The sequence below is a fragment of the Roseburia inulinivorans DSM 16841 genome (genome assembly GCF_000174195.1).
Taxonomy (GTDB): domain Bacteria; phylum Bacillota; class Clostridia; order Lachnospirales; family Lachnospiraceae; genus Roseburia; species Roseburia inulinivorans.
Genome location: NZ_ACFY01000062.1, coordinates 1 through 57,671, shown reverse-complemented (window position 1 = coordinate 57,671; position 57,671 = coordinate 1). Strand labels below are relative to the sequence as shown.

56 protein-coding genes and 5 pseudogenes (1 of these 61 running past the window's edge) are annotated in these 57,671 nt (G+C 39.5%); 7 read left to right on the top strand and 54 right to left on the bottom strand.

Annotated elements, in window-relative coordinates:
• On the bottom strand, positions 1-960 hold the 5' portion of the coding sequence (locus ROSEINA2194_RS07570) for an MFS transporter (protein WP_007885193.1). 255 nt of this gene lie to the left of the window's left edge; the window shows 960 of its 1,215 coding nt (coding positions 1-960); its start codon is at positions 958-960; its stop codon lies beyond the left edge, outside the window.
• Between the two features lie 51 nt (positions 961-1,011).
• Positions 1,012-1,890: a shikimate dehydrogenase gene (locus ROSEINA2194_RS07565; protein ID WP_007885191.1), complete on the bottom strand. Its 879-nt coding sequence runs from the start codon at positions 1,888-1,890 to the stop codon at positions 1,012-1,014.
• Between the two features lie 267 nt (positions 1,891-2,157).
• Here ROSEINA2194_RS07565 and ROSEINA2194_RS07560 point away from each other — a divergent pair, with 267 nt between their 5' ends.
• Entirely contained in the window at positions 2,158-3,039 is an 882-nt protein-coding gene (locus ROSEINA2194_RS07560) for a LysR family transcriptional regulator (protein WP_007885189.1), read from the top strand.
• 573 nt (positions 3,040-3,612) lie between these two features.
• On the opposite strand, the pseudogene ROSEINA2194_RS07555 reads toward ROSEINA2194_RS07560, so the two are convergent.
• Positions 3,613-4,499, bottom strand: a pseudogene (locus ROSEINA2194_RS07555) (LysR family transcriptional regulator).
• Positions 4,500-4,530: 31 nt separating this feature from the next.
• A complete protein-coding gene (locus tag ROSEINA2194_RS07545; protein WP_007885183.1) occupies positions 4,531-6,018 on the bottom strand; it encodes a hypothetical protein in 1,488 nt (495 codons plus the stop codon).
• Positions 6,019-6,259: 241 nt separating this feature from the next.
• Here ROSEINA2194_RS07545 and ROSEINA2194_RS07540 point away from each other — a divergent pair, with 241 nt between their 5' ends.
• Positions 6,260-8,260 (top strand): oxidoreductase, encoded by a 2,001-nt coding sequence (locus ROSEINA2194_RS07540; protein ID WP_007885180.1) that lies wholly within the window; start codon positions 6,260-6,262, stop codon positions 8,258-8,260.
• A gap of 34 nt (positions 8,261-8,294) precedes the next feature.
• Here the strand turns inward: ROSEINA2194_RS07540 and ROSEINA2194_RS07535 are convergent, their stop codons facing one another.
• On the bottom strand, positions 8,295-8,474 hold the full coding sequence (locus ROSEINA2194_RS07535; RefSeq protein WP_007885179.1) for a hypothetical protein: 180 nt from the start codon (positions 8,472-8,474) through the stop codon (positions 8,295-8,297).
• A gap of 78 nt (positions 8,475-8,552) precedes the next feature.
• Here ROSEINA2194_RS07535 and ROSEINA2194_RS07530 point away from each other — a divergent pair, with 78 nt between their 5' ends.
• Positions 8,553-9,029: a hypothetical protein gene (locus ROSEINA2194_RS07530; RefSeq protein ID WP_007885177.1), complete on the top strand. Its 477-nt coding sequence runs from the start codon at positions 8,553-8,555 to the stop codon at positions 9,027-9,029.
• 69 nt (positions 9,030-9,098) lie between these two features.
• On the opposite strand, the gene aroE is transcribed toward ROSEINA2194_RS07530, so the two are convergent.
• The 19 genes and pseudogenes from aroE to ROSEINA2194_RS07435 form a co-directional block, all read right to left on the bottom strand.
• Positions 9,099-9,968 carry a shikimate dehydrogenase gene (gene aroE / locus ROSEINA2194_RS07525; RefSeq protein ID WP_021923896.1) on the bottom strand — a complete coding sequence of 290 codons (870 nt, stop codon included), beginning with the start codon at positions 9,966-9,968 and terminating at the stop codon, positions 9,099-9,101.
• Between the two features lie 138 nt (positions 9,969-10,106).
• Positions 10,107-10,946, bottom strand: a complete 840-nt coding sequence (locus ROSEINA2194_RS07520) for a DUF4300 family protein (RefSeq protein WP_044927458.1) — start codon at positions 10,944-10,946, stop codon at positions 10,107-10,109.
• Positions 10,947-11,214: 268 nt separating this feature from the next.
• On the bottom strand, positions 11,215-12,009 hold the full coding sequence (locus tag ROSEINA2194_RS07515) for a glycyl-radical enzyme activating protein (protein WP_044927456.1): 795 nt from the start codon (positions 12,007-12,009) through the stop codon (positions 11,215-11,217).
• A gap of 16 nt (positions 12,010-12,025) precedes the next feature.
• Positions 12,026-14,557, bottom strand: coding sequence for a glycyl radical protein (locus tag ROSEINA2194_RS07510; protein ID WP_007885173.1), 2,532 nt, complete (start codon positions 14,555-14,557; stop codon positions 12,026-12,028).
• A gap of 66 nt (positions 14,558-14,623) precedes the next feature.
• The gene (locus tag ROSEINA2194_RS07505) at positions 14,624-15,406 is read right to left on the bottom strand and encodes a DeoR/GlpR family DNA-binding transcription regulator (RefSeq protein ID WP_007885170.1); all 783 of its coding nucleotides are present in this window, start codon (positions 15,404-15,406) and stop codon (positions 14,624-14,626) included.
• A gap of 22 nt (positions 15,407-15,428) precedes the next feature.
• Complete coding sequence (locus ROSEINA2194_RS07500) at positions 15,429-15,977, bottom strand: BMC domain-containing protein (protein WP_007885169.1); 549 nt, start codon at positions 15,975-15,977, stop codon at positions 15,429-15,431.
• A gap of 27 nt (positions 15,978-16,004) precedes the next feature.
• Positions 16,005-17,330, bottom strand: coding sequence for a 4Fe-4S dicluster domain-containing protein (locus ROSEINA2194_RS07495; RefSeq protein ID WP_007885168.1), 1,326 nt, complete (start codon positions 17,328-17,330; stop codon positions 16,005-16,007).
• A gap of 2 nt (positions 17,331-17,332) precedes the next feature.
• Positions 17,333-17,602, bottom strand: coding sequence for a EutN/CcmL family microcompartment protein (locus tag ROSEINA2194_RS07490; protein WP_007885163.1), 270 nt, complete (start codon positions 17,600-17,602; stop codon positions 17,333-17,335).
• 68 nt (positions 17,603-17,670) lie between these two features.
• A complete protein-coding gene (locus tag ROSEINA2194_RS07485) occupies positions 17,671-18,282 on the bottom strand; it encodes a phosphate propanoyltransferase (protein WP_007885161.1) in 612 nt (203 codons plus the stop codon).
• 108 nt (positions 18,283-18,390) lie between these two features.
• Complete coding sequence (locus ROSEINA2194_RS07480; RefSeq protein ID WP_007885160.1) at positions 18,391-18,669, bottom strand: BMC domain-containing protein; 279 nt, start codon at positions 18,667-18,669, stop codon at positions 18,391-18,393.
• A gap of 25 nt (positions 18,670-18,694) precedes the next feature.
• Positions 18,695-19,051 carry a BMC domain-containing protein gene (locus ROSEINA2194_RS07475; RefSeq protein WP_007885158.1) on the bottom strand — a complete coding sequence of 119 codons (357 nt, stop codon included), beginning with the start codon at positions 19,049-19,051 and terminating at the stop codon, positions 18,695-18,697.
• A gap of 60 nt (positions 19,052-19,111) precedes the next feature.
• Complete coding sequence (locus ROSEINA2194_RS07470; protein WP_007885156.1) at positions 19,112-19,393, bottom strand: BMC domain-containing protein; 282 nt, start codon at positions 19,391-19,393, stop codon at positions 19,112-19,114.
• 51 nt (positions 19,394-19,444) lie between these two features.
• Complete coding sequence (locus ROSEINA2194_RS07465; protein WP_007885154.1) at positions 19,445-19,783, bottom strand: BMC domain-containing protein; 339 nt, start codon at positions 19,781-19,783, stop codon at positions 19,445-19,447.
• Between the two features lie 21 nt (positions 19,784-19,804).
• Positions 19,805-21,016, bottom strand: a complete 1,212-nt coding sequence (locus tag ROSEINA2194_RS07460) for a zinc-binding dehydrogenase (protein ID WP_007885153.1) — start codon at positions 21,014-21,016, stop codon at positions 19,805-19,807.
• Between the two features lie 18 nt (positions 21,017-21,034).
• Positions 21,035-22,425, bottom strand: a pseudogene (locus ROSEINA2194_RS07455) (aldehyde dehydrogenase EutE).
• Positions 22,416-22,895, bottom strand: coding sequence for a GlcG/HbpS family heme-binding protein (locus ROSEINA2194_RS07450; protein WP_007885150.1), 480 nt, complete (start codon positions 22,893-22,895; stop codon positions 22,416-22,418). Before ROSEINA2194_RS07450 ends, ROSEINA2194_RS07455 begins: the two are co-directional and overlap by 10 nt.
• Before the next feature lie 15 nt (positions 22,896-22,910).
• Positions 22,911-23,693 (bottom strand): class II aldolase/adducin family protein, encoded by a 783-nt coding sequence (locus tag ROSEINA2194_RS07445; protein ID WP_007885148.1) that lies wholly within the window; start codon positions 23,691-23,693, stop codon positions 22,911-22,913.
• A gap of 70 nt (positions 23,694-23,763) precedes the next feature.
• Positions 23,764-24,225, bottom strand: coding sequence for a EutP/PduV family microcompartment system protein (locus ROSEINA2194_RS07440; RefSeq protein WP_007885147.1), 462 nt, complete (start codon positions 24,223-24,225; stop codon positions 23,764-23,766).
• 9 nt (positions 24,226-24,234) lie between these two features.
• Positions 24,235-24,588: a BMC domain-containing protein gene (locus tag ROSEINA2194_RS07435; protein ID WP_007885146.1), complete on the bottom strand. Its 354-nt coding sequence runs from the start codon at positions 24,586-24,588 to the stop codon at positions 24,235-24,237.
• Positions 24,589-24,954: 366 nt separating this feature from the next.
• On the opposite strand from ROSEINA2194_RS07435, the gene ROSEINA2194_RS07430 reads away from it, so the two are divergent.
• On the top strand, positions 24,955-25,704 hold the full coding sequence (locus tag ROSEINA2194_RS07430; RefSeq protein WP_044927468.1) for a PHP domain-containing protein: 750 nt from the start codon (positions 24,955-24,957) through the stop codon (positions 25,702-25,704).
• A 127-nt stretch (positions 25,705-25,831) separates the two neighbouring features.
• Here the strand turns inward: ROSEINA2194_RS07430 and ROSEINA2194_RS07425 are convergent, their stop codons facing one another.
• From ROSEINA2194_RS07425 to ROSEINA2194_RS07385, 9 genes and pseudogenes are all read right to left on the bottom strand, one after another.
• Complete coding sequence (locus tag ROSEINA2194_RS07425) at positions 25,832-26,089, bottom strand: hypothetical protein (protein ID WP_007885140.1); 258 nt, start codon at positions 26,087-26,089, stop codon at positions 25,832-25,834.
• Positions 26,076-26,870, bottom strand: coding sequence for a ParA family protein (locus ROSEINA2194_RS07420; RefSeq protein WP_007885138.1), 795 nt, complete (start codon positions 26,868-26,870; stop codon positions 26,076-26,078). The genes ROSEINA2194_RS07425 and ROSEINA2194_RS07420 overlap by 14 nt, the downstream gene beginning before the upstream one ends.
• Positions 26,871-26,913: 43 nt before the next feature.
• Positions 26,914-28,307: pseudogene (locus ROSEINA2194_RS07415) on the bottom strand (rhamnulokinase).
• Complete coding sequence (locus tag ROSEINA2194_RS07410; RefSeq protein WP_007885133.1) at positions 28,282-28,755, bottom strand: hypothetical protein; 474 nt, start codon at positions 28,753-28,755, stop codon at positions 28,282-28,284. Before ROSEINA2194_RS07410 ends, ROSEINA2194_RS07415 begins: the two are co-directional and overlap by 26 nt.
• 88 nt (positions 28,756-28,843) lie before the next feature.
• On the bottom strand, positions 28,844-29,284 hold the full coding sequence (locus ROSEINA2194_RS07405) for an RbsD/FucU family protein (protein WP_044927451.1): 441 nt from the start codon (positions 29,282-29,284) through the stop codon (positions 28,844-28,846).
• 223 nt (positions 29,285-29,507) lie between these two features.
• Entirely contained in the window at positions 29,508-30,665 is a 1,158-nt protein-coding gene (locus ROSEINA2194_RS07400) for a substrate-binding domain-containing protein (protein ID WP_007885128.1), read from the bottom strand.
• Between the two features lie 51 nt (positions 30,666-30,716).
• Positions 30,717-31,700, bottom strand: a complete 984-nt coding sequence (locus tag ROSEINA2194_RS07395) for an ABC transporter permease (RefSeq protein WP_007885126.1) — start codon at positions 31,698-31,700, stop codon at positions 30,717-30,719.
• Positions 31,701-31,713: 13 nt separating this feature from the next.
• Positions 31,714-33,208 (bottom strand): annotated as a pseudogene (locus tag ROSEINA2194_RS07390) (sugar ABC transporter ATP-binding protein).
• Positions 33,209-33,239: 31 nt separating this feature from the next.
• Positions 33,240-34,214 (bottom strand): ABC transporter permease, encoded by a 975-nt coding sequence (locus tag ROSEINA2194_RS07385; protein ID WP_007885123.1) that lies wholly within the window; start codon positions 34,212-34,214, stop codon positions 33,240-33,242.
• A 265-nt stretch (positions 34,215-34,479) separates the two neighbouring features.
• Here ROSEINA2194_RS07385 and ROSEINA2194_RS07380 point away from each other — a divergent pair, with 265 nt between their 5' ends.
• A complete protein-coding gene (locus ROSEINA2194_RS07380; protein WP_007885120.1) occupies positions 34,480-34,992 on the top strand; it encodes a hypothetical protein in 513 nt (170 codons plus the stop codon).
• A gap of 118 nt (positions 34,993-35,110) precedes the next feature.
• Here the strand turns inward: ROSEINA2194_RS07380 and ROSEINA2194_RS07375 are convergent, their stop codons facing one another.
• Positions 35,111-36,910, bottom strand: coding sequence for an L-fucose isomerase (locus tag ROSEINA2194_RS07375; RefSeq protein ID WP_007885118.1), 1,800 nt, complete (start codon positions 36,908-36,910; stop codon positions 35,111-35,113).
• A 139-nt stretch (positions 36,911-37,049) separates the two neighbouring features.
• Here ROSEINA2194_RS07375 and ROSEINA2194_RS07370 point away from each other — a divergent pair, with 139 nt between their 5' ends.
• On the top strand, positions 37,050-37,901 hold the full coding sequence (locus ROSEINA2194_RS07370) for an AraC family transcriptional regulator (RefSeq protein ID WP_044927450.1): 852 nt from the start codon (positions 37,050-37,052) through the stop codon (positions 37,899-37,901).
• Here ROSEINA2194_RS07370 and ROSEINA2194_RS07365 read toward each other — a convergent pair.
• Positions 37,898-39,094, bottom strand: coding sequence for an MDR/zinc-dependent alcohol dehydrogenase-like family protein (locus tag ROSEINA2194_RS07365; RefSeq protein WP_007885115.1), 1,197 nt, complete (start codon positions 39,092-39,094; stop codon positions 37,898-37,900). The genes ROSEINA2194_RS07370 and ROSEINA2194_RS07365 overlap by 4 nt on opposite strands.
• Before the next feature lie 15 nt (positions 39,095-39,109).
• Positions 39,110-39,988 carry an amidohydrolase family protein gene (locus tag ROSEINA2194_RS07360; RefSeq protein WP_044927449.1) on the bottom strand — a complete coding sequence of 293 codons (879 nt, stop codon included), beginning with the start codon at positions 39,986-39,988 and terminating at the stop codon, positions 39,110-39,112.
• 219 nt (positions 39,989-40,207) lie between these two features.
• Here ROSEINA2194_RS07360 and ROSEINA2194_RS07355 point away from each other — a divergent pair, with 219 nt between their 5' ends.
• On the top strand, positions 40,208-41,068 hold the full coding sequence (locus tag ROSEINA2194_RS07355) for a helix-turn-helix domain-containing protein (protein ID WP_007885110.1): 861 nt from the start codon (positions 40,208-40,210) through the stop codon (positions 41,066-41,068).
• A 67-nt stretch (positions 41,069-41,135) separates the two neighbouring features.
• Here ROSEINA2194_RS07355 and ROSEINA2194_RS07350 read toward each other — a convergent pair whose 3' ends face one another.
• From ROSEINA2194_RS07350 to ROSEINA2194_RS07275, 18 genes and pseudogenes are all read right to left on the bottom strand, one after another.
• Complete coding sequence (locus ROSEINA2194_RS07350; protein WP_044927467.1) at positions 41,136-41,489, bottom strand: arsenate reductase family protein; 354 nt, start codon at positions 41,487-41,489, stop codon at positions 41,136-41,138.
• A gap of 34 nt (positions 41,490-41,523) precedes the next feature.
• Positions 41,524-41,934, bottom strand: a complete 411-nt coding sequence (locus tag ROSEINA2194_RS07345) for a peptide deformylase (protein WP_007885107.1) — start codon at positions 41,932-41,934, stop codon at positions 41,524-41,526.
• A gap of 22 nt (positions 41,935-41,956) precedes the next feature.
• A complete protein-coding gene (locus ROSEINA2194_RS07340) occupies positions 41,957-42,703 on the bottom strand; it encodes a nucleoside phosphorylase (RefSeq protein WP_044927448.1) in 747 nt (248 codons plus the stop codon).
• Positions 42,704-43,070: 367 nt separating this feature from the next.
• A complete protein-coding gene (locus ROSEINA2194_RS07335) occupies positions 43,071-44,093 on the bottom strand; it encodes a virulence RhuM family protein (protein WP_044927445.1) in 1,023 nt (340 codons plus the stop codon).
• 77 nt (positions 44,094-44,170) lie between these two features.
• Positions 44,171-45,145 (bottom strand): helicase-related protein, encoded by a 975-nt coding sequence (locus ROSEINA2194_RS07330; protein ID WP_227970461.1) that lies wholly within the window; start codon positions 45,143-45,145, stop codon positions 44,171-44,173.
• Positions 45,142-45,411 (bottom strand): hypothetical protein, encoded by a 270-nt coding sequence (locus ROSEINA2194_RS20995; RefSeq protein WP_007885102.1) that lies wholly within the window; start codon positions 45,409-45,411, stop codon positions 45,142-45,144. The genes ROSEINA2194_RS07330 and ROSEINA2194_RS20995 overlap by 4 nt, the downstream gene beginning before the upstream one ends.
• 118 nt (positions 45,412-45,529) lie before the next feature.
• Positions 45,530-45,748, bottom strand: a complete 219-nt coding sequence (locus ROSEINA2194_RS07325) for a hypothetical protein (RefSeq protein ID WP_330370345.1) — start codon at positions 45,746-45,748, stop codon at positions 45,530-45,532.
• Positions 45,700-45,948: an HD domain-containing protein gene (locus tag ROSEINA2194_RS07320; protein WP_007885099.1), complete on the bottom strand. Its 249-nt coding sequence runs from the start codon at positions 45,946-45,948 to the stop codon at positions 45,700-45,702. Before ROSEINA2194_RS07320 ends, ROSEINA2194_RS07325 begins: the two co-directional genes overlap by 49 nt.
• A 19-nt stretch (positions 45,949-45,967) precedes the next feature.
• Complete coding sequence (locus ROSEINA2194_RS07315) at positions 45,968-46,627, bottom strand: hypothetical protein (protein WP_172727068.1); 660 nt, start codon at positions 46,625-46,627, stop codon at positions 45,968-45,970.
• A gap of 31 nt (positions 46,628-46,658) precedes the next feature.
• Positions 46,659-49,715, bottom strand: coding sequence for an nSTAND3 domain-containing NTPase (locus ROSEINA2194_RS07310; protein WP_007885097.1), 3,057 nt, complete (start codon positions 49,713-49,715; stop codon positions 46,659-46,661).
• A gap of 78 nt (positions 49,716-49,793) precedes the next feature.
• Positions 49,794-50,345: a hypothetical protein gene (locus tag ROSEINA2194_RS07305; RefSeq protein WP_172727067.1), complete on the bottom strand. Its 552-nt coding sequence runs from the start codon at positions 50,343-50,345 to the stop codon at positions 49,794-49,796.
• Between the two features lie 723 nt (positions 50,346-51,068).
• Positions 51,069-53,138, bottom strand: a complete 2,070-nt coding sequence (locus ROSEINA2194_RS07300) for an SIR2 family protein (protein WP_007885094.1) — start codon at positions 53,136-53,138, stop codon at positions 51,069-51,071.
• A 43-nt stretch (positions 53,139-53,181) separates the two neighbouring features.
• Positions 53,182-53,451, bottom strand: coding sequence for a hypothetical protein (locus tag ROSEINA2194_RS21915; RefSeq protein ID WP_007885087.1), 270 nt, complete (start codon positions 53,449-53,451; stop codon positions 53,182-53,184).
• 184 nt (positions 53,452-53,635) lie between these two features.
• Positions 53,636-53,905: a DUF6061 family protein gene (locus ROSEINA2194_RS07295; RefSeq protein ID WP_007885085.1), complete on the bottom strand. Its 270-nt coding sequence runs from the start codon at positions 53,903-53,905 to the stop codon at positions 53,636-53,638.
• A gap of 21 nt (positions 53,906-53,926) precedes the next feature.
• Positions 53,927-55,546 carry a plasmid recombination protein gene (locus tag ROSEINA2194_RS07290; RefSeq protein ID WP_007885081.1) on the bottom strand — a complete coding sequence of 540 codons (1,620 nt, stop codon included), beginning with the start codon at positions 55,544-55,546 and terminating at the stop codon, positions 53,927-53,929.
• Between the two features lie 268 nt (positions 55,547-55,814).
• Complete coding sequence (locus ROSEINA2194_RS07285; protein WP_007885079.1) at positions 55,815-56,123, bottom strand: hypothetical protein; 309 nt, start codon at positions 56,121-56,123, stop codon at positions 55,815-55,817.
• Positions 56,124-56,171: 48 nt separating this feature from the next.
• Positions 56,172-57,152: pseudogene (locus ROSEINA2194_RS07280) on the bottom strand (AAA family ATPase).
• 107 nt (positions 57,153-57,259) lie between these two features.
• On the bottom strand, positions 57,260-57,649 hold the full coding sequence (locus ROSEINA2194_RS07275; RefSeq protein WP_007885068.1) for a plasmid mobilization protein: 390 nt from the start codon (positions 57,647-57,649) through the stop codon (positions 57,260-57,262).
• Positions 57,650-57,671: the final 22 nt, after the last annotated feature.

The window sequence follows — 57,671 nt, the reverse complement described above, 5'->3', positions numbered from 1 at the left end:
TGCCCAGCCGATGATGAATGCTCCGGCGATCATAAGTGCTTCACTCTTGCCTGTTAATACAACGATCAGTGTTACAAGACAGATGACCGGATATACCACGATAAATCTGACATCTTTAATTTTTCTTGTCAAAAGTGCTGTTACAATAAGTGCAAGCATTGTTCCTGCAGAGTAGTATGTCTGCATGATAGATGGATTTGCCCAGCCGACATTCTCTTTTGCAAAGTTCTGTGCACAGTTTAACCATAACTGGAATGTACCTGTACATGTGAATCCAATCAGGATCATTGCCACGGACTCGATAGAGAAATGTGTATGTTTCAGGCTGTCGATCAGTCCCTCTTTCTTTCCGGCTGCCTTCTGGTCTGCATCTGGAAGTGGGAAGATCATTACTAATACTAAAAGTACAATATAAACAATTCCGCAAATATAGAACAACATATTATAAGAAGTAAATCCTGCTGCTGTTGTTGCTACTGTCGCGCCAAGTACAAATGGTAAGATCATCTGTGCGATTGCGATGAAGAATTTGATTCCCATAGTTGCAACGCCCGGTGCTTTGTAAATAATCTCGGAAACTGCCGGATAAATACCTGTGTCAAGGAAGGAGTTTGCAATACCACCAACGATTGCACATACATATGCGATCTGGTATCCACCGTTTGTTCCTGCGTTGAATGCAAGTGCAAGTCCAATCAGGTAGATCGCATAAGATCCACTACCGATTGCTGTGGAGATACGACGTCCAAGCTTATCGGAAAGAGGTCCTGCAAATGGAAGGGCGATTAGACGTCCAAGTCCAAGTGCTGCGGAAATTGCTGTAATTGCCATTGCTTCTACGCCCCAGGATGCTGCAAGAGCTTCCTTGATCACTGCCTGTCCTAAAATAGAACATCCGACACCGTGAATGAAATAGTTTAAATAAAGGATCAGAGCGCTAGGTAAATATTTTTTATTCATCTCTTTTCTCCTCGTGATTTTAAAATAAATAGTTTATTCGGTATCCTGTGATTAATCATCGTATCTGATGTTTAATACTTCTTTCATATGCTCGATTGGCATATCTTTTCCTGTCCAGAGTTTGAATGCAGCTGCTCCCTGGAATAACATCATTCCAAGTCCGTTCATTGTCTTACATCCAACTTCTTTTGCCATCTTACGCATTGTTGTCTCAAGTGGAGAGTAAGGTACATCTACAACGATAAGCTCCGGACGGAAGAAAGATTTGTCAGGTACAACGGACATTCCCTCTAATGGTTTCATACCAACACCGGTTCCGTTAACAAAAATATAAGAATCAGCCATCTCTTCTCTTAATTTCTCTTTGTCATCAAGATCATACAGAGTTGCTTTACAATTGGTTCTTTCGTTGATCTTCTTTACGGTCTCTTCTGCGTTTGCCCAGAATTTGTCATGAATATTGAAAATAGAAATTTCTTTTACACCGTCTAATGCAGCCTGGATCTCGATCGCTGTCGCAGCGCCGCCGGCTCCTGCGATCGTCATTTTCTTTCCGATCACATCGATGTCGTTGTCCTTTAATGCCTGCATGAATCCGATACCGTCCGTGATATGTCCTGTCAAAACACCGTTCTCATTTACGATCGTGTTAACTGCTCCGCAAAGTTCTGCTGCCGGAGATAATTTATCTAAGTACTGTCCTACAACTGTCTTATTTGGCATGGAAACGTTAGATCCAACCATCTTTAAAGCACGAATACCTTTTACTGCATCTTCGAGTGTGCTGTTGTCAACTTCGAATGCAAGGTATGCGTAGTCAAGTCCTAAGTAAGCGAATGCTTCATTGTGCATAGCCGGTGAACTGGAATGTCTGATCGGGTAAGCCATTAATCCGATAAGTTCTGTGTGTCCTGTAATTCTCTCTGCCATAATTTTTACTCCTTTTTCCCAAAAAAATGATGATGTACGTAGTTGATATTGTTGTTATTTTCTTGTTTCTAACTCGTCTGCCCACTTCGTTAAAAACTTAACAACCTCTGATAATGATATTATACAACGCTTTTTTTGATACATCCAATGCTTATTTTGTGCTTTATTAATAGCTTTAATCTATTAATTAAGGTATAATATACACAAATTCAGCACATCTTTTTTGTGACTCATAGATATTTTCTATTAATTTAAGGAGATTTATGCATGACGCTTAATCAATTAGGGTATTTTTACCAGGCAGCCGTGTTACAACACTTCAATCAGGCTGCAGAAAAAATGAATATTTCCGAGCCGAGTTTAAGCCGTTCCATCTCTTCACTGGAAGACGAACTCGGTGTGACTCTTTTTGAAAAAAGAGGCAGAAACGTGATTCTGACAAAAGCAGGTGAGATTTTTTTAGAACATGCCACGCAGATTTTAGATGATGTGAAACGTGCGGAGAACAAGATGCACCATCTCGCCACCGACGGTGGGCATATCGACATTGCCTATGTATCCCCTCTGGCAAGAGAGTATATTCCACGCACTGTCCGGAATTTTCTCTCACTTGAGCAGAATAAGAATATCACCTTCAATTTCAATCAGGATATCACATCCGCGAATATTGAAGGCTTAAAAAAAGGTGCCTATGATCTGATTTTTGGCTCCTACTCTGCCAACGAACCAAATATCGAGTTTGTTCCTATTATAAAGCAGGAAATCGTCGCCATCCTCCCGACCGGTCATCCGCTGAGCCGCAAAGAGGCTTTGCAGGCTGCTGATTTTGCCGACTATCAGGTGCTTGGATACAACCGTCATTCCGGTCTTGGCAAGTACACACGCAGTTTCTTCAAAGAACACGGGATTGCACCAAATTTCATCTGCGAATCCCCGGACGAAAATGGAATTGCCTCCCTTGTGGCACAGGGGTTTGGGATTGCACTTGTCGCTGATGTTGACACCATCTACCGCGACGAGATCTGTATCCGCCCCCTGATCTCCAGCGAATCCTTCTCCCACACCGTCTACATGGGCTATATGCGCGGCAAATACCAGCTGCCGGCTGTCCAGCGGTTCATCGCCTTCGTGAGAAATGTACAGGCGTAACCCGGATTAATGGCTATATCGGAAACCCGGTTATTTGCACGGAAAGATGTACGTGTTTCTACGCAATCCGGGGATTCGGCAGAGGGCATCTGGAATGAAACTTGCTCGAATTGCTAATTTATCTGCATTCCCACTTTGACTTTTCGATCACTTATGTTCATTCAAAAATGGACAGTTCACGCAAGTTGTTCGTCCGGGACACACTTCGACTTCTTAGCTGTGTCGTGCAGGAGTTAATACCCGATAAGCGGCAAAGAAGCAGGCCAAAAGTCAACCACCTTTTTGACTTTTGAGCCTGCAATAAACGATGCTGATTATCGGGTATTTACTCCTGCTAGAAACAGCTAAAGCGAATGTGTCCCGGACGGACAACTTGTGCGAACTGTCCATTGATGAATGTACATAACCTTACAGTCAAAGTGGGAACGCAGATAAATTTACGCAATCCTCACAAAAGTTTCATTCCAGATGCCCTCTGCCGCCCCCCGGCTTGCGCTCAACCTTCTTTTCTTTCCGTGCAAATAACCGGGTTTCCTTTTCTGCATAACGTCCCGGGTTACGCCTGTACATCTCTCACCTGCCCTCGGTCTGCTGACAGACGAATTGGATAAATGACTTTGCCACAGGGGAAAGGTAATGTTTTTTCAGGGTAGCGAGATACACCGACCGCTCGTACACCGGATGGCTGATCTCGAGTGTCTTTAGGTTCAGTGACTTTAATATTGGGATATCCGGCATGACCGCGATCCCGAATCCCTGTGCGACCAGACCTGCCATACTGGAGTCCTCCTCCATCTCAAAGGCAACCTTCGGGAACTGATTGATCTCCTCAAACATCTGGTCAATGACCGGACGCAACCCGCTTCCTTTTTCAAAATAAATCTGTGGGTACGCAATTGTGTCCCGGAGATCTACGCTGCCATGGATAGCAAGCGGATGGTCTTGCGGCACTGCCACAACAAGCTTCTGATTTCCAATTTTCCGAAATTCGATATCCGGTTCTCCCTCCTGATAGGAAGAAAACACGATGTCATATTTATCTTCTTTTAATCCCGCTAAAATATCTCCGGTCGTTCCCACCGTAAAATGAAAGTCGATATGGTAATCCGGGTAAGTATCCAGAAAGTTCCGCACCATTTTTGGTGTGAAATTGCTTCCCATTGTATAAATATAGGCAAGATGGATGATACCCTCTTTGCTTCCGTTCAGTTCCCTGGTTCTCTGTACCCCCTCCTCGAGCACTTTTAAAGATTCCTCCACATAAGGAAGAAACAACTTTCCATAACGTGTGAGCACAATATTTCTTCCCTTTTTTCAAAAAGCCTTGTGCCAAGTTCTTCTTCCAGCTGCGCGATCGCGTGGCTTAAAGACGGCTGCGTGATAGAGAGCATCTGTGCGGCTCTCGTGTAATGTTCTTCCTGTGCTAATATCTTAAAATACTGAAGCTGATTTAAATTCATTGTATGCCTCCATTATTACCACTTTTCTATTTTACCGGATCAAATGCATCTGCTCGATGACCCAGCTTTCCTCTTCCATATGATATTCACTGCCACAATAAGGACATTTTTTCTGCCGTACCGCGTCAAAGCTGCCGCCACAACCCGGACAGGAAACGGATGTAATGGAAAATCCAGGTGCTTCCTGTTTTTCCACATTTCTGCGAAATGTAACATCAATGCAATCACCGCTCTTTTTCACTTTTCCATGCTCCTCGTAATGGTTTACCCACCAGGTCCGCACCGACATGTGCATAATATTTCCCTCCATGCGGATTCCATTCAGACAGATCCCATTCGTATAAGTCATTTCCAGAATGTCAGAAAAAAGTGGCTCGCGCGCATCTGCACGGTAACAGGCAAGCTCCTCCGGTTTTTCGGCTAATACCGCCATACGCACAAGTGAAACAAGCTGTCCTTCAAATTTGTCAAAAGAAAAATTTTTGTCATAGCGCAGCATTGTGTTTTTGATTTTCCGTTTTGAACTGCCCCATTTTAATATAGGTAAATGCTTCATTCCGTCGTGATCAAAAAGTGTTGCCACCAGACGGATATCCGCAACGATAAATCCAAGAAAACCTCCAACCAGTACCGCAGCAAAATAGCTGGCAAGCAATATGAGGGGCAATGGTTGTCCTCCTCTGACAATATTTGCAATCAACATCACCAGAAATACACCGGACATGGAAAATGTCATCGACTGTCTGAAGATCTGTCCATTTTTTGCGCTGGAATTACTTCTTATAAAGAAAAGATTGATCACTCTTGGGAACAAATCTTTGATCTGAAACACAGTGCCACAGTATGGACACCCCTCCCCTAATTTTGAGACAGAATTCACTGCCCCACAGTTTGGACAGGTCACGCGGATGAACTGGGTCTGCGCCTCATTCGGTGAATGTGCCACGATCTCGTACATCGCCATCTCCGTATCCCGCTCATAAACCGGTCCATTCTCATTTTCAAAAGAAAGTTTTCTGGATACATTCTCATACATCATATCCGTTGTGTACCAGAGAGATTTTCTCGATACCTTGCCTGTTCCGTAGCTGGTTCCTTTGGACGGTACAACACTCTCATGCAGTTTCAGTCCCTTTTTGTCCAGACGTTCCTTCTGCAATTTGAGAAAATACGCCGTATCGCCGTCACAGTCCTGCGGTGTAATTCCTTTTTCATACCACAGATTCAGTTCCTTTGCAAAACGGTCATACATGCCGCGCCCCTTGTCCCACTCCGGAACAAACTCCTCAAACGCTTTATTGTCTTTCCAATACTTCACAATCCATTTCACACCGACCGCACAGAGCACCACCCCGACTGCCAAAAGTCCAAGTTTCAACACAGATGAAATCTCCATTGTCATAAAGGAAGCTGCCAGCACCCCCGCTGCAATAAACGCTGCTCCTTTGAAAAGTTCTCCTCCGTCTGCCTCGCTCGCAGAATCTCTTTTCTGTATACTGATTCCCGAAAAAAATGCCATAATGTTCCCCTCTTATTTTCACTTCTTATTTTTCCATAATAAATATACCTCTCAAATTATAAATCAATCTATAGATTTTTTCTATCATTTCCGGACAAAATAACAATTGGACATTTTTATCATTTCCATATAAGTTGAATGTAACGAGAAGGTCACTTTACCTCTCATTTGTTAAAAAATTAACGTCTGCCCACGTTATTGATTCCTCAGATAATATTTCAAATAAGGAGATTATTTTACGATGAAAACCAAATATCCACATATTTTTGAACCAATGACCATCCGCAGAATGACCGTAAAAAACAGAATCGTCATGACACCTATGGGAACCAACTACGGTGAGCAGAATGGTGAAATGAGTTTCCTTCACATTAATTACTATGAGCAGAGAGCCAAGGGTGGTACAGGCCTTTTGATCGTTGAGAACGCAAGCGTGGATTCTCCGCAGGGTTCCAACGGAACGACACAGCTTCGCATCGACCTTGACAATTATATTCCAAGACTTTTCAAATTGTGTGAGAGCGTACACAAACATGGAGCCTGTATTGCGATCCAGATCAATCATGCAGGTGCTTCCGCAATGTCTTCCCGTATTGGAATGCAGCCGGTTTCCGCATCTGATGTACCTTCCAAGGCAGGTGGAGAAATCCCTAGACCTCTGGAAAAAGAAGAGATCCTCCACATTGTAAAAAAATATGGCGAAGCAGCAAAACGTGCGCAGATCTGTGGTTTTGACGCAGTGGAGATCCACGCCGGACACTCTTACCTGATCAGCCAGTTTCTCTCGCCTATCACAAATAAAAGAACGGATGAATTTGGCGGTTCCGCTGAAAACCGTGCAAGATTTGCAAAATTAGTCATCGAAGAAGTCCGTAAACAGGTTGGACCATTCTTCCCAATCTTCGTCCGCATCAGTGCCGATGAGTTAATGGAAGGCGGTAACACTTTAGAGGATACTTTAGAGTACTTACAGTACTTCGAAAAAGAAGTTGACGTATTTGACGTTTCCTGTGGTTTAAATGGTTCTATCCAGTACCAGATCGACGCTAACTACTTACCGGACGGATGGCGTTCTTTCATGGCAAAAGCTGTAAAAGAAAAATATGGAAAACCTTGTATAACCGTTGGTAATATCCGTGATCCGAAAGTGGCAGAGGATATCCTTGCAAGAGGTGATGCAGACTTTATCGGAATGGGACGTGGACTGATTGCTGATCCTGAATGGGTAAACAAAGTAGAATTCGGCAATGAGTGCGATATCCGTAAATGTATCTCATGTAACATCGGCTGTGCAGGACACAGAATCGGTTTAAACCAGCCAATCCGTTGTACTGTAAACCCAGCCGTTAACACTGGTGAAGATTACATGAAACATAAAGTGAACAAACCTTGCAACGTTGTTGTCATCGGTGGTGGTACTGCCGGTCTTGAAGCAGCCTGTACCGCAGCAGAAGTTGGATGCACCACTTTCCTGATTGAGAAAAAAGCAGAGCTCGGCGGACTTGCTTCCGTAATCTCCAAGATTCCGGACAAAAAACGTCTTGCAGACTTCCCGAACTACATGATCCATCGTGCAGGCAAACTTCACAACTTATTTATTTTCAAAAATACAAGTGCAACCGCAGAACTCGTTAAGAGCTTAAACCCGGATATCATTGTAAATGCAACCGGTTCTGTTCCAACACTTCCTCCGATCACAGGTCTGCATGACCTTGTTGACAAAGATGGTACAAATGTTGCAACTGTATTAAAGATGATTGAGCGGCTGAATGAGTATCCAGAAGACATGACCGGTAAAAAAGTTTCCATCATCGGCGGTGGTGCTGTAGGTCTTGACGTTATGGAATTTTTCACCGAGAGAGGTGCAGAAGTTTCTATGGTTGAAATGCTTCCAATGATCGGTAATGGTCTTGATCCTGTCACAAAATGTGACACAAACGCCAAAATGGCAAAATACCATGTAAAACAGATGACAAACACTGCTTTACAGGAAGTAAAAAATGATCGTTTCATCGTGAAAAATCCAGAAGGTGAGATTGAGGAAGTTCCATTTGATTATGGTTTTATCTGCCTTGGCATGAGAGCTAACACTCCTGTTTTAAGTGAAATTGAGGAAGCTTTCAGCGATACAAATGTAGAGATTGTTAATATCGGAGACAGCAAACGTGCCCGCAGAATCATCGAGGGTACAGAAGAAGGCAGAAATATCTTAAATGTACTTGCCCGTCACGATTATTTATAAGATAAACAGCTATTATCTTTTTATAAACTTCTCCTTATAAATATAATGTGTCTCCCCGGGAGACACACTGCCTGCCATCCCCCTTCCCGGCAGGCAGGATGAAGTGCCGCAGGGCACATACAAAAAATCCAACCAGTTTTGTGCTGGTTGGATTTTGTTTACCAAACTCATAGTTGAGTTCTTCATTTTTTTCAATCCTTAAAACATTTTTCACCTTAAAAATTCCTCCATTCTGTGTTATGATAAAGAAAAACTACGAAACACCAATCACTTGCAAAAAGGAGGCATCCTCATGAATATATCCACGTATGCAAGCATAAACACTTATGCAGATTCCGATTATTATAATCATTATAATATCAAAAATTCCGATGATCCAAATAAAACGGATTCCACAAACCGTCCAGGCTCCCCGGAAGAATGCCAGACCTGTAAAAACCGGAAATATGCAGATGGATCCAACGAAAATGTTTCCTACAAATCAGCCGCCCACATTGCTCCGGGTGCAGCCGGAAATGCAGTGCGCGCCCATGAGGGGGAGCATGTATCCAATGCATATACCAAAGCTTCACAGAACAATGGAAAAGTCATTTCCGCCTCCGTGTCCATTCATACTTCGGTCTGCCCGGAATGTGGACGCACCTATGTATCTGGCGGCACGACAAACACAATGATCAAATATCCGAATGAATCCAATCCCTATCAGCAGGAGCGGAAATCTCAGGACGCTCTGCGTTTCACCGGAAATAATATTGATTATGTTGCCTGAATCGAAAAAATGAACCGGCAAAAGTATTTCACTTTTGCCGGCTCATTTTTCAATAAATCCATTTCTATATTAACTGAAGAACAATTTCTTCACATCTTCCACCGGCATATCCTGACCTGTGTACAGTTTAAATGCTGCAACACCCTGCCATAATAACATGCCTTTTCCACCGATGCAGGTGCATCCTGCTTCTTTTGCTTCCCGCAAAAGCTTTGTCTCCTCCGGATTGTAAACTGCATCTGCAACTACAAGTCCCGGACGGAATGCAGACAGATCTTTCACAACACTCTGGTCATCCATCGGTTTCATTCCTACAATTGTAGCATTTGCAAAAATATCACTGGACTGAATCTCTTCCGTCATTTTTGCTGTATCCGCAATATCATATACATTGACCACACACTCCGGTACTGCTTTCCGAATCTTTTCTGCGGTCTGTAAAGTGCGCTCGAAAAATGCATCTTTGATATTGAAAATCGAAATCTCACGTGCTCCGTCTAATGCACACTGTACCTGAATTGCAGTCGCTGCTCCACCGCCTCCGGCTACCGTAATTTTCTTACCTTTGATCTCGATTCCATGATCTCTTAAATTATGTACAAATCCCTCGCCATCTGTAATATGTCCGGTCAGTTTTCCGTTATCATTGACAATCGTATTGACTGCACCGATGATCTGCGCCGCCGGGGAAAGTTCATCCATATACTTTGCTGCCTCTACCTTGTCCGGCATCGTCACATTGCACCCGCGCATATTGAATGTTTTCATCGCTGCGATCGCATCTTTTACCTTATCTTCTTTTATATCAAATGCCACATAAGCATAATCAAGACCAAGTTTTTCAAAACTGTAGTTATACATTGCAGGTGAACCTGAATGTCCGACCGGTGATCCGATCAATGCCAGTAAACCTGTGTGACCTGAAATACGTTTTTCCATACTAATCCTCTCCTTGTTTTGCTTTTTGTATTTATCAAACATGATATACGTTTTTTTTCGGATTGGCAAGCACTTTTTTCATTTAAAGCATTAAAGTTTCTTTTGTAATATCCCAGCGGAACAGACTACCCAATTTTATTACAATACCCTGTCATTTTCTAAAATGAACGGGCTTGCACATTCGCCGGTAGTATCTACATCATAGCACCTCATCAGATATTCTTTTAACTGATCCCTGTCTTCAAATCGGATGAGCTGATATGGCAGCTCAAATGAAATTTTTTCAAAGAAAAGAATTTCATTTCCTGTATCCAGCAGCACCCCTGCATGTCCGGCAATCAGACTGTTCTCATTCTCGTCGAGATGCGAATGAAGATATACTGTGATCAGGGACAACTTACTCTCCCCGTCAAATGTCACACCAGCTTTTTTCCAATATTCTCTCTGCACCCCGATCTGCTTCTTCGTATCTGTTGATGCGTCAGTTTTTATCTCAGAGAAAACTGTTTCAAACTTTTCTCTTTCCTCTGCCGTAAAAAGCTCTCCTGCATCAAGCGCAGCTTCATCCAAAAACAGATACTCTGTATTACGTCCGCCTGTATCCTGTACCGTGATCAGATCTTTCATCAGTCCGAATGCAGTGATCCTGCAATTGTATCCGATAAAATCCGGATTTTTTTTCATCCATAAATCCTGTATTGCATCAATATCATATTCCGGCATTGTCATATCAAACGATGCATATCCTTCTTCGACAAGTGAGGTGTTTTGTATGGTATCATTGTATTCTTTCACGATCGCCATACTTTTTTGTGCATCTGTTTCTGCTGCTCCTGCCTGAATAAGATCTGTCTCAAATTGCTCCCGCACCTGTTCCTCTGACAGATTACTATATACCGGCAATGACGCTTCTCCACCACATCCGGTCATTAATAAAACTGCCCCAATAAAACATAAAATTAGTTTTTTTCTCTTCATTTCTATTCCTCTTTCCAAATTAAATGGGTAATTGCGAAACTCCTCATACTCTTCTTTCAATTGTTTAAAATCAACAAAATTTTCTATCAGTTAAAAAAGAATCTCGCCTGCGATATTCTCCGCCTGCGGCGGGTCGCATATGCGACATGTTTCTTATCCGCCGCAGTGCGATCCTCGCGGAGCATTTTTTTATGTAATGGAAACGAAGTTTCCTATTACATAAAAAAACCGGGTATACCACAACATAGTATACCCGAATTTCGTTCCGTTAACCACCAATCTGGCAGTGTAATGACGTATTTTTTTGGATCATTTCCTGAAATGCCTTCATCTGCTCATTGGAAGGCTTCTCTGTATCTCCCATTGGATAGTCTCTGTTCAATCCTTCGTATTTTCCCTGACCAAAGTTATGATAAGGCAATATGTGGATCTGTCTGACGCCCGGTAAGGTATCTGCAAACTTCGCTATATCAAGCAATTCCTGCTCTGTAGCATTAAATCCAGGAATAACAGGAACACGGATGATCAGTTCTGTCTGCCCACTGTGGGCTACCCTGAGTGCATTCTCCAACATTCTGAGATTATCATGACCTGTATATTCTTTATGCTTTTCCGGATTCATATGCTTAATATCCATTAAGTAAGTATCCAGATACGGAAGCAGTGTTTCGATCACTTCGTATTTTGCATAAGCCATACTTTCAATGGCTGTTGATATTCCCAAATCTTTTGCTGCTCTTAAAAGCCCTAATGAGAACTCCGGTTGAAGCGTACATTCACCACCGGAAAGAGTGATTCCTCCACCGGACTGTAAATAATAAGGCATGTCTCTTTCTACTGTCTTCATAACCTCCGCTACAGTTACATCTTTGCCCATAACCTTTGGTTTTCCGTTGATCGTCATTGTTTCCACTTCAAAAGACTGTGATTCCGGATTACAGCACCATCTGCATCGTAACGCACATCCTTTTAAGAAGACTATGGTTCGGACTCCCGGACCATCATGTATGGAATATCTTTGAATATCAAAAATCCTGCCGGATGTATTCAAATATTCTTTCATAACGCATTTTTCCTTCCTATCGATTATCAGCCTGTTCTGTTCTCTTAATGATATCATCCTGTAAGGATTTCGATAACGTAGTAAACAAAGCAGAATATCCGGCTACACGTACGATCAGCCCACTGTATTTTTCTGGATGAGCCTGTGCGTCCAAAAGAGTTGCACGGTCTACGACATTAAACTGCATGTGCATACCCTGCTGATCAAAGTAACCACGAATCAGAGAAATAAAGCTCTCCAGCCCCTTCTCTCCAGCCATAGCTGTTGGATGCATTTTCATATTAAAGAGTGTTCCGTTACTTGCGATCGCATGATCTAATTTTGCAACTGAGTTACAGGATGCTGTCGGTCCACTGATATCGAATCCTGATGTCGGTCCGACTCCATCTGCCACCGGAGTATGTGCTAATCTTCCGTCCGGAGTAGCACCGGTCTGAGCTCCTAATGGAACATTGGCTGATACCGGATAGAGACCTGCCTGATACATTCCACCTCTTGGATTTTTGAATGTCTCTAATGGTCTTGTGTAGAAATATGCTGCCTCGCGGGCAAGCTCATCTACTTCATCAATATCATTTCCGTATTTCGGAAGTTCAAGGATCATTTCATGGATCTCTTCATAACGCTTCCTGACATCTTCCGGTAATTCCATCTCTAATACCTGTCTGATCGTATTCGCTATCACATCAGGTCCCACTTCCTGACCTGCATCTTTTAATCCTTTTGCAACCTGCATTGCAATATCTCCGGCAGTTGTGGCATCCAGCCCTTTACCGTAATTCATCTCAAGAGCTTTCTTTAACTCGCCCATGGTAATGCGTTTTTCTTCAAATACCAGCTTCTTGATCGTATATAAAGAGTCTGCGACATTTGCGATACCAAAGCCCTGCGGACCGGTAAAGTTATAAATTGCTCCGCCTTCCTGTGCACTCATTCCCCGCTTGATGCAGTCATCTACCAGACATGACTCAAATGGTAATGGTGCAAGCTTTGCATGAGCATAATCAATTGCATTATCTGCATTTACCATCAATTCGATGTTATATAACATCTGTTTTCTGTATGCTTCCATAAATTCATCAAATGACTGGAAGCTCTCCACATTACCGGTCTGGATACTTGCGATCTCTCCATTGTCATAACCATTGGAAAATACCATCTCCAATGGGCGGCACATATTGAAGAACGCTGCATCGTGCCATCCGTCTGTTTTACCCGGAACCTGCGGTTCTACACATCCGATGATGTTGTAATTCCTTGCCTCGTCCATGGTTGCTCCACGATGAACCAATGCAGGAATGATAACTTCGTCATTATAATAAGCCGGTAAACCGATACCGGTTCTTGTCAGCTCTGCCGCACGCATTAATAATGCCTTGGATGATCCATGCCACACACGGATCGATAAGGATGGCATTGGTAAAAATACATGCTCACTGGCAGTGATGCACATAAACGAAAGATCATTGGTAGCGTCTCTTCCCTGAACTGTCTGTCCACCAACGATCAGGTTCTGGAATAAGGAATATCCTGCAAAACCTTCTGCACTTGCGGCATCACGACATTTATTCAGATCATTTAATTTTACCCAGATACAGTCGATCAGTTCCTGTGCGTACTCACGGGTGAGACTGCCTTCTTTTAAATCCTTCTCGTAATAAGGATACATATACTGGTCAAAACGTCCCGGTGAAATAGAATGTCCACTGGATTCAATCTGTAATACCTGCTGGATGAACCAGAAGGACTGGCACGCCTCCTGGAAGCTTTCAGCAGGGAATTCCGGTACATTTTTACATACTCTTGCAATTGTCAGAAGCTCCTGTCTTCTTGCTGCATCTGTTTCTTTCTCTGCCATCTCTTCTGCCATTTTCGCATAACGATTTGCATAAGTGATGACTGCATCACAGGAAATCAGGATGGATTCTAAGAAACACATCTTGGTAGAATAATCCGCATCTCCAAAATGGCAGTTCTCCATCTCTTTTCTGACTTTTTCTTTTACACCATTCAGACCGATCGCCAATACGGTTTCATACTGAACTGTTACATGTCCTACACCATTATAAAAATAGTTGCCCGGTGTAAAGAAATTATGTTTCATGGCACGGAGTGTCTCCGGAGCCATATAGGAAGTTGCCAGCTCACTGGTTGTTTTTCCTTTCCAGTAAGCATCTGCAGCTAATAATCTCTTTTTTGTTTCCTCTGAAATATAGAATGGATCAGCACTTCTTGTTTCGACTGTTTCGAATTCTGCCTCTAACCATTCATATGAAAATTCCGGATATGTCTGGCATCCTCTCGGTGCGATCGTTGTACTTCCGACAATTAATTCTTCTGGTCTGATAATGATCGGAAGATTCTTTAAAATATGTTCAAAAGCACGTGCTTTGCGCATCACTACCGGCTGACCTTCCGTAGCCTTAAATGATTCTGTGATCAGTTCCGCTCTTGCCGCCTCAATCTCAGGCATCTTTGCATACAGATGATCTACAAGTCTTTTTATACGATCCGACTTCGCAATTGGAGTACTATCATAATTTCCCATCCCGCTGACATTCCTTTCCTTTTGTTCCTGCTATATCAATTGCCTTCTCACTCTTTGTATTGATTTCTAATTCGCCTCGCCTGTTTCTTTCGGATAGATGCACTGGATTCCATTCTCTTCAAATGCCTGCATCCATCTTTCATCCGGCTTCTTATCGGTTACGACTACATCCAGTCCGGAAAGTGGGCAAATATTGTAAAAACCTACTGTATCGAATTTTGACGAATCTACTGTCAGGTATACTTTCTTAGCAGACTTGATCATGCTCTGTTTAATACACCCTGTTTCATCATTGCCTTCTGTAACCCCTTTTTGGATATCCAGCCCTTTGCAGGAGAAAAACACTTTATCTGCATTATACTGCTCAATGCTGTCGGCCGCCTTTACTCCCAGAAATGACATAGAGTCTCCTTTTAACATACCTCCGGTCGAGATAATATCCCATTCTGAAATATCCGATAATTCCAGTAAATTCTCAATAGAATTGGTAATGACTGTAAGCTTCTTTTTGTTCTTAATATTCTTTGCAATAAAAACTGCTGTAGTCGATGCATCCAGAAAAATATGCTCCCCATCCTGTATCTCCTGACTGATCAGATCAGCAATCTTTTGTTTTCCGATTGAATTGGATTTCCATCTGACATTAAACGGAAGATCTATACTGCCGATTTCATTAATGACAGCACCACCATAACTCTTTATTACATGTCCGTCTTCTGCCAGCTTCTCTAAATCTCTCCGGATGGTCTCTTCTGAAACCCGGAACTGCCTGCTCAATTCACTTACAATTACCTTTTTATCCTTGTGGACCTGTTCCAGAATCTGTTTTCGTCTTTCCACTGCAAGCATAAATAAACCTCTTTTTTCTGAATTACATGATGTATTTCATAAGTTTGTCAGAAGGACGCGGAATAACAGAACTGTCAAGGAACATTCCTCTGTCACCTGCTTCTGCTTTTGCGTGATCGATCGCTGCCTGTACAGCAGATACGCTTCCTGTAAGAGTCATATAACTCTTTCCGCACATTCCTTTTGCCAATCGTAACTCGATCAGATCGACAATTGCTGTCTTAGCTGCCAGATCTGCTGCCACGATAAGTGCTGCCACATCATATGTCTCTAAAATACCCAAAGCTTCTATTTTCTCCGGCTGTGCTGTACCGTAAATAGCAGGGAAAATAGATTCATGTGGATTTCCTAATACAAAGGTATCCATAACTTTATCAGAATATTTACCTGCTGCTACGTCCACAGATGCACGGACTGCACTTAATTCACCTGCAACTAGGATCACAAATTTACCCGGACAGGTCACTTCAGCCTGTAAAATTTCTACATCCGCAGCTTTTGCCATTTCATCAGCTGCTTTAAAACCAGTAGATACTGTTGTGCATTCTACCATACCAATTGCTCTGGCCATAATTCTTTTCCTCTCTTTTTATGGATCTTACTTTCCTTTTACTACTACTTCTCTGTCGGTCACTTTCTGAACTACTCCATCGATAGAGCAATGGATTGCAACACTTAATCCGTCTTTCGGTTCTCCGATCAACTGTCCTTTTGCCACCTGGTCTCCGACACTTACGACCGGTGTTGCAGGTGCTCCGATATGCTGGCTCATCGGGATCTTAACCAGTTTGGTAACCGGTGTTGTATCTTCAAACGGTGCCGGCTTATCATATCTTGCCAAATCTAATCTTGCTGCCAGTCTGTGAACTGGTAACTTTCTTAACTCTCTGTCTTCTAATACCGGTGCCGGTTCAACTTTTTCTACCTTAATACCTGCACCTCTTAGACCGCCTTTGAATTGCTGTATAATGGATTTTGGTGACAATCCCTGCGGACAGGCATATTTTTCACAGATTCCGCAGCCGCTGCAATATGCTGCATTGATAAACACACTCAGATCACTCAGATCATGATTTGCCACCGCTCTCATGACCTTATGAGGCTCGATCGGATGTCCTAACGCATGTCTTGAACACATATCGGTACAGGTTCTGCACTGACAGCAGGAAGAAGATGCTCTTCTCTTCTCAATGTCAAGATTCTTTTCCATTCTCACAACAACATGATGGTCTTTCGGTAATATAATGATCGCATTTGTTGTCTTGGTAATAACTGTATTCTCTGTTCCAAGACGTCCCATCATTGGACCACCCATCACATAGGCCGGATCCTCTACTGTTATTTTACCAGCAAGAGAAATCGCTTCTTTTACGGTTGTTCCTAATGGAACACGCACTGTCAGTGGATGATCGATCTCACCGACAATGGATACTAATTTATTTGTTACCGGTATATTAAGATGTACTGCCCTGTACAGGTTGTACATGGTTTCCACGTTATATACCACAACATTTTCATCTATTGGAAGTCCGCCCGGTTTGATCACCCGTCCGGTGGCTTCATAAATTAAAACTACTTCATCTCCCATTGGATATGCCGCCTTAAGCGCACAGATCCTGACATTAGGGAAGTCTCCGATTACTTCCTCAATTGCTTTGATTGTAGTTACATATTCACTTTTAATTCCAATTACTGCTTCTTTTGCTCCAAAGCTTTCTCTTACTTCATCCAGCATCTGAATAATCTCTTCTGTATGAGTAGCCAGCAACTGTCTGTGAAGCTTTAATAATGGTTCACATTCTACACAGTTTAAAATGACTGTGTCTGCCTTTTCTGTCATCTTCGCATAAGCTGGGAAACCGGCACCGCCGGCTCCCACTATGCCATTATTTCTTGCAATATTTTTCAGTTCATCGATCAGCATATTTATTTACTCCAATCCTGTCCTTCATCAATGATTCCAACAATAGCTGCATCTATTGGTGCATCTGCCATATCACAGCCGATTCTGGCTGCACTGCCCTGTGCGACCAATACGTATTCTCCTATTCCGGCGCCAATGATATCTATTGCAACCAGGCGACTGCCGGTGTTTCTCATGCTTTCAACCGGTTCAACAATCATAAACTTGTTGCCAACTAATTTTTCACTTTTTCTCGTAGAAAACAAGCTTCCCACAACTTTTCCAATTATCATAATAACTCTCCATCGAATTTATGAATTGAAAGCCGGTCTCTGCCTAAAAAACCACAGTCCGAACTCTCTTAAAATATGATTGTCGCTAAATCGTCCTGTTTTACCTGAGAAGCATTCGCCTCATCCGTATCGATATGCATCTCTGTTGTAAAAGACTCGTCTACACGGATCTTTACCTGATCTAATACTACACCTCTCTCATTGCCCACACGTACAGATACAAAATCATTATCTTTTAATCCTGCAGCTGCAGCGTCTGCCGGACACATATGAATGTGTCTTGCTGCTACAATACAGCCTTCATCAAGGTAGATAACTCCTTTTGGACCTACTAAAGCGATCGGTGCAGATCCGGCTGTATCGCCAGACTGTCTGACCGGGGCTTTAATTCCTAATGTACGAGCATCTGTTGCAGAAATTTCTACCTGGGATTTACTTCTTACAGGTCCTAAGATACGAACATTTTCAATTGCTCTTAATTTTAATCCAACAATTGTACACTGCTCGTTGGATGCAAACTGTCCACCCATTAATTCTTTTTTCTTTGTAAGCTGATATCCCTTACCAAATAACTTTTCTACATCTTCCTGGGTCAAATGGATGTGTCTTGCAGAGATTCCTACCGGTACTTTTACGACAGGTTTATTCGAATTAGTGCTTTCTATTGCCTGTAATACCATTCTGGTAATTTCTTCTACATTATTATAAGAATTCAAGATTCACACCATCCCTTATGTAATAGTCACACAGTCAGAGCTGCCTCTAACTGTGTGCATATGAAATGTTACTTATTTAACTGTTGGTAAAATCATCTCTACATCGCCGTGTGGTCTTGGGATTACGTGTGTAGCTACTAATTCGCCTAATGTACCTGCACTGCTTGCTCCGGCTTCTACTGCAGATTTAACAGCTCCTACGTCTCCACGTACCATAACTGTTACTAATCCGGATCCGATCTTCTCTGTTCCTACTAATGTTACATTTGCTGCTTTGCACATTGCATCTGCCGCTTCAATTGCTGCTACTAAACCTCTGGTTTCAATCATTCCTAATGCTTCTAATGCCATAATTATTTCCTCCTATTTTATCTTTTTATTTGTCTTCAGGTACAAAATCCGGTGGATCCTGTCCGAGCATTTTAGGATCGGACGAAGGTTCCGGTTTTCCTTTAAAACGGCTGGCTGATAATTCAACCATTTTCACAATTTCAGGATGTGGATTTGGAAGTATTCCAACAGATACCGGCTTCTTGATCGCATTTGTGCTTGCTGCCTCTATCGACTGTCTGACTGCTTCCACTTCACCTTCAATCACCAATGTAACCAATCTGCCACCCAGCTTACGCTCCCAGGTTGCCAGCGATACATCTGCCGCTTTACACATGATGTCAAGTGCATCTGTTGCAGCTACAACACCCGTGATCTCCATGAATCCATATGCATTACCCATGTCGATTCTCCTTTAATCTGTCCGGCAGTTCTCATCTGACGGACAGCACGTTCTTATTTCTTAGCCTTTGAATTTTGGAAGGATTTTTTCAACATCGCTGTGTGGTCTTGGGATTACATGTGTAGCTACTAATTCGCCAAGTTTGCTTGCTGCTGATGTTCCAGCTTCTACAGCAGCTTTAACAGCTCCTACGTCTCCACGTACCATAACTGTTACTAATCCGGATCCGATTTTCTCTGTTCCTACCAAAGCTACCTCAGCTGCTTTTGTCATTGCATCTGCTGCTTCGATTGCTGCTGTAAGTCCTCTTGTTTCAATCATTCCTAATGCTTCCTGTGCCATTATAATAATCCTCCTTAAGATTTCTATCTTGTAATTATGTTATATGATTTTTTAGTTTTTATCAAGTGCGCTGACCGTCAACATTTTCTCTGTGTCCTCTGTAGGTCTTGGAATAATATATTTGGATACAATACCTGTATGAGCCGCTGCGACTGCCTCTGCTGCCCGCATTGCCTCTTCCACATCAGCGATACTGCCTCTGAATTTGATAGTAACCAAAAGTGGTACCGGTAAAGCATCTGCATTTGCCGGTTTGTTCTTGTCAAATACCTGAAGGTGTACATTTGCTGCCTTACATCCTGCATCTGCTGCAAGGAAAGCACAAACAAGCCCAAATACCTCTAACAAACCTACCGCTTCCTGATTGTCACGTGTTGTCAGATTTTCCATGATCTATCCTTTCCGAATACCCTATTTATTGACAACCGCAATTTTAAGTCCAGTCATTTCCAGGTTCTTCTTTAATGCTTCGTTAATTTCTTCTAATGGATATTTGTCAGTAATTAAGTCTGCCATTGGAAGTCCGATGCCTTTTGCTCTCTTTAAGAAATCGAATGTAGTTGCATAATCTCTTAAAGTGTATACCCAGGATCCTACTAATGTGATCTCTTTTGAACATAAGTCAAAATGTGGATTGATCTGTGCATCACCACCGTTGATGAAGAATCCCAATTCACAAAGTCCTCCACCATTGCGGATGAATTTGTAAATGTTAGCATGTGCTTTTGGATTTCCTGTACACTGGAATGCAAAATCTGCCAGATGTCCGTCAAAGGAATCTTCTACTGCTTTTGTCAGCTCTTCAATTCCTTTATGTTCCATAAAGTTTACTGTCTTTGTTGCTCCCATTCTTAAAGCAAAATCAAGTCTTGCCTGGTTGCCATCTACTGCTGTAATGTTTTCAATACCCATTGTACGGAGAACTGCGATACAGATCAAACCGATCGGTCCGCATCCCTGAACAACTACGCGGCTGTTAAAACGAAGGATTCCGGTTGTCTTTGCTCTTTCTACTGCATGAACTAATACAGCACAAGGCTCGATCAGGATTCTGGAATCTAAGTCTAAATCACTTACATTAAATACGGTAGATCCACCACGTACTAAAATGTAATCAGAGAACCAGCCGTTCAAATGAATATCATCATCCGGAAGTAATCCGTAAACGTCGGCTCCTCCTACGTTCTGTTTGTTCAGATCGAACATTGTAATATCCGGGTTATCTTTGAAGATCATACAGGTAACAACTTTATCACCAAGGTGAAGATCTTTTCCTGCTGAGTCTTTTTTAACATTTTTACCCATTTTAACGATCTCGCCGGTTCCTTCATGTCCTAATGCAACCGGGATCAGGCTGAATGGATCTCTTTTAAATTCGTGTGCGTCTGTACCACAAACACCACAACCTTCTACTTTAACAAGGATATCATCATCCCCTACTTCCGGCATAGGAAATTCTTTAATCTCAAATTTCTCTAACTCAGTAAGCATAGCTACATGTGCGGTAGAAGGAATTCCGGTTCCGGATGCCTTAGCTGCCGGTGCTGCACCTGCAGTACTTCCAGACATCTGATCCAGGATCTGTCTTACGATTAATTCAACATCCTGCTCTTTTACTGCCATTTTTATTCTCTCCTTCTCTTATCTGATGCAAAGGCTGTCTGACATTGTACAACGTCTGCTCTTTGTAAAGCTGTGTGCAGCTGTTAAACCTTCTCCGGTTCTGGAAGCAATTGTAAATGTACAATAGCCTTCTCCACCGAATCCTAATGCTGCATAGCTTGGTCCGTTTTTAACTAAGATAGCTGTATCCAATGCTCTTGCATAAGTAGTGATGTGATCCACATTCTTGGAATGGATATGAGCTGAATGACGGTTGCCATGCTCTAACCATACTGCTGTTTCCACACCTTCTTCGAAGGATTTCACACGAACCATGCCTAAGATAGGCATCATTAATTCTTCTGCAATCAATGGATGCTCTTTCTGTCCTTCAAATACGATACAACGGATTTCCGGTCCTACATTTACACCTACCATAGCTAAAAGTGTCTGTGCACTTCTACCAACACATTTTCTGTTTAATGCTCCCTTTGGTGTAAATACTGTCTGGACTAATTTATCCTGGATTTCTTTGCTTGCCAGATAGCAGCCGTTTTCAGAGATCATGTAGTTCATTAATTCATCTGCAACGCTGTCTACTGCAACGATTTCTTTCTCAGCGATACAAGGAAGGTTGTTATCAAAAGTACATCCGTTCACGATGTCCTGTGCTGCCTTTCTGATATCTGCTGTTTCATCTACCAATACAGGCGGGTTACCGGCACCTGCACCGATTGCTCTCTTTCCTGAAGAAAGTACTGCTGTTACTACTCCAGGTCCACCTGTTGCTACTAATAAATGAATCGATGGATGTTTCATCATAATCGCACTTGTATCAAGTGTCGGAGCTTCCACTGTAACTGCGATATTATCAGGACCGCCGGCTTCAATAGATGCCTCGTTGATCATGTTGATCGTATAAATTGTTGTTTTCTTTGCATTTGGATGTGGGTTAAATACAACTGTATTTCCACCTGCAAGCATTCCGATACAGTTGCAGATAACTGTTTCAGATGGGTTTGTTGCCGGTGTAATGGCTCCGATCACTCCGAAAGGTCCCATTTCTACTAATGTAAGTCCCCTATCACCTGACCATGCAATTGTGCTGATATCTTCTGTACCAGGCACTTTATCTGCGGTAAGATGATGTTTAAGGATCTTATCCCCCACATTACCCATTCCTGTTTCGTTAACACCCATGTTTGCTAAAATTTCTGCATTTTCATGTGTTTTTTACGGATCAGGGAAATGATCTGTTCTCTCTGATCCAAGGTCATGGTGCAAACTTTCTTCTGTGCTTCGATAGAAGCATTGATTGCATCATTCATATCCTTAAACACACCATGCATACCGGATACGCTTCCGGAAATCTGCATATTTGCCATGACTTTCTGTACGATGTCATGTACCATGCGTTCATCTACAGACACTTTATTACCTCCTTCAATGCGGATGCCCCATAGGCTGCCAGGTCTGAATCCTCCTGCGCACTGCCGCCAGAGACCCCAAGGGCACCGATCATGGTCTTACCGACCATTAGCGGTTCTCCGCCTCCTAAAATCATTACTTTGCCATTATTGCTAAACTGTAATCCATACAGATCCTGTCCCGGCTGGCAAAGTCTGGACAATTTTGCCGTCGACATCTGAAATGCTGTAGAAGTATAAGTTTTATTCACTGCAACATCGAAGCTGCCATGATAAGCACCATCCATGCAATGAACAGCGATAGGTCTTCCTGAAGCATCCGATACAGCAACAACGACAGCAAGTCCCATTTCTGCTGCTTTTTCTTCTACAGTCTCTATTAACTTCACTGCCAGTTTTAAAGACATAACCTCTTTTACGATGGCGTCGCCGACAATATTGTTAATTATTTTTTCCAGATTATTTTCATTCATATTATTTTAAAGATTCTAATACTTTTTAGTAATAGCTGCTACTAATTCCTTGTTATCATCAACCTGTGCAGAAGAGCTGCATCCGCCACCACAGTTATGGCAGTTTTCTTTTCCTTTGTTCTGGCAAAGGTTTGCAGGATGACGTCCCGGAAGTCCCATTTTTCTTCTGATCTCATATAATTTAGCGATCTGTTCTTTATCGAATTCTTTTGGTCCGCCAAGCTGTTTTGCTTTGTATAATAACTCTGCATAGAACTCAACAGATTCCATCTTCATATATGCAGCCATAAGGTCTGTAGACCATGTCAATGCACCGTGGCTCTCTAACAATACAGCATCAAAGTGCTCTAAGTATGGCTCAACTGCATCCGGAATCTCCATTGTAGAAGGTGTTCCATAAGGTGCGATTGGAACACATCCTAATGCGATAACTGCTTCCGGCATGATCGGCTGTGTTAAAGGAATACCAGCAATTGCAAAGCTTGTTGCAAATGTTGGATGTGCATGAACTACAGCTCCTACGTCAGGTCTCTTTGCATATACTCTCATATGCATCTTGATCTCAGATGATGGCTTGAATCCTTTGTTTGCCTGGATCACATTACCCTGTGCATCTACTTTGCAGATGTACTCCGGTGTCATAAATCCTTTGGAAACGCCTGTTGGTGTGCATAAGAATTCATTGTCGTTCAGTTTTACAGAGATGTTACCATCGTTTGCTGCAACCATGTTACGGTCATAAATTCTCTTTCCTACATCACACATCATTTTTTTGATTTCGTATTCGTTCAGTGCCATTTTTTGTTCTCCTTTTTGGTTTTTATTTATTTGATTATTTTATATCAGGATATAAAATAACAGTTCGGATTTAATTGGTTCCTTCTTCCCAGGGCATTACCTCTCCCGGTTCCCGGAGGTATTCCAAAATATCAGAAACTCCTTCACCGGTCTTGGAGTTCACATAGAAAATTGTCTTACAGCCGGCATTCTGTAACCATCTGGTCGCAAGTTCGGTATCTGCATCTTCTTTATCGATCTTGGTCACGATTCCTATCACATCCCGGTTCACCATGCAGGTGATATTCGGCGGATATAAGGAAAACGGTTCTGTCGATGATGCCAGAAGTCCTACCACATCAGCTTCGTAAGAATATAACGCCAATGCTCTTCCAAGTTTTCCTGTCTGCAGATATTCCCCCGGTGTGTCTATGATCACGTCATAATGATTAATGTACTGTGTCTTCTTATATGTAATCTTCTCACCCCGAAGTGCCTGTGTCAGAGTTGTCTTCCCTGCTTCACTGCGCCCCATTAAAATGATCTTCTTCATATATATCACTTACGTGCGGGTTACAGGTGTGACCGCATACCCCAGCGTATTCTCCACATACTGCAAAATTGCCTGAATCGATGCCTCTACTTCTGACACTGTGCCTGTCACGATCACCGACCCTGAAAATCTGTCTACAAACCCAAGTTCTACACCGGCTGACTTAATCCCTATATCTGCCATGATGATCGCTGTCTCCGCCGGGCTGACCGTCAGGACGCCGATCGCAGCTTTCGCATATTCCACAGCAGGATTCAATCCCAGCTTCTGGTAAAGTATCGGATCCGGGTTGGCAATGATATGTGCCAAAGTAATCTGTTTACCAGGAACTAATTCCTGTATGATCCTTTGTTTGTTTTCCATGCTTCGTCCTCTCTTATCCCAATGACAGGATTCTCTTTATTCCGATACTATGATTATATTATGGTTTATTTATAAAGTCAACAGAAAACAACATTTTCTTTTGATTATTTCTCTTTATTTTTCATTATACATTATGTTTTATGTGGTTTTCACACTTGTTTTTAGTTGTTTTTATTGTTTTCTTCTTGTTTTATCTTTGTTTTTTCAAATTTCATATTGGAAAATAGTTTTTTATAGGTTATAATTATGGTAAAGTTTTTTGTTTTATCCAGATTTATTGCCAGATTTTACAAGTCAAATATTGTTTTTTTATATTTTCTTGTAACATCGCACAATTTTACAGTGTATTTTCAGAAAGGTTTCTTTATGATAAATAGTAATACTTTTTCAAATTTTAACAGCAAATATCCCATTTATGCTGATTTACACACGCACAGCATCAGCAGTGGACATGGTTCAGAAGACACCATCACAGACATGATCCGGTGCGCTTCCGAATCAGGACTTTCTCTTTTCGGCATTTCCGATCACGGTCCTGCCACTTCATCTTCTGCAAAGCCTTCTTATTTCCAAAGCCTGAAATTAGCAGACCGGGATCGTTTTGGAATCAGAGTGCTTTATGGTGCAGAATTAAATATTATAAATACTGCAGGTGATGTCGATCTGGATGATGATACCTTATCCACATTAGATTATGCGATCATCAGCATCCACCCACCGATTTTCAAGCCTTACCATGACAAAGATCTCTCCTCTGCATATATCCGCGCAATGGATCATCCTAAAGTCCGTTTTTTAGGGCATATTGATGATGCACGTTTTCCGGTAGATTTTGAATACCTGCTTGAGATTGCCAAAGAAAAACATGTTTATCCGGAAATTAATAATGGTTCTCTCATGCCCGACGCTTACCGCATAAACGGTCAGGAAAACTGCCGTAGGATTTTAAGCATATGCAAAAAGCTGGATCTTCCTGTTCTCCTCTCCAGCGACAGCCACGGCAAGAAAAGCATCGGAAATATGCAGTATATTTTTCCGCTGCTAGAAGAACTTGATTTTCCTGCTCATTTAGTTTTAAATTCTGATCTATCCGCTTTATCAGATATTATCCGGTAGCTGTTTCTTCTATATATATTGTTTTTTCGTCCTGTTAAAGAAATTCATTTTGTAACAGCAAAAAGGAGCATCGCTTATCACTGTCCCCAGTCATTTTGCGATACTCCTTTTATATTTTGTATTAATTTTAGAAGAAATAAATTGGCATTGCGTCTCCAACACCAAAGGTTTCATTTTCTTCCGGTTCACGATCCAATACCTGATCGGATTTCTGATACTCGATCATCTGCATCACTTCTTTTGAAGTTCCGGAAATCACTTTACTTGCCGTTACAGCTTTTGTTTTCGCTGTCGTTTTTGCTGTTGTTCTTTTTGTTTCTTTTGATACTGATGTATTGTCAGCTGCTTTTGATGCTCTGGCCATACTTCCTTTACCTACTGCCATAATCCATGACCTCCCTTGCTAATTGTTGAAATTCCTTTGCGCTTCTTGTACTCTTCTTGTATACCGAAACCGGTACAGAGTTATCCTGTGCCCACTCGACAGAAGTATCAACATGGATGAATGTTTCAAATACATTTATATTATCATAGCCTGCCAGGATTTCTCTCGTCTGCTTATAATAATTCTTTCTTTCATCTACTTTTGTGATCAGTACTCCCATAATCTTTGCTTCTGTCATTTCAGAGATTCCATTTAAAAAATCAAACATATTTGCCAGTCCGAACAATCCCCATGGGGACGCCTCCACAGGAACGATCACGTAATCTGCTGCGCATAAAATATTGATTACCCACGTTCCAAGAGTCGGAGGCGCATCGATCAGGACATAGTCATAAAGTTCTTTTTCATAAATGCTGCGCAAGCACTTTTTCAACACATACTCTCTCTGTATCATTGTAAAAAGCTCGTATTCTATCTGGCTCATCAAAGTCGAGGACGGAATCAGATCCAGATTCTCATATGGCGTATGTACGATATATCCACTTAAATCCCGTTTGTTTTTTATTGCGTAGTATAAATTCTCCTCACATTCCGCCATTTCAAGAACCCGTTCTTCATCAAAGAAGGAGAGTGAGAGATTTAACTGCATATCTCCATCGATCAAAAGAACTTTTTTCCCTGCAGATGCCAGTTCGAATGCTAAATTAGCACATGTTGTCGACTTTCCGCTTCCACCTTTGTTGTTTGTAAAACAGATCGTTTTTGTTTTACAGCCTGCCATTTATCTTACCATGCCTTCCTTACTTTACAAAATATTATTTCTTTTAGTAGATTTTAATCTCAAAAGAATCAGCAACACAGTTTCTTGCTTCTTTTAAGTCTGCAAAGGTTCCATCTTCCAACATCTGAGACAAAATATTTCCAATAGCAGTTGCCTCACCAGGACCTGCATGAACTCCCACTCCTGTATATTTTGCAGTCAGTTCATTCAGATATGCCGCATTGGAACCACCACCGATAATATTGATCTTGTCATATTTCACGCCTGTGATCTTCTGGATTTCCTCCAGCTTCTCAGCATAGCATTTTGCCAGAGAATTATAAATCACGCTTGCGAGTGCCGGTAATGTCTCAGGAACCTCCTGATTCGTTTTTCTGCAATAATCTTTTACTGCCTCCACCATATCATCAGGAGAAAGGAAGCTTGAATCCTGACAGTCAACAACTGCCTGGATTGTCTCATGGGAAGCCTGTTCGCACAAATCGCCATAAGACATATCCGGAGCCAGCTGGTTACGTACAGACTGGATCATCCAAAGTCCCATAATGTTAGCAAGATAGGTGATTTTTCCGCCATATCCGCCTTCGTTTGTGAAGTTTGCCTCTTCACTCTTTGGTGAGCAGTTCGCTTCCGCCATTTCCACGCCCATTAATGACCATGTTCCCGAACTGATATAACAGGTATCTTCCGCATTGGTAGGAATTGCCATAACTGCAGATGCCGTATCGTGGGTAGGTGGCAGTACTACCTTACAATCATATCCTACTAATTCCCTCACTTCATCCGTCAGGTTTCCGATCGTTGTACCCGGCATCAATACCTTCTGGAAAATTCCTCTTGGGAATCCCAACATATCGATCAGTTCATAATCCCAGTCTTTTGTTACAGGGTTTATCAACTGGGAAGTTGTCGCTTCTGAATATTCCTGTACTTTCTTTCCACTCAATTTAAAATGGAAATAATCCGGGATCATCAGCATTGCGTCTGCTTTTTCCAGATATTCCGGATGTGTCTTTTTCACTGCCATCAGCTGATAAATCGTGTTATAGATTGCTTTCTGGATACCGGTTCTTGCATATAGATCATCTTCTGAAATAATCTTATACACTTCCTCATCCATTCCCTCTGTTCTGTGATCGCGATAACCAACTGTCTGTCCAACAATATTATCTTCTTTGTCTAAAAGTACAAAATCAACACCCCATGTGTCAATACCTACACTTACCGGAATTTTGCCGATTTCTTTACATTTTTCATTCCGGCAATAATCTCATTGAATAATCTGTCAACGTCCCAGCAAAGCGTTCCATCTACATGATCCATTCCATTCCAGAAACGATATACTTCTTCTAATACGATCTTGCCATTTTCAACACTGCCTAAAATATGTCTTCCGCTGGAAGCCCCAATATCAATCGCCAAAAAATATCTGCTCATATTTCCCCCATTTTTTAAAAAATCCCGAATATTTTTCTCTAAATGCCTTGTATAATGTCTCGTAATCCGTATAACCTATTTTGCTATTTTTGAAACTGCTGCCCCATGTCTCGCACAAGGTGTCCGCAAGCAGTTTTGCATATTCATGGTTTCTCTTCAGAATAGCTGGGAACACATAATAGATCATGAAAAAATTAAGATCCGCCTGTACGGTACCCTTTATCTTTCCTTTCACTTCATATCGGCTCTTTACAGCTTCCACAAACACCTCTGCAATCTCTTTTGCTGCTTTTTCCGGGTCACCTTTATCCAAATAAGCTTCCATCTCCAAAAAATAGGCTTCATTTGCCGCCATAAAGTTTTCCATGTTTTCTTCATACTTCTGTTTTTTCAGCCTTCTCATCTTCTTTTCCATATCATCAAACATGGATTCAACCTGATATAACATAAAACCTGTCCCTCGCCTTCTGTTGCATTTCCTTTAATTTATATCCAGGAAGAGTGCAAAAGCCCTCTCCCTTTTTATCATCCGGATCTTAATCCACCACAACACCCTTCTGTAACATAATATTTGCATAAAGAGCTGTTTCACCGGTTGCAATGATCGCATACACTTTCTTTGCTTCATCATAGAACGCAAAACGTTCAATATTTCCAACTGCGTCTGCGCCTCTGTCATCGTATTTTGCAATGATCTCTTTATATGTATCCCAGATTGGTGTTTCAACGTTATCACCCGGCATTACTTCCATAAGATTTACAGGTTTCTCAACATAGGTATCCAATGGGAATACCTGTAAAATGGCATCTAAAATTTCCGGAACGCCATGTCCGTCGCAACGGATAACGATTGCATCTTTACCCATAGATTCTGCCGGGAAATTTCCGTCAGAAATAACCAGTCTGTCACTATGTCCCATTTCTGCTAAAACTTTTAATAATTCAGGTGAAAGAATTTTTGGAATTCCTTTTAACATTTGTATACCTCCCATAGTATATATTATTTTCTATTATAATACAATTTGCACAACAAAAAAAGTGTTCGTTGTACTTATTTTATGAAATTTTAATACAATTTGTTGTTGCCGTGTGAACAGTAACTACAAATTCTGTATTTCTGAACCCATACTGTCAAAAAGGGACCGGATAAATCCGATCCCTAATTTTTACTTATTCACTTTAATCCATCAGAGATACAGATTAGTCGTAAAGGTTTGGAGCGATATCTTCGTCTTCCATATTGTCTGCATTGTACCAGTAACCATCCATAGGGATATCTTCTACTGTTTTACCATTGCAGACATCTACTAATGTGTAGATAGTTTTGTAACCCATCATTAATGGAGACTGTGTTACAGAACCGATTAATTTGCCATTGTTGATAGCAGCTTTCTGTGGTGTACCAGCATCGAATCCAGCACCGATGATTCCTTCTGCAGGATCTGTTGCTAATTTGTTTAATGTTTCGTTAGCTGTGATAACACCTTCAGCTGTTGTCTGGTTAGAACCAAAGATAGCGATTGTATCAGCTTTTGACATGATCTTGTTTGCTTCTGTAGCTGCTAAGTCTACAGTTGTCTGAGCTGGAACACCTACTTCGATGATAACTTCTGCTGTTTTCTCATCACCCTTGTCAGAGCAGTTGTTTACATAGAACTCATTACCAACTACTGCAACTTTTTTGCCATCTGCTGTACAAAGTTTGATCATTTCATCAATGAAACCAAGTCCACGTTCCTGAATGTTAAGAGCTGTAGCATCCTGGTTAACTTCACCAATTCTAACTGGTTTGTCTGCTGTAGCTGCTGCAACAACATCTTTGATCACCGGATACATATTTGTAGCTGCGCACGCACCTGCTGCTTTGTTATCTGTTGCAACAGTTGCTACTACAGATCCTTCTGGAGCATCAGATACACCTGTATCAAAACAAACTACCGGAATACCAGCATTTAAAGCTGCTGTAAGGGAGTCAAGTACGGAGTTTGTATCACATGCTGCCAAACCAATTCCGTCTGGAGCTTTCTGGATAGCATCGTTTAACATCTGTACCTGATCAGCGATATCAGATTCGTTTGCTGGTCCGTTAGCATTCGCTGTAACGCCTAATTCTCCACAAGCTGTTTCGATACCTTTAACAGCTGCCTGCCAGTATGTAGACTGGAAACTCTTTACGATCACTTCGAAGTGATAATCGCCACCTGCTGTCTCAGCCGGTGCTGCTGCTTCCTCAGTAGAAGCTGCCGGTGCTTTTGTGTCCGGTGTAGTAGCTGGAGTTTCCTCTTTAGTTTCTCCACATCCTACCATTGAGAGTGTCATTGCTGTACCAAGTACAATTGCCAAAATTCTCTTTTTCATTTTTTAATTCCTCCTTTAGGGTTTAAATGATCTATATGAAGTCCGCCGACATCATATCATAAATAATTTATTTTTCTTTTTTACAACATCGATCAATACAGCGCCGATCAAAACAAGACCTGTAAAAATCTGCTGCCAATTTGCCTGTAATCCAATGAATGGTAAACCAACTTTCATAAGTGTAATGACTAAAACACCAAGGAATGCTCCTGTGATCGTACCAACACCACCGCTGGCAGATACGCCTCCGACAATCGCTCCACCGATAGCATCCAGCTCGAATCCTGCTCCTGAACCCGGATAAATTGTTACGTATGTTGCTGAATATGCAATTGCTGCAAGTCCGGCAAAGAAACCAGAGATCACATATGCAAACACATGATAAAATTTAACATTTACACCAGCTAATTTTGTTGCTTCTTTATTACTTCCGATAGCAATTGTATAACGTCCGATCTTCGTATGTTTTAATATAAAATTCATAAGAAGAACAAGCACTACAACAACTACAATACCAATTGGAATTACCTTTCCATTTACCGTAAACCTGAAAATCTTTCTGAACCATCCTTCCGGCTCTAAGGAAGACGGCCAGGAAACACCAAATCCGCCACTGAGTAAAGAACCAAGACCTCTTGTTATCATGCAGGTACAAAGAGTTGCAAGGAAAGGTGGCAGATCCATAATGGCTACCAGCAAACCATTTAAAGCACCAATCAGAATACTGAGTACCAGACATGCGATCAATGCTACCACTACAGGCACATCTTTGTGTACGATCAGATATCCACCAAACAGGGAATAACAGATCAGACCTGTACCAATCGAAAGATCTACACCGCCGGTGATCAATGTGAATGTTACTCCGATCGCCATAAGCGCAATGTAGTAAGACATATCTAATACGCTTACAAATGTTGAATAAGTTCTAAACGTAGGACTAAGAATACTGAAGAGTGCAACCATCACAATGATGATGCCGACTACCATGGCTTCACGTCCATTTATTTTACCAAAGTTTGTTTTCTTTGACATCTTCCTTCTCCTCCTAATCGATCTCGCGAGTTGCAAGATTCATAATCTTTTCCTGAGTTGCTTCCGCAATACCAATCTCACCTGTTTTCTTGCCTTCGCACATAACCACGATACGATCACTCATACGCAGGATTTCTGTCATCTCAGACGAGATCATAATAATGGATTTACCTTCTGCCGCCAATTTGTTCATTAATTTATAAATCTCATTCTTGGCACCTACGTCAATTCCTCTTGTAGGCTCATCGAAAATAAGGATATCACTATCACGGGTCAGCCATTTTGCAATAACTACTTTCTGCTGGTTACCACCAGATAAGTTCACAACTAATTGATCCACACTAGGAGTTTTTGTTGCCAATGCATCTACATATTCCTGTGCCACTGCCGCTTCTTTCTTCCTGTTAATGAAAATACCTCTCATAAACTGATGTACAGTAGCCATTGTCGTGTTTTCAGCGACAGTCTTCTGAACAGCTACTCCGTACCGCTTTCTATCTTCTGAAAGATATCCGATACCACACTTAACAGCATCTTGTGGACAGTTGATCGTCACTTTCTCACCGTTAACATATATATCTCCGCTCTCTTTCGGATCTGCTCCGAATAAAGCTCTGGCTGTCTCTGTACGTCCCGCTCCCATCAGACCGGAGAAACCAAGGATCTCACCCTTGTGAAGTTCAAAGCTTACATCCTGTACCATCTTGCCTGCATTCAGATGTTCTACTTTTAACACAACCGGTGCATCCTCCGGCACAGCACTTTCTGTCTTAGGATCTTCGTAAATAACACGACCAACCATCATGTTGATGATGTCTTCTTTTGTACATTCATTTGTGATCAGTGTACCAACATATGTACCATCACGCATGACTGTAACACGGTCTGTGATCACTTTGATCTCATCCATACGATGTGATATATATACCATCGCAATGTCTTTTTTCTTCAGATCCCTGATGATTTTGAACATTTCTTCAATCTCTGCCTCTGTAAGTGCTGCGGAAGGCTCATCAAAGATAATTACCTTTGCATCAAAGGAAACCGCTTTTGCAATCTCACACATCTGCTGTTTTCCGACTGTCAAATTGGACATTTTTCTTTTGGATCAATGTCCACGTTCAACCTATCGAACAATTTCTTTGCTTCTTCATTCATCTTCTTATCATCGATTGTAATTCCTTTTTGAATTCACGACCGATAAATAAGTTCTGTGCCACTGTTAAATGACCAAGCATGTTCAGCTCCTGATGCACGATCACAATACCTGCATCCTGCGCTTCTCTTGTATTTTTGAATTCAACTTCTTTTCCTTCATATGTAATAGTACCGGAATCTTTTTTATAGATACCTGTCAATACTTTCATCAATGTGGATTTACCAGCACCATTTTCACCCATCAGAGCGAGAACTTCTCCTTTTCTCACTTCCAGATCGACATGATCCAATGCATGGACACCAGGGAAAGATTTATCAATACCTTTCATTGTTAAAATAATATCACCCATTATTCTTACCTATCCTTTCTTCGTACTATCACTAATTCTTTCTACGTCTTGCAGATACGTCTGCATAAACAGCTGCAATAACAATAATTCCTGTAATAATGAACTGATAGTCTTTTGAGAATCCAAGAGCAAGAATACCCTGCTGTAACAGAGAGATGATAAGTACACCAATTACAGTACCGCCAATAGATGCCAAACCACCCGCCATGGATGTACCACCCATTACACATCCGGCAATCGCTTCATTGTTATACTGATCACCATAACCAGGCTGTACAGTTGTGTAAGCGCCAACATAGAAGATAGCTGCTATACCAACCAGAATTCCACAGATAACATATGCCAGCATTTCCCATTTCTTTACATCTACGCCAGAAAGTCTGACTGCTTCTTTATTACTTCCAAGGCAGAGGATATAACGACCAGCCTTTGTCTTGTTTAATACAACTCCACAAATAATTGCTGCAGTGAGGAAAATAATAAGTCCTGTCGGAACATTTCCTGCTTTTACAAAATTTCTATACCAGCCATTAGCATCTGAAGACTGTGGCCAGCTCACAGACTGTGTTTTTGTAAATACAGCTGCAATACCTTTTGCAATGTTCATGCTTGCCATTGAAACAATAAATGGTGGTATTTTCCAGTATGCTACAAGATATCCGTTAAAAATACCAAACAGAAGACCGATCACCACGCTTAAGATCAAAGCAGCAGCCATTGGTATTCCATGTGTCAGAAAACTGTAACCAGACACCAATGCACAACAGAACATTACTGGTCCGATAGAGAAATCAATACCGCCTGTTGCAATAACGAATGTTACTCCCAGGGAAAGGAATCCCAGAAAATAAACATAGTTCATTGTGTCCATGATACGGGACATTCCAAAGAACTTTCCTCCGGTCAGTAATCCAAATGATAAGTACATTACCAGCATTACAAGAACCAGAATAATTCTGTTAAAGCCCACTTTTTTTACAAATGCGTTTTGTTTAATTTTTTCCACTTACTTTTACCTCCATAGTTGACTGCATAACAAAAATCGCATGCCACAACTCGCTTTTATTGTTAATAGTATATAATTAATTTGGCTTTCAGTCAAGGAATTGCCGACATTTTTCACAAATATAGGCTAAGTAATGAATATATTTTCATTTTTTTGCACAATACGTTATATTTTATTTTTTTAGCAAATATTCTTGTTTTCATGTCACGCATATTGTACAATAACCGGGTACGAAATAATCTATAAAATTATTACGGAGGTTATTATGAAACGATTACGAAAATCTGTCATTCTGCTTTTCCTCATTGCAATGTGTCTTTTCATCTGCAGCTGTGGACGATCCAAAAAAGCCGAATGTCCTTTCACAGAAATCACATGGGAAAATACTCTTGACGAGGTATTAGCCCTGGAGGGAGAGCCTTTGGACTCTTATCCTTCCACTTATTCCGGAACCACTTATACTTTTAGTAAAGATTTCCATGACATGTCAGGAACTATTAAATATATGTTTGATGACAATGACAGGCTAATGAGTATGGCGTGGTTATATATTCCAGAGTCAAAAGATGATCTGGAAAATGTTTATCAAACCCTTTGTGACGAAACTACCCAGGCGTATGGCGAGAGCGGTTTCGATTCCGATATGGGAACCGCCAAAGGTAATGTATGGTATCTGGAAAGTGGAAATATCATTGTCGGTGTTATGTCAACAGGAGTCAACGAAGCTGTCCAGTACCAGTTTCTCCATCCGGATGTGTCAAACGAAAAGCCACAGTAAATCAATCTGCACTATTATAATCCATGCAAGTCCTTCATTAGGCAAAATAAAAAAGTACGGGAATCGGTTTTCTAGATTCCCGACTTTTTTGTCTGATTTTTATTTCTTCGTCTAATGACTATTTGTACATTGGTCCATATACTGCACATGCTCTGTAATCAGCGCCTTCTTTATCCATTCCAAATGCATCCCATGCTTTTGGTCTGAAGATATCCTTGTCTGCTACGTTGTGCATAGCTACTGGAATTCTTAAGATGGAGCAGAGTGTGATCAGATCCGCACCAATATGTCCATAAGAAATCGCACCATGGTTAGCACCCCAGTTATTCATTACTTCATAAGCTGTCTTGAATGCAGAACCTTCTTTGCCATCACATCTTGGAGCAAACCATGTAGATGGCCATGTGTAGTCTGTTCTCTTCCACAGAGTATCAGAAACATCTGCAGGGAGTCCTACTGTCCATCCTTCTGCGATCTGCATAACAGGTCCTAATCCTTTTACAAGGTTCAGACGAACCATTGTTGCAGGCATTGTAGCTGTTGTCTCGAATCTTGAAGAGAATCCGCCGCCACGGAAGTATCCGTTGTCAGCTGCACACCATGTTGTAGCTGCCATGATCGCATCCTGATCTTCTTTTGTCACTTCATACCAAGGCTTCATTGTCTGATTGCCTTCGGCATCTCTAGCTTCAGCATTTGCATCTAAACAGCATGCTCCGGAGTTGATCAGATGGATCACACCATCAGCCTCTTTTGCTACGCCTTCGATGTCATATCCTGTTACTCTCTTGATAGCATCTCCGCTCCAGTATGTACGGACATCTGCAAACATCTGTGCTCTGTTTGTCAATAATTTCATGAACAGCATACCTAATCCGTTAAGTACATCGTTCTCTGTTGCAAGGATGTATGGCTCTCTTGCTCCATTCCAGTCGAAGGAAGTATTTAATACTGCCTCAGCGAAATCTCCGTTCGGATAGAAATCTGTCCACTGTCTCTGTCCCTGGAAGCCGGCAGCAAGTGCGTTGTGTCCAACTGCTTCTTCTTCACAGCCTTCCGGAAGATTCTTGTTACCATTCATAAGGTCTTTGATGATAACTGCCATCTTAACAGCAAACTCGAACTGTTCTTCTTTTTCTTCATCGCTCTTTCTTACGAAATCAGGGTTCTTGTCATAACCCATCTTGCATTTTTCTTTTGCCCATGTAAGAGCTTTCTGGAATTCAGCTTCATCATAAATTCCTTCTGTCATACGACGGATAATCTCTACTTCGTCTACAGACTCTACTCTCATTCCAAGGTAAGACTCCATGAAATCAGAATCAATGATAGATCCGCCGATACCCATACAGATGGAACCGATCTGTAAGTAAGATTTGCCTCTCATAGTTGCTGCTGCAACTGCTGCACGTCCAAATCTTAATAATTTTTCTTTAATGTCATCTCCGATTGTAGAATCGTCAGCTTCTACTACATCATGTCCGTAGATACCGAATGCCGGAAGACCTTTCTGTGCATGTGTTGCCAGAACACTTGCAAGGTAAACAGCACCTGGTCTCTCTGTTGCATTAAGACCCCAGACACCTTTGATCGTTGTAGGATCCATATCCATTGTTTCAGAACCATAGCACCAGCATGGTGTTACTGTAAGAGTAATAGCCACTCCTTCTCTTCTGAACTTTTCTTCACATGCTGCAGCTTCTGCAACACGTCCGATCGTTGTGTCAGCGATCACAACTTTTACAGGTTCACCATTGGAATACTTAATGTTCTCCTCGAATAATTTTGCTGCTGCTTTTGCCATACCCATTGTCTGGTCTTCAAGACTCTGGCGAACCTTGATCGGTCCTCTACGTCCGTCGATCGTAGGTCTGATACCAATTACCGGATATGCACCGATTAATCTGCTCTCTGCCATAATGTAATTCCCCCTTAACTTTTTTGCCCACAGGCATTTGTTTAATTTGAATTATAGTGTTTGCACACCAAAAACAAAAGTGTTATACTATAAAAAAGCAGTACAATATTCACTTCTTTTACTATGGGGACAGAATTTTATGAAATATATTGATTATCAGGAAAGAGCGCAGCAGGGAACCTTTAATTTCCCTATTGCTTTTTATCACCAGACACCGCACAGCCCACGCTATGACATGCAGTATCACTGGCATACACAATATGAAATTATTCGTATCATCTCGGGTACATTCCAGCTGAAACTGGAAAAATCGACAATGCTTTGTCAGGCTGGCGATGTTATTTTTATCACCAGCGGAATGCTTCATGGAGGCACTCCGCATGACTGTATTTACGAATGCATCGTGTTTGATCTGCAGATTTTATTGAAGAATAATCACGCATGTTCCCGGATCATCAGGGACATTATCGATCAGAAGATCACGGTCAATACCCGCCTCTCAGAGACTTCTGAGACAGTTCCTGCCATAGTCCATGACCTTTGCCATGCTTTATCCAGCAAAAAGACAGGTTATGAATTTATGGTACAAGGCTACCTGTATCACCTTCTGGGGACGATTATCCATGAACATTTGTACGAGCAGGCACACCAGAATATCATTTCTGCAGAGCGGATCTCTTCTGTTAAGAATGTGCTTACTTTTATATCCGATAATTACAGCAATAATATCAGTCTGGACGACCTGTCCCGCATTGCCGGCATGAATCCCAAATACTTCTGCCGCTATTTCCGCAGCCTGACAGGGCGTACTCCGATCGACTATCTGAATTATTACCGGATCGAATGTGCCAGTGAGATGCTTTCCACAAAGGATATCACTATCCGGGAAGTTGCTATCTCCTGCGGATTTAATGATGAAAGTTACTTTATAAAAACATTTAACAAATACAAGGGGATCACTCCCAAACAGTTTATGAAATCACCTTTTTAGATGATATACTGTTCATTCCAGATAACTGCCGTTTTCATCGGTGCCCCTTTTGCATATATTTTATTTTCATATGCATTCACCGGATCTTCGGTAAATTCGTCTTTATCGATCAGCTCTACGATTTCATCATAGCAGCTGTCCAAGAGAATGCGGATCGCCTCTTCCATATGATCCTGCCGGAAATTAATGGAACCAAAAATCACCTGATTTTTAAATCCAAACGGCATCGTATCAAATGTAATTTCCGGTCCTAACGAAAACGAATTATAAATCCCATTACAGCCCAGCACGCCATAGCGGAATGCGATCTCATGTTCGATCGCAGCTCCGCTGGAACCGATAAATACCGTTGCAGTGCCACCTAATTTTTCCCGGATCGCATCTGCAAGTTCTTCGTTTGTGTCAAAAGCACTTCTCACATAAGATGCACCCGCCTGTTTTAATGCAAAGGAAACCTTCGGACTGCTCTCTTCACTTCTTGCCACAAATACGATCTTCGCATCCGGATAACGCTGATGAATCAGATCTCCAATGAACATTCCGGTTGTTCCAAGACCAAAAATACATACTCTGTCAAATGTCTCTTTTCTGGCAATCTCCCTCGCTTCTGCTTCGCTGCATTTATATTGTGCCATTTTCACCCTGAAATTCTGTGCTTCCCCGATATCCTCCATCCGTTCTCTCTGAAAGATCATGCAGGCATATGGATCGCTAAACACAAGCTTTTTACATATTGAAAGCGGTATTTTTCCATCCTTCACATATCCGTCCGGTATTTTCAGAAGCATATCCGGATTATAATAGTTTTTATCAGAAAATAACCCATCTGCCTGATCGCATCCGTACTCAAAATAAGTTTCTTCTTCGGTATATCTCGTAGGATCATAGCTGTTTCCACCACGAATCAGCACTATGGCAAAGCGGTTTTCATTCGGAACCCATACAACCCCTTCATGACCATTGATCAGTCTGTTGCAGCCTTCCGGAAACTTCTGTTTTAAATTCCCTTCCCGCCCCATATTCATAAGAGTGTAATCTGTACCGCAGAATCCTACAAAAACACTTTCTGCGATAATTCCTTCCTTCTCTTCCTCGCCTCTTAATCTCCTTCTCGGAATGTTGTGGATCTCCACATCTCCGTACACTAATGGTTTTTCTTCACTGTTCTGAAAATACGTACCTTTTACGATCATGCTGCTCCTCCTTGCTTATTCCACCATATTTCTTATTTTTTCCGGGACTTCTAACTCTTCAAATCCATAAAATGCTCTTGCATTTTCTCCCAGAAATTTTATCTTTTCTTCTTCTGATAATTCCGTTGTTTTTTCTATAAAATCCTTACTCATATCATAAGTAATGGCTGTCATTGTGCGCGGATAATCGCTTCCCCACATTAATTTGTCAATCCCGCAAATATCGATTGCTGTACGGATTGCTCTCACCGCTGACGGATATGGATAAAATTCTTTGTGGAATAACCAGGTGATCCCGCCACTTTCGATATAAACATGTTCATGCTTTGCCAGTGCGATCTGTTTTTCCCATCCGTCTGTTGTAACCATTCCAAAATGCCCGATAGCAATACGAAGATCCGGATATGTTTCGATCAACTGCTCCATTGCGTCTGTCTGCGCATCCCCATCTGCCATATCAATGGAAATAAACTTCTTCAACCGTTCTGCTTTTTCAAAAATTTCTTTATGATGCAGCAGATTCTGATCTTTCAATCTGCCTGCACAAATTTTAATTCCATCAAATTGTCCGATCCACTCATCTTTGATCTCTTTTTCTTCATAAAGGCAGCAAACCTTTATCCTTTTTGGATACTTCTTCCTGCATTCTAATAAGTAATGATCCTGGTTGCCATCAATATACTCCTGTGTAACCACGCATCCGCTGACTCTGGCATAATTCATATTGGAAATCAGCATTTCCACTGTGTTTCTTCCATCCAGCATATATGGCGGCATCATCTGACGGATTTCTCCGCCGAAGTCACTTTTTCCATCCTTTAATGCAACCACTTTGTTTTCACCTACACGCCCAAGCTGTTTGTCCCATAAATGCAGGTGTGCATCAATCACCATACCGTGCCCTCCTTTTTTCAATTTTTCCGCTTTGTTCTTGATTTTATTATAAGATTTGTTGTACGATAATGATACATGAATAGCAGACATTTCCAGTTATATCATGTCCACTTAGCGTACTTTTAAACGTAGTGCGGGCACTAAGGCATACTTTGAACTGCACGCAGGCATGCATTGATAATACCTTGACTCGTTATATTTTAGGGGGGGATAGCTTCTATGATAAAAAATGATAATTTAAATGTTATGTTTCAGATAGGGAATTACCGGATAAATATTTTAAAATTTACATATGAATGTCAGACATGGAATACACCATCCCATGCCCACAGTTCGAACAGCTATGAGATTCACTTTGTTCCAGAGGGAAAGGGAACATTAATCAGCAATCAATGCCGTTATGACTTGTATCCTGATATTCTCTACACCACCGGTCCCCATATTGAGCATCAACAATATTCAGATCCCGATGATCCAACCTATGAGTATTGTATTTATTTAAGAATCGAAGAATTACACAATGTCAAAGAAAATGCTTCTGAAAAAGATATATTGACACCATTTTTACATTATCCATTCTGGTATGGAAAAGATTGTGCCGGCCTGCGGTCAACATTAGAGCAAATCCACGAAGAACTATCTGCACCCGGAAGTGCTGCCACAGTCATGCTCCGGGCTCTTTTTATGCAGTTTTTAGTAAAAATACTGAGAAACTATGCACCTGACTCAAATGCCGCCATAACCTATATTCCGATTCCATTGGTCAAGGCTTATATTCTGATTGAAGACAGCTTCCTGCTCGAATATAATACCATTACACTAAAAGAACTTTCCCGTCGGTTAGGACTCAGCTCCCGGCAGACCAGCCGGATTCTGTATAACCGTTATGGAAAAAATTTTCTTCAAAAAAGAACGGAAGCCCGGATGGCTGCGGCAGTCACTTTCCTAAAAGAAAATAAACTTTCTATTTCCGAGATTTCCGCCCGGTTAGGATATTCTTATCCGAATCATTTTCATACAGCTTTTAAAAACTATTATCATATGACCATTTCTGAATATAAAGAACGGATTTTAATGTGAATAAAAAGTTGTGTATTTTAATGACATACTTCACTATTCATCATATCTTCGCTGTCAGCAGGTAGTCTTATGAAAGCATTTTTTCGGTCCACTCTGCTTCCTTAAAACCGGTCAGCACGTTATCACCATCCACAACCAGTGGCCGCTTCACAAGCATACCGTCGGTTGCAAGGAGTTTTAACTGCTCCTCCTCGCTCATTTCCGGCAATTTATCCTTCAACTGCATGCTTTTGTATAAAAGTCCACTCGTATTAAAAAATCTTTTTAATGGCAGTCCACTTTTTTTATACCATTCTTTTAATTCCGCATAAGTTGGATTTTCTTCTGCGATATTACGCTCTGTGTATGCGATGCCCTGACTTTCTAACCATTTCTTTGCTTTCTGGCATGTGGTACACTTTGGATAGCAGATCAATAACATATGATTTTCCTTCTCAGATTGATTTCTTTCAAAATTATATAACGATCCCATTGCAGTGATCTATCTCATGCTGGATAATCTGGGCAGTCCAGCCCGTGTATTTCCCATGCTGCTTCTTAAAATTTGTGTCCAGATAATCTACTTCAATTTCTTTGTATCTTGTGCATGGTCTTACTCCATCCATCGAAAGGCAGCCTTCCTCTGTCTGAAAAGTCCCCATTTTCTTTGTGATCACGGGATTGATCATTGCAAACTGAAATGGTCCTGCTGCCACTACAATAATATTTTTGCTCACTCCGATCATGTTCGCCGCCATCCCGACGCAGTGATCTAAATTTGCTCTTAAAGTATCCAGCAGATCCGAGATCACCTGCTTGTCTGCTTCGGTCGCATCCACTGATTTCTGTGCAAGAAACATTGGATCACGTGTGATCTTCTTTATCATTCGTTTATGCTCCTTCCCTATTTCAAATTCTTTTCACAATCTCGATTGCAACATATAGTTTATCCATATTATGATTGGCATCCGCAAGCCCGGAAACATCATAAACTTCCTGATCTAATACATCCCCGGTAACAAGAAAATTATATAACTCCCATCCGTAAAAGTCGCAGACTGCCTGAACTCCGGCAAGTTCCATCTCCACAGCAATGCAGCCCTCTTTTTTTCTCGCATCAAATTTGGCTTTTGTTTCCCGATATATTGCATCCGTTGTCCAGACTTTTCCTAAAACATTTGGAAGTTTTAATTCATCAAATATCGCTTTGACTGTTTTTGCATTTTTCACCTCTATGTAATCTGCCGGAGGTGCATAGTGATAACTTAATCCCTCTTCCCGATAACTGTGTGTCGGTATCACAAATTTACCTGTTGTCAGCCCACTGTCTAATGATCCTGCCGAGCCAAACATAATAAACTTCACAGCACCAGTAAGCCAGTTTACATCTATTACATCTCCACCTGCCAGCGCAGAACCGATATGACTTAAATATCCGGCTATTTTCATTCCCTCTATGTCAAAAACATACACTGGTGTAATCCCATTGCAACATCTTATCACACCAACTTCCTGATGCTCATATGTATCAAGCATGTATTCAAATATCTGTTCTGAAAATATGATCATACACTTATCGCATAAATGTTTTTGTTCTCCATAAAAATCTTTTGTTCCAAATAAAACCTCTGAATTGTCAAATGCATCTGTTATCATTTTCATCCTCCTATCCTGCCATAAACTCATCAGGAAAAGTAAATGCCGGAAGTCCGCATAAATACAGGCTTTCGGCATTTCTGTCCGCTATTCAAACTCGCAGAGTCTGGTTAGATTTTGGTTATTTTAATGTAGTTATCTATACCATTTAGTATTGATAACTCAAGCCTTTTCCACACATTATTTTTCGTTTCACATATTTTTAGTACCAATTCAGTACCATTGCTATATTGCCATTATTGTGTGTAGTTCCGGTGGTTTGCAGGTTCGTTGACTATTCACAGAATAATCATCTGATAGTTTGCAAGTCCACCTATGGAGATTATAATCTCCGGACGATGTTTCTGCAACTAGAAATTTTGAGGTACTAATGGATAGCATCATTCTTTTCCATATCATTCATCAATTTATCAAAGTCACTTTCATATAGTGAATCCTGTATAACTCTGTATTTCTCAAACTCACTTTCTGCAAATTCCTTTGCAATAGCTGCTGTTACTTTTCCTTTATCCTGAAGTACATCCGCATCATTAAATCTAAGAAATGCGTCAAGCTTTGTTTTCCAATCTTCCATAGTCATAGGAATATGTCTTCGTGCCTGTCTTGTTGCATAATCAAGATACATTGTCACAATCTCATTTAATTCTGCAAGTTCTTCTTTTTCCAAGTAGTTTTTTGCAATTGACACATCTGTTTTTACTATTTTACCATCAGGCGCGTTTTTCCATGATTTAAGTCCCATATGTTCCTTATTATGATCAGCTCTTGCAACAATCACTTCTGCCGCTGTATTACCATGAACTGCATAATGCATCTTGTTCTGAACTGTTTCATAAAACTCTCTTGTTACCTGTGAATTCTTATCATAATCAACTGCTGTTGCATATATATCTGTGATTTTCTGGTAAAATCTTCGTTCACTTGCTCTGATTTCCTGAATCTCAGCAATAAGATGCTCAAAATAATCTTCATCGAAAATCTGTCCATTAATCAACCTGCTTTTATCTAGAACATAACCCTGCTTTGTAAATGTATCCAACACTTTGGTTGCCCATGTCCTGAACTGTGTTGCCCGTTCTGAATTAATGCGATACCCCACAGCAATAATGGCTGCTAATGAATAAAATTTGTAGTTGTATGTTTTTCCATTATCAGCAACTTGTGCAAAATTTGCACAAGTTGAATTTTCATCTAATTCGCCCTCTTTAAAAATATTGCTCAGATGCTTTGTAACCACACTTCTATCTACATCAAAAAGCTGCGAAATTGCTTTCTGCGTAAGCCATACATCGCCATTCTGAACCCTGACTTCTATTCCGTCTTCTCCTGCATCTCTAGTAAAAACCAGAAAATCCACAGTGCTATTTCTTATCTGTAATTCTTTGCTCATAAAAGTGTTCCTTTCTATATTCTCATGAATGTTACTCTTACATCTTATGGAATCCATATGTTTTAGTCCTATTCAGCTCAACCATTATCTCCAAATGTAATTTCCATCAATTCACTGGCTATCTCCTTACTTCTCACTCTCATAATACTATCATCAATTTTACTCTTTGCCAGCAGATTAATATTTCCATACCAGACTATTTCCTGATCAATAACGACAAATCGCTCACAAGATTCTTCGACTGTTTTCATATAAAAACCAGCTTTACGCATATCTTCATGTAACTGCATCCAATATGCCACATCACCAAATCCATAGGAATCTGGAGTCCATGTAACTATAGTAACCTGAACGCCTAATGCCTGTTTTTCTCTTAACAAGTTGATTAACTCATAAACTTTTGTTCCACTGATTGCAGGGCTTGAAATAATTATATTCTTACCCGCATCAAGTAAATCCTTGTGGTAAATTTCACTATAATTATCGCTATCATATATTGCATTAACCATCTGTTTGTCCGTTTGCAAACCACTGACAAGCTCATAACCAATCTGTTTATATGCTTTCAGTCGCTTTATGTATATATTATCAAACATTGGAATATGATTATCCGCATAATCATATATTATCACATTTTCTTTTCCTTCATAATCACGATTCAATCGCCCGGCATACTGTTCAACTACACCACGGAATGACACCGGTGTAGCTATAAAAAGTGTATCCAATCTTGGAAAATCAAAACCTTCTCCTGTAAGAGATCCGGTAGCTATTAATATAAGCGATTCATCTTTAGCAGCCTGATGCATTTGCTCAAGAATCTTCTTGTGCTCTTTTTTAGAGTTGTTACCTGTCATAAGAAATACATGATCTGCATAGCATTTTAACTGCTCATACATTTTTTCAGAATGATCCTTATAGCGTGACAGTATAACTGGTGTACGCCCTGATGATACGCACTCCTTCACATCCTCAATAATCTGTTCATCTCTGATATCATTATTATGAATTATCTCATATGCTTCATTCGGATGCATTTTACTGGTATTCACACCTCTTGGTGGTACAGCCCGGGTAAAACGTGGATACACAAAATGGCGTATTTTGCCATATTTTCTGTTATGGCTTTCGGATGTATTATTCTCTTCCCTTGTTCTAGATCATATGCTTCTTTAGTATCAATTTGTCCAAGCACTGATAATCCCTTATGGTATGACAATCCTGCTTTATCCAATATGTTTTTTAATATCTGATTTTCCAGTTGCAAATCATTCAACTGTTTTTGCAACTGTGATATATTTTCAATGGAATCACGCATATTGGCATACCTCCTGATTTTTATCTATTTGAAAAATGTTTCATCATTTCCTTTAGTTCATCGCTAAAATCTTTCAAATCATCCATAGTTATTGCACCTTCATTCAACAATTCCAGCATTATATAAAGCTGATTTGATCTGCTCTTTTCACATTGCACACCACAATCCTTTTTATCCTCTTTAATTCTTTTTCAAGCTTCCAAAACTTTTCTGAAGCTGCTCCCTCTCCGCTTAATATCTCCATGTATTCTTCATTCAGCCTGTCCATATAAGCTTCCTGCCATCCGGCTATCTTGCTGCGGAATAATTTCCAATCTTTTTCTGAAAATCTGTCCATGTTTTTTCCTCCCATTCTGCCACAAATTCATCAAGAAATCCTTCCATGACAGCCTGTCTATGCTCTGTCAATTTCTCTGCTGTGTTCGTATGCATCATATATTTTAACAATACTAATTTCTCATAAAACGATTGATACTCGTCAAATTCTGATATTCCTCTTTCCTTATTCCAATTGTTCCTATCACATCCTTCACACATTTTTCCTCAATCGTACTCCTTATGCATAATCAGCATTTTCAAGATACTCTCTTAATTCCACCTCTTCCTTATATTTTTCAAAACTTCTACACCGCTCTTCAAGATATTTTTTATGCTCTATATAATCAATTCCTTTTAGATTATCCTTTAAAGATTTTAGAAATTCTATTTTTTCGAGAATAAGCGGAACCTCACTTCCTGACCATGAGCAGAACACCGGAAACAGATGTAGTTTCTCAAAATCTTCCATTTTCTTGTTATCTTTTAAAAATTCAGTGATAAATTCTAACTTCCATTCTGGCAGAACCGTTACTACCACATCAATAAGTTTTCTGCATTTTCCAACATCTAAACGGTTCTCATGAAGTTTATCAAACAACCATTGTTTTTTTCGTTCTAATACGATATTATCTTGCGTTTTCATAAACAATAATTTTGCTGGTTCTCCTATCCAAAACTCCATATCATCAACTAGAACCTTAAATGCATAATCAATACATTCATGCCATTTTTCTACATACCATATGCGTTCAAAAATTTTTTGTTCATAACCATCTCGATGGATATTATCCTTAACCCAATCTACATACTCCTTCCATATTGTAGGTCGTTGTTCAAATATTTTTATAAAAAGCTTTCCACAATAATCCATATAATTATCATTCTCAATTGCATTCATGTAAATCTTTGCTAACGTATTTATATTATCTCTAAAAAAAATGAAGGATTTTTGTAATGTCATCATCATGGTGTACATAACCCAAAAATCTAGTCGAATATTTTGGATGGACAACGATTGCATTTAATACTTTCTCCTTGAAATCCCGATCTTTTTCCCCATACCTACTTATCACTTGAACTGTTGGCACAATAGGATTATCTTCATCAATATTATTTAGTACAATTTCTTTATAGTCATTGATAACCTTCTCACTGATACTTTCTTCTGGTAAACACTCCCATATAAAAGACAACCACGCATTCTTTTTATCAAATACTTTGCTGCTCACTAAATCGTATGTCGCTTCATATCCAATATGTTCAATCAGATATTTTATCTGACAATATCCATTCAACCTCAAAGGTGCTTTTTCATTCAAGTACTCAGTGATTACATCTATATACAAATCACTATTTTCTTCCAAGATTTCAAAAATGCAATCCAGTCCAGTATTTAAGGACCATTGATCTCTTTCGCATACTATATTTTCTAGAAAACGGCATGCGACAAACAGCATTCGATAATCACATAATTTATACGAAGTTATTTCTTTTAAAATAACTTCCCTGCGTATTTTTTCATCGTCTTCTATAGTTCTACCAATCAAGTGTTCACAAGTCAGCATCCTATATATTTTAAATTCTGTGTTCTTTGCAGGAATCAGAAAACGTTCATCAATCGTTACTCCAATTTCTTCGGCCACCTCTTTGTACCTTGCTACAAGCTTTGCATCAAAAAAATCTGGCTCATCTATGTCTATCACATTTTCATAAATAACATCAAAATCTATTTTGAAATATTCTTGAGAATCTTCTTCACTTAATCCATTAAAATTAACGTCCGATAGAATCTCATTAACAATATTGCAATACTCATCTTTTTTTCGTAAAACAGCTAAATTCTTCCATATATTTACACGAATAGCAGCAATTTCATCCGTAAAGCCCAGAGACATTCTTACAAAATTTACAGATTTGCTATTTCTGACCTCTTCAGTAAATGATATTTCAGTTTTTAAAGCACATTTCGAGATTTGTAAATACAAGACACTATTATTATATTTTTTTCCTTCCTCTGTAACGCACCACAATTTATCCAACAAATACGATTCACATTTATACTTATTTTTCCAAGAATACTTATCATATAACAATCGGTCATCTACAACAAAATAAAAATCCATTATCAAATCCGGTCTTTTTGTAAAATACAGCATCAACAAATCTACTGCATCTTCAAAATTCTCTGTATACTTATAGCCTCCCAGAATTTCTATTTCTTTTGTTGAGATATTATGATAATTTTTCTTACTATCAATATCAAAACTACGCAAATCAAAATCTACAACATTTTCTCGCTCTATATGTTTCTTTATAATATATAAGGCTTTCTCTGAGTCAACTTGATAAAATGATTGAAGATATTCCATCTCCTGTTCCGCTGGTGCATTATTCCATGCAGTAATTATAGAATCTTCCACATATTTTACCACTTCTTCTGATCCAAATATTTCCATCAAAGTATTTAGAATATATATGACTTTATTCCTATAATTTGGAAATCCAATCGCAATTAATCTTTCTACATCTATCCATCTCTTTTCAAATAAAACATAGTATAATATGTAGTTTCCCAGACTTTGATCAGATATCTTAGTTATCTCGTTTTTAAACCAATCGATCAATTCTAAATAGTACAATTTTTCTATGTTATTATTTTCCAAAATCTCTTTACCATACATTTTCTTCAAATCACTATATAGCTGATTTTCATTTGCCCTCACTGGCCCTGCTACAGTAATGAAAAAAAGTTCCATAATATCATCTTTGGTCAACTTAGCATCATCAATAATCCGACCATAATAGTTTTTAAAAATATCTTCCGCATTACGTATCGCTTGATACCCATCATCAATAGCTCTCATTCCAGCAAGGAAAGCAAGTCTAATATTGCCATTAGCAATCTCTACAATCTTTTCGAGATAGACTGAATTTAAAATTCCAAGATTATTTTTCACAATATCCTTTATTTCATCATCTTTAAAACGTCCAATTTCAATGATATTAGGTTTTGAATACTTTAACACTGAATTAATTACTCTTTCCCTAGCATAATCTCTCACCGTAATAAGAACCTTGACATTATATGCCTCTGGTAATGTCAATATTGTATTAAGCACATTATCCAGACTTGCAACCATATTAGCATCATCAAAAAAGAGCAGATATTTTCCAGGTTCATCAATATAATACTTAATATCCTCATATAACAGATTGCCATTGCTTTTAATACAGTACACTTTTACTGCTTCACCATCTTGTTTCCTGCATACTTCTAAAGCTAATCTTGTCTTTCCAATTCCAGATGGTCCACTCAATATGGTAACTATATTTTTTCTAATACTTTTACAAGTTTCACTAATTTCAGAATCCCGATGGAAAAATTCACAATCAATAGGTGCATTGATACCATTTGCATCATATGCTTTCACAAAATCCTCTACGTCAAAAAATTGATTTGTATCTATTTCAATACCAAGCATGTCTTTCGCAATATGCGGATAGATTAATGCTAACTCATGTGAAAGTGTGTCAATTCCAATAAGTTCTATCTTCACTCCTTCTACAACTTTCATAATGTCTGAAAACTGTTCAATATGAATATTGGTGGAACAGTATCCACAAATAATTTTTTTAATTTTATCCGTAGGTAATGACAATTTTGCCTTATTAAAACACGACAAAATATCAGCTCGTATTTTCTCCTCTGGCTGTGAACTCACACTTCCATAGTTAATTAAGATATATTTTCCATCATCAGTCAGAACATAAGAATCCGGTGTTCCCTTCGTTGGTTTGTTAGTACCTGTCTGAACTCCCAGAGTTTGAATATTTTTAAATTTATATTTTTTATAAAGATATTCGTCAAACAATTTTTGAAAGGCACCACCTTCCAATTGCATGATCGCATTTTGTATATAATTTACATTACTCAATACTCTCACTCCTTCTACAACACTGTCAGGGCATTCACCATTATTAATCAAATTAAAAGTTTTCCTAAAAAATCCCTTTTAGGAATTTGATTTTCCACTTTTAACAATCTGAATAAATTTTTCTATATACTATTTGACGCTGTTAATCTCTAATTCATTCCAATCATCTACTGTACTAGACGAACTCTCTATCACATCCATCTGATTTTTCATCTGAATAGCATCATGTATGCAATCCTCTGCCAAACCTAATAAAATACCAGTGAGAAGTATAACAATCGCTTTCGCAATAAGTGGATGATTTTCTGCCGTTTTATTTAACATATCATATATCTGCTTTTCCCAGTTTGCTTCTTTTTCGAAAAACTGTATTATATTTTTCCATATATGATTTGTCTCCTGTATTGTTTCTTCATCAACATTTGTTTCTTCAAAATCCTTACTCTCATCAAGTGCTGTAATTACGTCGTATGTTTCTTTTATGACCTTTTCATTATTATTATCAATTTTGAAAAAAGACTTATATATTTCAAAATTTTGATACTTATCTTTCACATATCTCATATAGAAATCCCATTCTACATCAAAAGACATGCCCTTCATTTCAGTAAATACTTTATAATATGCTATTAAACGCTTAATTTGTTCATCTTTTTTCTCTGCTTTTGTTGGCTGTTCCATAACTATATTCACTTTTTTCACCTTAATTTTCTAAATTTTTGCTTTTCTCTTAATATTTTAATTTTCGCATGAATAGATATCTTTGTCAATTTTTATCGAACATTTATTCTGGTTTTAAATCTTACTTTATAGTCTCATTTCCTATTTTAGGTAATTCAATTCTTTTCCCATTACAGTATACTTTTCTACTTTATTCTGAGATACCTCCTCAAAGCCAACTTTCTTATAGCAATCATAAGCTGATTCATTATTCTCCAAAACTTCTAATGAAACACAACAATCCAAAATTTGCTCAACTAAATGAGCAAAATTTTCATTAAAATGTACGCCAGAATCTTGGCTAATTGAACACTAGGAAAATCAAGATACTAATCTTACTTCTTGCATCCGTTATAATTACCACTGTGAAATCAATACCATTTTAACTGACAGTAGAATCCATCCTCAACCTTTTAAAAATTATTATCACTCAACATAAAACTAGCCAAGAAACGCTATAAATTCGGCATTTCTTGGCCATGTTATATTCAGTCAACCCGCTTTACCATCAAAGTGCAAAATACTTTGCCTCGAGATATCTGTTTACTATTCAAACTCTTGGGCGGAGAGATTTATCTGGCTGTTTTGTGGTACACATTTGTGCATTTTATTTTTCATATTCATCCTATTTTGCATTTTTGTGTACTTCATCTAAAATTTTTAGAGCCAAAATGGAGCCAACAATTATATCATCTTTTTTATGTCATCCAGTTGTTTTTGCAAATTATTTAATTCTTTCAAAGTTCCTTGATAAATATATTCTCCTGAATTTAACAATATGCTTAATTGTTTTAACGCACTATTTACATATTGCTCAGCATAATTATCCCAACCATATTTTTCAAAATACCTAATAGCATTCCGTGCATAAGTTAATACATGATAATTCACTCTAACATCCTGTGTAATACAAAATTCTAATGTTAAAAATGATTTCTCTATTGTTTTCTTTAGCATATCTAATTCACGTCCACTTGTTGGCTCATTAACAATATTCATTTCAAACATTATTATTGCATGCGTATTTGCAATTGAAAAAATCTTCTTTTTACTTTCTGTATATGCCTGATCTATTTGTTTCCATGCTAAATCATATTCATTTTTTCTTTGTAAAAATAATGCATATTGGTGTCTAACATATGGAGATTTATTGTTTTTCAATACCTTTTCATAGAACTCTATCCCTTCTTTTAAATCAAATGCTTTTTTTGTTAAGTCAGCATCATATGCTCTACGTTTGAAAATATCATATCTATATATAATATGATTTCCTACTTTGTCCAAAAATTTATTCATAACATTTGATATTATGCTTGCATCTATAACACTAAATGATTTTTCTGCAAATAGTTTACTACGCATTTCCTTATAATCTTGCGTTTTGTCATAAAAATCGTATTCCGTACTTTCTACTATTATTCTATTCATTTTTTCTAACGCATATAATATATCTTCATACGATTCAATACAATCAGAGAAATAAAAATACATCATATCCATTGAACAAGGTATACCACAATAGCTTGTATAATTTACTAACACAAATAGCTCTAATAAGTCGATTTTCAAATTACTATCCTTATAATTTTTCAAGTCATTTACATAACTTTTTATTCGTTCTTGAATTTGTGTATAGGTCGCAGTATAAAAAACTATTTCTAATAATGAAATATTTTGATTCTTTTCCATCAAATCAAATGCATCTGAACTAGATCGATTCATTGACTTACATATCATTTGAATATCATTCTTATTAAGTTCACTTATATCAACTATTCTATCCGATGATATATTTAAAAACCTTTTTACATATTCATAATTTAAAGCTCTTTCAGCTAAAACTAACTTTATGTTCCCTGCTTCTTTCAAAACATTAAGAGCATCTACATTACTATACAAATTATCAATAAAAATAGTTACATTCTTGTCTTCTTTTACTAAATCAACTAGTTTCTCTGCTTCTTGCTTAATAATATTATTGAACCAAAATTTTCTACCACTTAGTTCATCTGAAAAAGCTAATTGCATTAGCAATGTTGATTTTCCACATCCAGGAATACCTGTAATAAGCGTTATATTTCCTTTTAATATCGTCTCTAATAGTACAGAGTAATAAGATGTCTTAGTAACATTGTTTGATACGATATCTGAAATTACTGGTTCTGCACCTGCAAAAAAATCTACAACTGGACGTTTTACACCAGACTTTTTTAACTCGTTACAAATAAAACTTGTTGGAAATTTTTCTCTATACTCCTTATATATATATTTATCTTGCTCTTCATTCCTTGCAAAACTCTGTTTCCCGAGATAACTAATTAATTCCTTTGTGTCGGCTTCTATAATATTAAATCCCATATCTTCATAATCTTCAATAACTGCCTTATTCTCCTCATCAGGATAAACAACTAACCATTTTTGCATAGAACATTTTGAATACGCCTCGCTGTTACATATCAATTGCATTGTATTACTATCATACAATCTCGTTCCCCAAAAAATTGTAGGTGCCGTTGAAAGCTTGAATGAAACTGTTTCAAATAATTTATTATCTTTTATAAAAAGATCTGTCAATTCTGTTTCTGTAAACGACATTCTACTTCCAACAGGATATGTAACTGAGCCATGCAATTTATACAAACTCACAACCTTCTCCTTTTCTAGTGAACCATAAATTGCTGTATCGGATATATTTATTGCAGATTTCGGAGACTCATATATTTTTTCCAACAAATTATCTATGTTAATTGTCACAATATTTTTTATTGGTAATTTTGTAATTTCAAAATAGTCTTCATCAAAAGTCTTTACCGTATATATTTCTTTTAATTTTTTCTAAAATATCCGAATTATTAATTTTTATTTTTTGACATGTCCTACTCAAATTAAGATTTCGGCTATTATCTAACGAAAACATCTTTATCAATCTTTTATTTATCTCATCACCTAATGGCAATTTTTCATCATTATCATTGTACGCATAAACAGAAAAACCTGCCCCTAAATATAAATTAATCCCATATGACCTTGCTAATTCTTTAAACAGTTCCTCATTATCAAATCTCATAAAAACCTCCTAACTTTGAAATATTATGCTACAATTTATTAAACAATCTTTTAATCAAGCTGAATTATTTTTAATATATGTATCATTTTTAATAATCAACTTTTACAAGATACTAAACTATTGACATTATATAATATATTCGTGTTTTTATCTACTATCAAAAAATTGTTATACCCTTGCACAATCATCCAAAACATTCTTTTGACCTATTTTCATCCTCAATATCACAATATGCCTGCATCTCCCCGGCCATAGCCATTGCAACATACTCTATTGGCTTGTTATCCAACAACCTATGCAGCTTCGCCAGTGACTGCTCTGTTGTCCTCAGAGCAGCCTCCACTTCTTCGCACTTTATCCGCAACATATTTCCATCTGTAAACCACACCTCAACATATCCGTTATCCATGTTATAAGCACAATCTACGATATTATCCATTCGATTATCTTTCATATCATCAATCCATCCTTCCCATTATCTTGTCCCATAAGGCCTGTCATACCGCCTTATCTGCTTTTCTGTACGCTCCTGTTCCTTTACCTTACGAATAATCGTATCAATCTGCTCTGCACCAGCATATCTCTTCACACGCTCCAGATCATCAGCCTTTTCCTGCAACAGCTCTGTCCTATCACTCATATCCTTAATCTTACCCTTGTAAAACTCCACATCATCTGACAGTCTCTTCTTTTCCTTCCGAAGCTGTAATACTTCCTCTTTTAGCCTTACGCATTGGATTGTCAGGTTCTTTATCAAGGTCTTAAGTTTATTCACAAATGGCATTACCACCTTATCCCGAAATGACTTAGCACTTGCAAATGCACCAGGTTCCGGCAATTGCCATTCCGGTGCTTCATCATACTTCCTTACATCACGTTGTAATAACTGCTCCGACTGCACCATCTGCTCTATATGGCTCTTAAGCTCATTCTGTTGCTTTTCAAGTTGAACATTATTCTGTTGCAAATCATTGTATTTCTGTCTTAATGCCTGATTATCAGATTGCAATGAATCATTTCTTTGCTCCAGAGTGTGATTGTCAGCAGATAACTGATCATTCACATTCTCCAATTTACTATTCGTATATTGTAAATCTTCATGCCTTTGTTCCAGTTCTTCATTATCGGTCTGCAACTGTAACTGCTTCTGCTTCAAATCATGATTATCCATACGAAGTCTATCTTTGCGACTCTCAAGCCTTGCATTTTCCATCCTCAAATCTTGATTACTTGCAAGCAATACTTCCTTCTCCTGTTGTGCCACAGCCCCTTCTTCTTTTGCCCTTTGCGTAGCCTCTTCTGCCAGTTCTTTTTCAGCAGTAGCATTCTTTAATTCCTGTTTCTTTACAGAAACCTCTTCTCCAAGCTGTGCAACCACCGAAGACATTTCCCGCTTCTGGCTATCCAATTCAGCCACTTCCCTTGCTCGCTCTTTCTTTTCAAATTCAAGCACTGACAAATGCTTCTCATGTGTACCCTTTTGCAGCCATTCCACACCATATCGCTCCATGACTGTAGCAAGTTCCTGCTTCTCTGATGCAATCCACTGATTTAATTCGGTAGCACCTCTGGTACCACCAGCGAAGCCTTCTGCCGCCAATGCAGATTTTAATGATACCCTTGTATCAAGACCTCGCTTACTTCCTGTAATATATGGTACAAAATCAATGTGCAGATGCGGTGTTTCTTCATCCATATGCAAATGTGCCGAGAATACATACAAGTTCGGATTTCTAGCTTGGAACTCATCCATAAATTCCGTTAAAATCCTTTTTGCCAACAATCCATCTTCACTTCTGGCATTCATATCATCTTTATTTCCGATTTGAAATATCACTTCATGAAATAACTTTTCCTGCTTGCCCCTCCTGATTTTTTCATAGTAATTATCAATCATGCGATCTTTCCGTTTCTGTTTTGCATTATATCGTTCCCGTGCTTCATCAAACAATTTATGATAAACCTGCTTAATATCTTCCTGGCAAAATTCCACATTATCAGCACTTCTGTTTTTATCTACATTCTTAGCTGTAAATGCTCTGGTATTATGGTTCACAGAACCTTTACCAATCATTGCACTTATCGTTCTCTCCATAGGCAATCTTCCCCTTTCTTTTATCTGTCATATTAGCGCCGAATACGGCGCAGGCTTTGTTACTTTCGTCGAAAGTAACGCAAAAGCACTTTTGACAGCTACGCCATCAAAAATGCAACCTGACAAGTCAGGTTTTGCGCCCTGCCGGGAGCTTTTCTGCCTGCGGCAGTCAATGTACACAAGCCTCCACTATGTCAAGCACACCACATTTTCCTTATCCATTCTAACGGAAGCGTGACACGCAACCGTTATATATGTTTAAGAAAAACTACCACCGAAAACTCTCCGGCACACCTCGTCTATCCAAATATTCTTTTCGAGCCTTTTCCTTTTCTTCTTCCGTTAGTGCAGTCTTATATTTTGTATACAATTCTCTCATTACCATTGCGTCCAGCTTCTTCTCCAGCCCCTGTTTTATCTGAGGCAACAGTTCCTCCTGTTCCAACATAAAATATCTCATTATCGCAACGAAAAGTTCTTCTGAAATCTGTACATTTTTCATATCAATCCACCATCCCTTTCCTAATTCATTCAAGACCGCAACACTGCAAAGTCTATATGCTTTGCAACCTTGCAAAGTTTATCTCCGCAATTTCTATATAGCCTGCAATGTTGCGTTCTTACCCTATCTCTGTTTTACTGTATCCAATTCCCAATACCACGAGTTATTGATTTTCTTTGCCCGGATGCCCAATTCTTTCTTTGCATTTTCCAATGTTCTCTTTGAAATGCCCTGTTCATCAGCCATTTCAAAAACTTCATTACTCTGCACCATATTAGTTGTTTCTGCCAATTCACGAAGCATTTGCTTTGCCTGTTCCAGTTTATTTGCCTTTGGTGCAATACCGCCAAGTACTTCATCTGCGGTAATCTCATAATCTCCCAACCAATGAAACCCTGTTTCTGATAACATAAATGCCTTCGGATGTCCAAATGCCGCAAGATTATTCTTTATCTGAACAACTGCTCTTGTATTAGGTTCTCCCTCTATTCTGCCGACCAGAAGCACACTCCTCGCCACAGCAAAGAAGTCAATGGAACCCATGCCCCTGTATGCTGCTTTATTACCAGATGCCTTATTCATATGACCTATAAGAAGAATTGCACACTGATATTTCTCTGCTAATGCTCCCAGCTTCTTCGTCATATCTCTTGCCTCATTTGCCCGGTTCATATCCATACCACCACCGAGATACGCCTGTATCGGGTCTAATATCAATACTTTTGCCCCAGTCTTAGCAAGTGCCTCTTCCAGTCTTTCATCTGCCATAGACAGAGATTTATCGCTTTCATCAATAACCAGTATCTTTTCGCAGTCCGCCCCGGCAAGTTCAAGCCTCGGCTTTACTGTATCTGCCAGTCCATCCTCTGCTGTCTGATAAATGACATTTACTGGCTCCTGCACATCCATATCACTGTCGAGACTTTCTCCCTTTGACAGCTTTGCTGTTATATTTAACACCAATGTGGTCTTTCCATCACCCGGATCTCCCTAAATAATTGTCAGCTTCCCATATGGTATAAACGGATACCACAGCCATTTCACTTCCTGTGACTCAACCTCAGACATCCGTATCATCTTTAATTCTGTCTTCTGTCCTTCCATAAAAGTCCTCCATTTTCAAATCTTTTATTTGCTCCTAAGAAGAACCTCTGCTATACTCTAGTTGTATTTACAGGTGTAACAGAGGTTTTCTTTTGTTACAGCAAGTCCTAACAGTTGCCGCTGTCAGGACTTTTTTCTTTATCAGTCTGTGTTCCCTGCCAGAGATACTTGGCACCGTCCAGCATAGAAATAATCGCCTGTAGCATATCCATACAATCATTTCGCATATCTTCCAATCCCTCAGCAGTAAGTATTACCTCCTGCTGTTCCAGTTGTTTTACCAGTTCAGAGAGATTTGTCTGCATATTCTGCAATTCCTCTACAAGCTGGTAAATGACCTCTTTCTTTCCTACAACACATATTCTGTTATAAATGCAGGAACGTACAAAATAATCTTTCTTCTGCATACCGCTTGCAAGTATCTTGGCTTCAATCATTTCCCGCTCTCTGTCCGATACACGAAAGCTGATTGTTGGATGTTTGTGTACTCCGCTCATAAATCTTCCTCCTCATTCTCCA

Bases quoted from the DNA above. Each gene is read 5' to 3' on its own strand.
- ROSEINA2194_RS07465 (WP_007885154.1), bottom strand. From the start codon at position 19,783: ATGGAAAATCTGACAACACGTGACAATCAGGAAGCGGTAGGTTTGTTA.
- ROSEINA2194_RS07290 (WP_007885081.1), bottom strand. From the start codon at position 55,546: ATGGAGAGAACGATAAGTGCAATGATTGGTAAAGGTTCTGTGAACCAT.
- ROSEINA2194_RS07505 (WP_007885170.1), bottom strand. From the start codon at position 15,406: ATGCTTGCAGTGGAAAGACGAAAACAGATTCTGGAACAGGTCCACAAG.
- ROSEINA2194_RS07295 (WP_007885085.1), bottom strand. From the start codon at position 53,905: ATGAAAGATAATCGAATGGATAATATCGTAGATTGTGCTTATAACATG.
- ROSEINA2194_RS07540 (WP_007885180.1), top strand. From the start codon at position 6,260: ATGAAAACCAAATATCCACATATTTTTGAACCAATGACCATCCGCAGA.
- ROSEINA2194_RS07350 (WP_044927467.1), bottom strand. From the start codon at position 41,489: ATGTTATTGATCTGCTATCCAAAGTGTACCACATGCCAGAAAGCAAAG.
- ROSEINA2194_RS07430 (WP_044927468.1), top strand. From the start codon at position 24,955: ATGATAAATAGTAATACTTTTTCAAATTTTAACAGCAAATATCCCATT.
- ROSEINA2194_RS07335 (WP_044927445.1), bottom strand. From the start codon at position 44,093: ATGAGCAAAGAATTACAGATAAGAAATAGCACTGTGGATTTTCTGGTT.
- ROSEINA2194_RS07395 (WP_007885126.1), bottom strand. From the start codon at position 31,700: ATGTCAAAGAAAACAAACTTTGGTAAAATAAATGGACGTGAAGCCATG.
- ROSEINA2194_RS07315 (WP_172727068.1), bottom strand. From the start codon at position 46,627: ATGAATGCAATTGAGAATGATAATTATATGGATTATTGTGGAAAGCTT.
- ROSEINA2194_RS07360 (WP_044927449.1), bottom strand. From the start codon at position 39,988: ATGGTGATTGATGCACACCTGCATTTATGGGACAAACAGCTTGGGCGT.
- ROSEINA2194_RS21915 (WP_007885087.1), bottom strand. From the start codon at position 53,451: ATGAGATTTGATAATGAGGAACTGTTTAAAGAATTAGCAAGGTCATAT.
- ROSEINA2194_RS07490 (WP_007885163.1), bottom strand. From the start codon at position 17,602: ATGATAATTGGAAAAGTTGTGGGAAGCTTGTTTTCTACGAGAAAAAGT.
- ROSEINA2194_RS07485 (WP_007885161.1), bottom strand. From the start codon at position 18,282: ATGGTATTACAGGCAATAGAAAGCACTAATTCGAATAAACCTGTCGTA.
- ROSEINA2194_RS07305 (WP_172727067.1), bottom strand. From the start codon at position 50,345: ATGGAACAGCCAACAAAAGCAGAGAAAAAAGATGAACAAATTAAGCGT.
- ROSEINA2194_RS07325 (WP_330370345.1), bottom strand. From the start codon at position 45,748: ATGGACAGATTTTCAGAAAAAGATTGGAAATTATTCCGCAGCAAGATA.
- ROSEINA2194_RS07405 (WP_044927451.1), bottom strand. From the start codon at position 29,284: ATGTTAAAAGGAATTCCAAAAATTCTTTCACCTGAATTATTAAAAGTT.
- ROSEINA2194_RS07560 (WP_007885189.1), top strand. From the start codon at position 2,158: ATGACGCTTAATCAATTAGGGTATTTTTACCAGGCAGCCGTGTTACAA.
- ROSEINA2194_RS07565 (WP_007885191.1), bottom strand. From the start codon at position 1,890: ATGGCAGAGAGAATTACAGGACACACAGAACTTATCGGATTAATGGCT.
- ROSEINA2194_RS07380 (WP_007885120.1), top strand. From the start codon at position 34,480: ATGAAACGATTACGAAAATCTGTCATTCTGCTTTTCCTCATTGCAATG.
- ROSEINA2194_RS07355 (WP_007885110.1), top strand. From the start codon at position 40,208: ATGATAAAAAATGATAATTTAAATGTTATGTTTCAGATAGGGAATTAC.
- ROSEINA2194_RS07500 (WP_007885169.1), bottom strand. From the start codon at position 15,977: ATGGCCAGAGCAATTGGTATGGTAGAATGCACAACAGTATCTACTGGT.
- ROSEINA2194_RS07450 (WP_007885150.1), bottom strand. From the start codon at position 22,895: ATGAATGAAAATAATCTGGAAAAAATAATTAACAATATTGTCGGCGAC.
- ROSEINA2194_RS07470 (WP_007885156.1), bottom strand. From the start codon at position 19,393: ATGGCACAGGAAGCATTAGGAATGATTGAAACAAGAGGACTTACAGCA.
- ROSEINA2194_RS07460 (WP_007885153.1), bottom strand. From the start codon at position 21,016: ATGGCAGTAAAAGAGCAGGATGTTGAATTAATCGTAAGACAGATCCTG.
- ROSEINA2194_RS07345 (WP_007885107.1), bottom strand. From the start codon at position 41,934: ATGATAAAGAAGATCACACGTGATCCAATGTTTCTTGCACAGAAATCA.
- ROSEINA2194_RS07435 (WP_007885146.1), bottom strand. From the start codon at position 24,588: ATGGAAAACAAACAAAGGATCATACAGGAATTAGTTCCTGGTAAACAG.
- ROSEINA2194_RS07510 (WP_007885173.1), bottom strand. From the start codon at position 14,557: ATGGGAAATTATGATAGTACTCCAATTGCGAAGTCGGATCGTATAAAA.
- ROSEINA2194_RS07425 (WP_007885140.1), bottom strand. From the start codon at position 26,089: ATGGCAGTAGGTAAAGGAAGTATGGCCAGAGCATCAAAAGCAGCTGAC.
- ROSEINA2194_RS07275 (WP_007885068.1), bottom strand. From the start codon at position 57,649: ATGAGCGGAGTACACAAACATCCAACAATCAGCTTTCGTGTATCGGAC.
- ROSEINA2194_RS07365 (WP_007885115.1), bottom strand. From the start codon at position 39,094: ATGATCGTAAAAGGTACGTATTTTCAGAACAGTGAAGAAAAACCATTA.
- ROSEINA2194_RS07420 (WP_007885138.1), bottom strand. From the start codon at position 26,870: ATGGCAGGCTGTAAAACAAAAACGATCTGTTTTACAAACAACAAAGGT.
- ROSEINA2194_RS07515 (WP_044927456.1), bottom strand. From the start codon at position 12,009: ATGAAAGAATATTTGAATACATCCGGCAGGATTTTTGATATTCAAAGA.
- ROSEINA2194_RS07400 (WP_007885128.1), bottom strand. From the start codon at position 30,665: ATGAAAAAGAGAATTTTGGCAATTGTACTTGGTACAGCAATGACACTC.
- ROSEINA2194_RS07410 (WP_007885133.1), bottom strand. From the start codon at position 28,755: ATGTTATATCAGGTTGAATCCATGTTTGATGATATGGAAAAGAAGATG.
- ROSEINA2194_RS07320 (WP_007885099.1), bottom strand. From the start codon at position 45,948: ATGTGTGAAGGATGTGATAGGAACAATTGGAATAAGGAAAGAGGAATA.
- ROSEINA2194_RS07370 (WP_044927450.1), top strand. From the start codon at position 37,050: ATGAAATATATTGATTATCAGGAAAGAGCGCAGCAGGGAACCTTTAAT.
- ROSEINA2194_RS07545 (WP_007885183.1), bottom strand. From the start codon at position 6,018: ATGGCATTTTTTTCGGGAATCAGTATACAGAAAAGAGATTCTGCGAGC.
- ROSEINA2194_RS07530 (WP_007885177.1), top strand. From the start codon at position 8,553: ATGAATATATCCACGTATGCAAGCATAAACACTTATGCAGATTCCGAT.
- aroE (WP_021923896.1), bottom strand. From the start codon at position 9,968: ATGGAAAAACGTATTTCAGGTCACACAGGTTTACTGGCATTGATCGGA.
- ROSEINA2194_RS20995 (WP_007885102.1), bottom strand. From the start codon at position 45,411: ATGCGTGATTCCATTGAAAATATATCACAGTTGCAAAAACAGTTGAAT.
- ROSEINA2194_RS07375 (WP_007885118.1), bottom strand. From the start codon at position 36,910: ATGGCAGAGAGCAGATTAATCGGTGCATATCCGGTAATTGGTATCAGA.
- ROSEINA2194_RS07480 (WP_007885160.1), bottom strand. From the start codon at position 18,669: ATGGCATTAGAAGCATTAGGAATGATTGAAACCAGAGGTTTAGTAGCA.
- ROSEINA2194_RS07445 (WP_007885148.1), bottom strand. From the start codon at position 23,693: ATGGCACTGAACGAATACGAAATCAAAAAAATGATGTGTGATGTAGGA.
- ROSEINA2194_RS07440 (WP_007885147.1), bottom strand. From the start codon at position 24,225: ATGAAGAAGATCATTTTAATGGGGCGCAGTGAAGCAGGGAAGACAACT.
- ROSEINA2194_RS07340 (WP_044927448.1), bottom strand. From the start codon at position 42,703: ATGATAACAGATGCATTTGACAATTCAGAGGTTTTATTTGGAACAAAA.
- ROSEINA2194_RS07475 (WP_007885158.1), bottom strand. From the start codon at position 19,051: ATGGGTAATGCATATGGATTCATGGAGATCACGGGTGTTGTAGCTGCA.
- ROSEINA2194_RS07520 (WP_044927458.1), bottom strand. From the start codon at position 10,946: ATGAAGAGAAAAAAACTAATTTTATGTTTTATTGGGGCAGTTTTATTA.
- ROSEINA2194_RS07495 (WP_007885168.1), bottom strand. From the start codon at position 17,330: ATGCTGATCGATGAACTGAAAAATATTGCAAGAAATAATGGCATAGTG.